Genomic DNA, 44,768 nt, shown 5'->3' with positions numbered 1-44,768 from the left:
AACAAAGTGTGTCGTTAAAGCACCGCCGGAGCACCTGGAGATACGATAGCATAACAAAGTGTGTCGTTAGAGCGCCACCGGAGTAACTGGAGGGAAGATAGCATGACAAAGTGTGTCGTTAGAGCGCCGCTGGTGTGACTGGGGCGACGATAGCGTAACAAAGTGTGTTGTTATAGCGCCCCCGGAGCACCTGGAGATACGATAGCATAACAAAGTGTGTCGTTAGAGCGCCACCGGAGCTCGCCACAGCTCGCCGTTGCCAATTGCGTCTCAAACCAAAACAACCCGCTGCATAAGCAGCGGGTTGTTGAAGGGCTATTAGCAGAAACAGCCGGAGAACACGATCACGAGGAGGATGAACAGTACGAGAATAACGCCTGTGGACGTAAACAGTCCGCCAACGTGTCCGCCGCCACAGCCTTTGTGAACAGGATCTACATAGTTCATTTATATTGTCACCCCTTTACTGTTCTTGAAGGTCATGTGTACCGTGATGACGTCTGTCATTCCGTGACACAGTGTAGTGTATGTAAGCAGAGGGGGGATGCTTTGTGCGTATACCCAGATTACGAAAAATGGGTTCTTGTGGAGATGCGCCGCGGGCCGTGGAACGGCAATATCGCAGCTGCCGCCATGAGTGCAATGAACGCGAGGAAATAAGGCGATACGTTGTCCCGAAGGACGCCGGCAGCCATAGGTCCGATGAAAGCCCCGATGGAGTAGGCGATCGAGAGCAGAGAGAACGTCCTTCCGTAGCGCTCGCCTCCGCTTAGGTCGATCAGCAGGGAAGGGAGTGCCGGCAATATGATGCCTTTCGCCATTCCCAGCATGAACAGCATCGTAGCGAGCGGAAGCGGCACTCCAATGGCAAGCGCAAAATAAAGGATGGCCAACATGACGGCCCCCCACAACGTACGCAAGTACGGGGAGAAGCGGTTCAAGAAGAACATGCTGAGCGTGACGAGCGCACCGAAGCTGACGACGGAGAACAAGATGCCTGTCGTCATGATCGAGCTTCCGTTGTGGGCATCCGCCATTAGCGGCAGCTCGAAAGATAGAATGCCCTGCGCACAGCTTGTCGCCATCGGCAGGACGTAGACGAGCCATGGCAGCGAGCGGCCTGCCGGCATCAAGCCTTGCGCGGTTGATTTGCCGGATACGAGCTTGTCTGAGGGGCCGTAAGGATGATGAGCAGCAGAGTCTGGTTGGATGCCGCTGACCTGCTCCGTTTCACCGGTACCGCCTTTAGCGGTTTCTGTCTTATCTGTGTGCACCGCCCCTGCCTTGTTTTTCTCATGAATAAAAAATAGCGCGCAAACCGCCGTTGTAATAAGCAGCCAGCCGAGATATTCGAATGCGCGAGTGAATCCGATCTGGGCGACAAGCAGCGCCCCGGCAGCCGGGGAGAAAACCGACGCGAACGTGTGGACAAGGCCGTTGCCTGCCATTAGCTTGCCTTGTTGGATACGGTCGGACGTAATGCGCGCCAGCAGCGACATGCAGGCGGGGGAGAGGAACGCAAGTACGAAGCCGCTGACAGAACGCAGCGCGAGCAATTGCCACGGATTCGCGACATGCGCTTGGAGAAGAAGAATAATACCGGCGCACAGCAGACTTAAGACGATGAACAAACGGCTGCCGAACCGGTCGACGCCGATGCCAGCGATCAGATTGCCGGGCAGATGGGTGATCGAATAAATGCCCATCATGAGACCGATGAACGATGGGGCGGCCCCAAGAGAGACGGCGAACGGCGTCAAGATCGGGTACTGCGCATGCAGATCGAAAAAGGCGATGAACAAAAACAAATAAAGCCACACGGCTGTCTTCACACGTTTGCCCTCCTTCTGTACACTTGCGGGATGATCGCTCAATAATAACTTGTACGCGGCGGATGGACGGGTTATGACGCTTACGTAGTAAAGCGCGTTTACCAGCCGTCTTCCGTCGGGTATAATGGTTAATAGATTTTTTGAATTGAACGCATAGGCAAGGTATAATAAGGGGGATAACCAAACATGCTGCTTATGGATTTCAACTATGACACCGATACTTGGCAAACTTTTCTTCAAGACAACTGGCTCGTTCTCGCGCTAGCGCTGGTCGCTTTGTTAGTCGTAGTACGTATTGTGAAGACTTTCGTGAAGTGGGCGCTCGTTGCCGTTATCCTCGTCGGCGTCGTGATGTACAGCGGCTATACGCTGGATGACGTGAAATCGATCGGTACGAAAGTGACGGACAGCGTCAAGCAGGAAGCGATTGCCGCAATGGCGGGCGAAGCGAAGGATGCGACGTACACGGCGAACGACGATGGTTCGTTCACGGTGAAGACGAGCAATCTCGAACTGACGGGCAAACCGGGAGAAGCAGAAGTAGAAGTGAAGTTCCGGGGGACGAAGATCGGCTCGCTGAAGATCGACGATACGATTCGCACCTTGATCGACACGGCGAAGAGCAACAGTTAAAGAATCGACTATTCGATGGATCGGACGGCTGGTGCAGCCGTTGCCGCTCCTTCTGATCTCAATACCGCTCATAGAAGCATTCGAGAGGAGCGGATCGTATGTTATTATGGTTTCAAGGTATGACGGCGTTCGAGCCGGTAGCGCTAGCCGTGCTTGCGCTGCTGCTCGGATCGCTCGTACATGGGCTGGTCAAAGGCGCATCGGGCTCCGCGAAGCGTCTTTTCTTTTTTGTATGGGACGGCCTGCTCATGTTGGTCTGTATCGTTGCAGCATCGAAAGCTGCTGCGCTGCTGTCTCCTTCAGCGTCGAAGCTGCTTGGCGGTGTTCGTCCGCCGGATAAGGAAGTCGGCACATTAACACAGCTGTGGTATACGTTCGTGACGAGCTTCCGCGATTTCGCGTTGTTCCGCTACGGTGTGCTGCTGCTGATCTGTTATGCGGCCTTCCGCTGGCCGATCGCCTATTTAACGGCTCCGATCGAGCGGTTCGTGTACCGGATCGGATCCAGAAGCGGCAGAGGAAGTTCGGGGAGAGAAGAGGATAGGCCGGTCATACCGGGAAGCAGGCTGGCTAGCCGGGCAATCGGCGGGATGATCGGCGCATTTCACGGCGTGGTCCGGTCGCTTCTGCTCATCGCGGCGCTGTTCGTTTATACGACGTTGTCGCCAAGCGGACCTTTTACGGCGCAAATCCGGTCATCGGATGTGTATAACGAAGCTTCGGCCCGGCTTTTGGAGCCTGTTGCGGGCAAGCTGCTCGATGAACAAGGACCTGTGCTGACCAAGGCGGTCGGAGATGAGCTGCAGCGCATCCTGAAGAGACAGTACGAGATTGCCGATTATGCGATCCCGGACGATATAGCGAACGCTGCATTGACGGTAACGAAGGATGCGCAGTCGGATGAAGAGAAAGCACGTGCGTTGTATCGCTGGGTCGGAACGCGTATCGCTTACGATTGGGATAAGGCGCGGAATTACGAGCAGCGGGGCATTTGGAAAGAGCAGACGCCGGAGGATACGTTCGAAACCCGGCTTGGCGTGTGCATTGATGTTGCAAGGCTGTACGCGGTAATGGCGAGAGCGTCGGGCTTGCAGGTACGCGTCGTGACCGGCCAAGGCGGCACGGCCGCAGGCGGGTATGGACCTCATGCGTGGAATGAGGTGCAAATCGGCGGCGGCAACGGCAGCCCGGTATGGGTTCCGCTTGACGCGACGTGGGCGATGTCGGGCGATTGGTTTAATCCGCCGAACTTCGAGAAGACGCATATTGCAGACAGCGAGGCATAAATAGTAGGGGCGGCTGGGAAACTTTTTACCGGCGTTGCTCGTTAAGATAGAAGTGATCAATGGATCGGAATGCAGCCTGGACGCTGCAACAAGTGGGAGGAGATAGACAGGTGACGGAAGATCAGCAGAAGCGCGAAATCGTTAACCGCAGACATTTTTCGTTTCGGCTCAACGCATTCTTTTTTGCAATCTTTTTATTGTTCAGCATCCTAATTATTCGGCTGGCTATTCTTCAATTCGTAGAAGGTCCAACGCTGAAAGCAGAAGAAAACAAAATCAGCTCGACGAAAGTCAAACTCCCGCCGATTCGGGGCAACATTCTCGATTCGACCGGTTATCCGATCGCTTACTCGACATCGACGCAATCTCTCTATTACAAGCTCGATCCGGATATTCGGAAGAAACTGAAGGGGAAGACGGCGAAGGAGCAGCAGAAAGAGATTGAAGAGCGGATGCGCCCGTTCGCAGAGCAGCTTTCTTCGATTTTTGCCCAATTCGGTGATTCTGCCAAGCAGATGACAGCCGACGATGTGCTGCGTCAGCTCGATCTCGGATTTAAGAAAAATACAATTTCGACGCCGCGCCGGATCAAGTCCGATCTGACGAACGAAGAAATCGCTTATTTTATGGAAAACCGCAACTTATTTGACGGAATCGACATTATCGAGGAGAGCGTACGCCACTATGATACGGGTTCGATTGCGGTACAGCTCGTCGGTTATTTGAAGAAGTTCAACTCTGCTGTGAACTCGCTTGACTTCTACGCGGAGAAGAAGGAAGAGACCAAAGATTCGAAGCTCGAATATTTGGATCAGGAAGACGTCGGTATGGACGGCATCGAGCTCATGTATCAGGATGAGCTGCGGGGCAAGAACGGGTTGAAGGTATATCCGGTCAACGCCTTGAGCAAAATTATCGGCCCGCCGACGATTACGAATCCCGAGAAAGGGAACGACCTGTATCTGACGATTAATAAAGACGTACAGCTTAAGACAGAGCAGGCGATTACCGACCATCTCGCTTATTTGAAGACGAGTCCGGACATTCTGAAGGCGAATCAGAAGCCGAAGACGGGCTACGCCGTCGCGATGGAAGTTAATACAGGCAAAGTTGTTGCGATGGCGAGTATGCCGGACTACAATCCGAACATTTGGTCCGGGGGTAAGATTAGTCCCGAGGACTATGATAACAGTATCTACATGCTGAAGAACGGCACGATCCGAGAGGTGCTTGCGCCGTATGAAGATGAGAAGGAAGCGGGACGCCATGCGCCGTCGCTCGTCATGCTCGGTTCGACGCAGAAGCCGTTGTCCATCCTCGTCGGCTTGAACGAAGGCTTGTTCACGACGACGTCGACCTATAATGATAACGGTGTATTCTACTTCGGCCGCGAAGGAAGCAAGGTCAGAATCGGCAATGCCTTGAACCACGCCTACGGCAGACTGGACCCTGCTCTTGCTATCGGCAAATCGTCCAACCCGTTCATGGCGGCAATGGTCGGCCAGAAAATGTACGAGAAATACAAAGGTCCCAAAGGCGTCGATACGTGGGACCGTTACATGAAAGAATTTGGACTTGGGATCAAAACGGGCAGCGACCTGCCATTCGAGTCGGAAGGCATCGTGGAGTATTACCACGAGGCGCAGACGGCGAGCGCGCAGTCGGCGCTTATCCGTTCATCGTTCGGCCAGCAGGCGCGTTATACCGTGCTTCAGCTTGCGCAGTATACGGCTGCTCTGGCGAATCAAGGCAAGCGGATGAAGCCGCAGTTCATCGACAAGATCGTCACATCCGACGGCCAACTCGTTCAAGGCTTTAAGCCAGAGGTGCTCAATACAATCGATATTCCTAAAGAGTATTGGGAAGAAGTGAAGCGCGGCATGGAGCTCGTTAACGTAGACGTAGCTTTCGCCGGCGTAAATTACACGTATGCGAGTAAAACGGGTACGTCGCAGCAATCCGTCGGCGGCAAGACGGTCGATAACGCGGTGTTTATCGCGTACGCTCCTGCTGATAATCCGGTGCTTGCGGTTGCGGTCGTCGTACCGGAAGGCGGATTCGGCGCGAAGGGTGCAGCACCGATCGCCCGCAAAATTTTCGACGCGTACGACGATGAGATCGGCTTGAATGGCACACCGCGCCACCCATCGACGCCGCCGGCTAATACGGCAGGAAATCAGATGGGCGCTGGCACGAATGCCAACGCGGGTGCGAATGCCAACGCAGGTGCGAATGCCAATTCGGGCACTGGTACTGACAACGCGGCGAATGGCGCTGCGGCCGGCGGTAACGGCGCAGCGAACGACAATGTAGATTAATGTAAAGTAACGATGACTGAGCCGTTTTTTGTTCCTTGTAAAGGAACAAAAAACGGCTTATTTGTTTGCCACGGCTTGGATCGGGTGAGAAGAGCAGGGACTGCATAACACGACCAAAAATTTTGCACCAAGGAAACTCTTTTGCATATCATAAACAAGAAGGCGAACTGTTCGGGCAGTCCGTGAAGAATAGATTTTATTTCTCGTTAAGCAGGGGAGGGGATGTGCGATGAGAAACAATCGGGCGAAAATGAACGGGGCAGTCAAAAGATGGATCATGACGGTGCTGTACCTCGGCCTAGCGGTTGCGATGTTCGGCGTGTGAGGAGTCTCGAGCCAAAATGCAATATAAATGCACCAATGTGAGGGAGAGCACAACGAGGTGATCCCCGCTATAATCAGATTGAACGTATAGCAAAGAAGACAACTGAAGATGCAGTTACCGGGTTTGGCGGAAAGCCGAGGCCGGTTTGTCCCTATTAATGCAAACGTTTGCGCGATGTGCGTGAGCGGCGTTGCGCGAGCAAAGCTTCAAGTGTTCCCGACTAAGGTCGGGCCATCCCGCCGGCTTCGGCATGTAGGTAGCCAAGATGAAATATGCTACAATATCGGAAAACAGAAATCGGTGCGGCAGCAAGCATCCCGCCGAGCGCGGGTGTCACGAACACCACAGGTGCATTCTGCCGATAGGGGAGGCCATACGGGATGGGTACATACAAGCTAGTTGCATTGGATATGGACGGTACGCTGCTCAATGATCTGCAGGAAGTCAGCGAGACGAACCGCCGATGGATTCAGAAAGCGATGGAGGCAGGCGTCATTGTCTGTTTCTCCACGGGGCGCGGGTTTCGGAGCGCGCTCCCTTATGCGGAACAGCTGGGACTGATGAACGTTCCGATGATTACAGTGAACGGCAGCGAGATTTGGTCGCGGCCGCATGTGCTGCACAGACGCACGCTTGTCGATCCGGAGACGATCAAACGGATGCATCGGCTGGCGCTGCAGCATCCGGAAGTATGGTACTGGGCGTACTCGACAGATGCGGTGTACAACAAGGAGACTTGGATTCAGCCGGCCGACCGTTACGCCGATCATCATTGGCTGAAATTCGGTTATTACACAGAGGACGATAAGGCGCGCGAAGCGATCCTCAAGGAAGTGTCCTCCTGGGGCAATCTTGAGATCACGAACTCTTCGCCTTGGAATCTGGAAATGAATCCGCTCGGCATTACGAAAGCATCTGCGCTTCGCGAGCTGTGCACGATGCTGAAGATCGATATGTCGGAGACGGTAGCCGTCGGCGACAGTCTGAACGACATCGCAGCGATCCGCGAAGCGGGACTGGGCGTGGCGATGGGCAATGCGCAGGACGAGGTGAAGCGTGCGGCGAACGCGGTTACGTTCACGAACCAAGAGCATGGCGTCGCTGAGGTGCTGCGCAAATATGTGCTGAAAGCGAAGGGGGCGCTGTAATGCTTGAAATTATCGGCTGGATTATTATCGCCGTGCTGTTCCTCGTCGGGATGGCTGGAGCGGTATATCCGATTCTGCCGGGTGTCGTGGCGATCTATGCTGCATTTTTCGTATACGGCCTCTGCATCAGCTTCTCGCCGTTCGGATTCTGGTTCTGGACGATTCAGACCGTCATCTTAATCGTGCTGTTCATAGCCGATTACGCGGTCAATGCCTGGGGCGTCAAAAAGTTCGGAGGCTCGCGGGCTTCCGTCATTGGCAGCACGATCGGCGTCATTATCGGTCCGTTCGTTATTCCGGCTTTCGGTCTTATTCTCGGTCCATTCTTAGGCGCGGTTATCGGTGAAATGTTTTTCGCTAATTCCAATTTCGAGAAGTCGATGAAGGTCGGCCTCGGATCGGTCGTCGGCTTATTCACGAGCACCGTCGCCAAATTCGTCTTGCAGTTGCTGATGATCGTCTTGTTCTTCATTTGGCTTCTTTAAATCATCCTATCGAGGAGTTGGAGACGAATGGTGAAAGTAACGGTATGGAATGAGTATTTGCATGAGCACGTCCATGAGGAGGTGCGCCGCGTCTATCCAGACGGCATCCATCAGGCAATCGCCAGCGGCATTAGCGGCGGGAACGTACAGGTCCGGACGGCAACGTTGGAGCAGCCGGAGCACGGATTGACGCAAGAGGTTCTTGCAGAGACGGACGTTCTGATCTGGTGGGGACATATGGGCCATGACCGGGTGGAGGATGCGATCGTCGAACGTGTGCACGCGAGAGTGATGGAGGGCATGGGGCTGATCGTGCTGCATTCCGGACATTTCTCGAAAATTTTCAAAAAGCTGATGGGCACCGGATGTGATCTAAAATGGCGCGAAGCAGGCGAGAAGGAGCGTATCTGGGTCGTTAATCCGGCGCATCCGATCGCGGCTGGTCTGCCGGAGTATATTACACTCGAGCATGAGGAAATGTACGGCGAGCATTTCGATATCCCGGCGCCGGACGAGCTTGTCTTCATCAGCTGGTTCGAGGGCGGCGAAGTGTTCCGGAGCGGCTGTACCTTCTACAGGGGACAAGGAAAAATCTTCTACTTCCGTCCGGGCCACGAGACGTATCCGACCTACTATAACCCGCAGGTGCTGCAGGTGCTCAAGAACGCTGTGCAGTGGGCGGCTCCGTCCGGAGCGGGGAAGCCGGTGCGCGGCAATCATCAACCGCTTGAACCGATTGGCGGCAAGGCGTAAAATAAAATAACGGTGTACAATCAGAAGCGGGCGGCACGATCGCCCCGGACTTCCGGCTGCTCTAGCCGGAGGGGCCGGGATGATCGTGCCGTTTTTTGGAGTTGGCATACAAGTAATGCAACAATGCATGCTGGCGAATGTAACGACGGAGAGGACGAAGCTTAGATTATGCTTAAGAAGGACTCATTAATTAAAGGTACGATCATTCTAGCCGTAGCTGCGTTGGCTGCGCGCGTGCTCGGTATTTTCCAGCGGGTGCCGCTCGATTATATGATGGGCTCAGGAGGCGGCGCGGCACTTGGCCTAGCGAATAACGTTTATCTATGGCTGCTCGTCATCGCAACCGGCGGACTGCCGAGCGCAATCAGCAAGATGGTATCCGAACGGCATGCGCTCGGCAAGGCGGGCGAAGCGCAGCGCATCTATAAGGCGGCGCTGCTGTTCGGCATCGTGACAGGCGTCATTATGGCACTTGTGCTGTTCGTTGCGGCCCCATGGTACAGCTCCCACGTGGCCCGCATTCCGCTCGCGGATGCGTCCATTCAGGCGATTGCGCCTGCGCTGCTGCTGTTCCCGACGATTGCGATGATGCGCGGCTATTTCCAAGGCCGGCAGTTGATGTCCGCAGGCGGCATCTCCCAGATTATCGAGCAAATATTGCGTGTCCTGTTCGGCGTCGGTCTCGCACTTGCGGTCGTATCCGCGGGATGGGGCGACCGCTGGATTGCGGCTGCGGCTTCCTTCGGCAGCGTGATCGGGGGAGTCGGAGCGCTTGCCGTCATGATGTGGTACGGCCGCAAGCTGAACATGCAGGACTCGGCGGAGGTTAAGGCGGGAAGACTGCGGTTTGAACGGTCCACACTTCCGTTCCGCTCGATTTACCGCGAAATCTTTACGATGTCGCTGCCGATCGTGGTGACAGCGATGACCGTTAACTTGGTGTACATGTTCGATAATTCGTTTCTCGTTCGGTTGAGCGGCAGTTTCTATTCCGGACTGGAAGCTGAACAGGTGCTTGATGCGTTCGGTTTGAAGGCGATCTCGGTCGCGGGCATTCCGCCGATACTGGCTATTGCACTGAGCTCATCGATTATTCCGGTCATCTCATCCGCCTTCTCGACGCGCAATATGGACGAGGTGCAGCGGCAGTCGTCGCTCGTGATGCGGATTGTCGTATTTACCGGCGTGCCGGCCGCGCTTGTGCTGACCGTTGCGGCCCAATCGGTGACCGGTTTGCTCTTCGAGGATGTAAAGGGCGGCGGTATCGTTGCGGCGCTGACCGCAGGGACGATCTTCCAAATCTCGATGATGACCAGTAATTCGATTCTATACGGCCTCGGCAAGCCGAGAACGCCAATGTACAACACGCTGATCGGATTGGCTGTACTTGTGCTGGGAAGCATTATTCTCGGGCCGGTGCTTGGCATGTATGGATTCATTATCGCTTCGACGCTGTGCTTCATGATCGTCACGGTGCTCAATCTGCGTTCGATCCGGCAGATTGTTCCGCTGCAGACGCTCGGCAGACGGTGGACGGGTTATATCGTAACGGTAGCCGTAACGGCTGCAGCCGGCTTCGGCGCCGAATACGGCGTTCGCACGCTGCTGCTGGACGCACTTCCGGATAAGCTTGTTTATTTGCTCGGCTGTATCGCTTCCGGCGCGGCAGCCGGTGTGCTCTATCTCGTGCTGCTCGTGCTGCTGCGCGTCGTCCAGCCGTCGGACGTTCGTTCGTTCCCGGCGCCGCTGCGCAAGCTGTTCGGTCCGCTCATGCGTCTGGCGCCTGCTGCTAGCCGCGGTTAATTTTGGCTAAAATAATGCTTTAACATCAGCTCAAGTCTTCCTATTCATGGTAGAATGGGATTGAATTTATGAGAGTTGCCTATCATGGGAGGAGCGTCTGATGTTGAAGGGGATCAAGCGGTTCAAACGAACGTATTTAGTATTGCTTGCGGCAGTCGTCGTGATCATAGCGGGCTGTCAGGCAGTGGCAGGCGTGGATCTGAACAAAATGTTGCTGAACAGCCTGAAGGTACAGTCGGCTGAAAGCAAACAGTCGGTTGAACTTAAGCTATTGTGGGATGAACAAGCGCTTGCGGACGATGAAGATCTGTCCGAGGGCGGACAAGAATTGATCTCGATGCTGTCGAATGTGAAGCTGCAGATTAACGAGATGAAATTAAGAGACAATGACCATATGTCGGTCAAGGGCGATTTGTCGCTTGGCAGCCGTTCATTCGGTTTCGGCATGGTGGTCGATGGCGAGACTTCGCTTATGACGCTCGAAGGAGCGAAACAGCCGTTCTTGCTCGACATGAGCGGTGCGAGCGCACTTGAAACCCTCGGCCTTGGCCTTACGGACGAGGACGGCGCTAGTCCGGTCACGGAGCAGACGATTACAGAGGTTGGGCGCCAGTTGATCGACCATGTCGGCGGTTACTTGGTCGGCACGATGCCGAATCCGGAAGGGCTGTCGGTAGATCCGCTCGCGCAAACGACGGTGAACGGCGAGTCCATGACGCTTGCGCATGTCAGCGTTAAGCTGGATGCGGAGCAAATGTGGAACTGGGTGAAGGATTACGTTGGCAAGCTGCAGAACGACCGCGAAGGACTGCGGAAGACGATGGTCGGGCTCGTCGATATCGTCCTCGCCGATCCGAGCTTGAAACAAGCGATTGAAGCGTCGGAGGAGGGCGGAAATATCCGGCCAACCGATGAGGAAATCGATGAGATTATCGACGAAATGATCGACGGCTTGGCATCTTTCAGCGATTCGATGAAGGAACAGGAGCAAGCCGATGACTTCGCTGCGATCGTGAACAAGAACAGCTTCGCACAAGCGGATCTGTACGTTGACTCGAAGCTCGATATTCGCAAATCGTCCCTCGACTTGCAGTTCAAGTCTGACAGGAAGGCGCTGGCAAGCGAAGACGAAGAAGAACTTCCGCCGATCGAAGGGCTGTCGCTGTCGATCAAGTCGGAAATGTGGAATATTAACGGTGACGTCGCAGTCGACAAGGTTGGCGACGATCAGAAGAAATCCGCTGTAGAGCTGGAATCGCTCGAAAATCTGCAAGGCTACGAAGTGCTGCGGATGTTCGACCCGGCGTCCGACGTATACAGCCTGCTGGACCAAGAGCTGCATATCGGACGCCAAGAAGTTATTGTCGGCCTGTACAGCAATCAACCAGCGATCATTACGCCTTCCGGCGTTACGCTTGTACCGTTAAGAAGAGTCGCATCGGAACTTGGCGCGAGCATCAAGCTGGATCTCGACCGGATCAAATTGAATGACGGTGCGACCGGCACGTCGATTACGTTGAAGAAGGGAAGCAGCCAAGCGACCGTGAACGGCAAAACGGTGAAGTGGTCGTTCCCAACGACGACGATCGATAATGCGGTCTATGTACCGGCCCGTGATTTAGCGAAGGCACTCGGTGCTTCCGTACGCTGGGAGACATTCGATACGAATGAGAAGCTGTGGCTGGAAATTACTCGGGAAGTCCATTAAGTTCAAGGAAGTTAAACGCTAGGAGGAGTACAACATGAGAGTCATTACAACAGACGAACAGTTCCGTGAGGCAGCCGCAGGCGAGCTTACGATTGCGATCTTCAAGACGACATGGTGCAAAGACTGCCATTTTATCGATCCGTTCATGCCAGAGGTAGAAGCGGCTTACGCGGACCGGTTGCAGTTCGTTCAGATCGACCGCGACGATCTTCCTGATCTGTGCAGCGAGCTGAACATTCTGGGCATTCCGAGCTTCATCGCGTTCAAGAACGGTCAAGAGGTTATCCGATTCGTCAGCAAGCTGCGCAAGACGCGTGACGAGATCGAGACGTTCTTGGACCGCGCGGTGGAAGTAGCTGCGGCGCTGCCGCAAGCTTAAACCACGACGATTCAAGGCAGCCTGTCCTAGAAGCATGAATGATTGCCGCAGAGCAGCGCGCCGCTGTTAGGCGCGAGCAGAGCGGATTGAGCGGAGAAGTGATTCTCTGCTCAATCCGCTTTTTGTATTTCAGCGGATGGTGCGCAGCAGGTGCTGGTTCATAAGTATTTTGCCGTTCGTTTGGGATCGGAGGCAAAGGCGAATGCTAATGAAAGTGAACGTGGTTGTCAAGGAAGTGTGCCATTTTCGACATAGCTTTCAATAGGTCATAAGGCTATAATGAATGTAATTATTTCAAGCCTTTCGAGCCTCATCATGTGCTTGAATCGAAGCATGAATGGCTTACAATATTACGAAACTAGGTGATTCATTGTGATCTCGGGACGTTATCGTGCGCTAGCCGTCGCTTCCTGTATCGTTATGCTTCTCGTGTTGCTGGCGGGCGCGCTTGTCACGAATACCGAATCCGGACGCGGATGCGGCGATGATTGGCCGCTGTGCAATGGCAAATTTGTTCCCGCTTATACGGTGGAGTCGTTAATCGAATATTCACACCGGGCAATCAGCGGCTTGGCTGGCATACTGACGTTGGCTGCCTTCCTCTATTCGCTGATATATAAGCGTTATAAAGAGCAGCTCGTGTACGCCAGCTCCGCTCTTGCGCTGACGGTCGTACAAGCATTAATGGGGGCTGCTGCGGTATTATGGCCGCAATCGCCAGCCGTCATGGCTATTCATTTCGGCATATCGCTGCTCGCCTTTGCGTCTACCCTGCTGCTGGTCGTCTGGCTGAGAAGGTTCGGCCGCGGAGAAGTGCGCAAGGCGAATACGCCGGTGCCAAAACGCTTCTACGGTCTGCTTTTGTTTACGGCAATCTACAGTTATATCGTCGTCTATTTAGGTGCTTATATCCGGCATACGGATTCGTCCGGAGGATGTATCGGATGGCCGCTGTGCAACGGACAAGTCGTTCCCGATCTGGAAGGCGCTACGCTCGCCGTATTCATTCACCGGGTTGCAGCTGCTATTCTGTTCTTCATTATCTTGTACGTGTTCGTGACGATCCGCAGAAGCGGAGCGGGAGGCGAGCCTCTGCGCGTCTCCAGCGCATGGGCGCTGACGCTCGTTGCGGCTCAAGTGCTGAGCGGTGCATGGCTCACCCTTACGCTGACCAACGAAAACATGTTCATCTTTACCAGTCTGCTTCATAACCTCATTATCGCCGGCTTGTTCACGATGCTGCTCGATATGGTCATAAGGAGCCGGAGCTTGAGCGAAGGCCGATAGTTGGACAAGCACAAATGACGGGATGCTGATTCCGTCTCAAATAGCTAAATATTGCATTCTGATCCTTGCAGAGAATGGAATATTTATGCGTATAATAGAAGCATACAAGTTGACGCCGCCGACACCTAGAGTGAAGGCGGCGTTTCTTCCACTTTGTACTCGCCTACGTACGACGACGACGGAAGGAGCAGGCTGATGCTGAGAATGTTGTTTGGCGAACCGCCCCGCATGCCGGACGGCAAGCTGGCGGAAGCGATCCAAGAGATGTGGCAATTCGTCGAGATTGTGAACCAGCGAATCCGGGACGACAGCGGACCTGAGCGCAAGCTTAGAACGTACGAGATATGGACACGCGGAATTATCGGTTCAATCGACGAGATGGAGCAAAGCTGCTATGCAGCAGAGAAATTCGCGGAGCGGATTCATCATACAGCGGTCGGCGCAATGTCGTATGAGGAACAGCTGGATTATCACCGGTATGTGTACTACGACAAGAACGGATTCATCCGCATGTTCGCGCTGCTCGACAAGCTGGGAACGCTGCTGAACGATGTGCTGTCGCTTGACACGGAACGCATGAAGCCGCATTTCTCGTATTTTACCGTGCTTCGCAATATGCGCCTAAACCGGAAGCATCCGGCGCTTGGGAACCTGCTGGACGAGGTTAAAGAACGGTATAAGGAGCCGATGAACCGGCTGCGGTCGAGGCGCAACGTCGAAATCCATCATATGAATTCGGAGCTGCAGGACGATTTGACCCAGATGGATCAACAGCACCGGGAAGATCCGCTTCTCGAGAATATCGCCGGCCAAGTAGACGATCTTCGGCTCGGACTAGCGCTTGTGCTTGAAGCGCTCACGTTGTCTTATCGCTATTGCTGCGAAAGATGGAGTGCCCGTTAAACGAAAACGTTCGGGGGAGGAACGCTTCTTGGAGCTTAAGGGCAGGACGGCACTTATTACGGGCAGCGCCAAAGGGCTTGGCAAACGAGCTGCAATGGAACTGGCACGCCAAGGCTGCAGCATAGTCCTCAACTACAACACCAGCGAGCGGGAAGCCAGAGCATTACAAGAGGAGCTGCGGCAGTTCGGCGTGCGCACGGAAGCGATTCAAGCCGATATTACGATCCCGGATGAAACAGAGCGGCTTGCCGAAGAGGCAGAGGCTTGGGCAGGCGGAATCGATATTCTCATTAATAATGCCGGTCCGTTCATTCGGGAAAGACGTCTGTTCGGCGAATACGATCGGAATGAAATTACAGCTTTAGTGAATGGCAATTTGCTCAGCGTAATGCTGCTCGATCATCGGCTGCTGTCAGGCATGAGGGCAAGAGGGTGGGGGCGAATCATTCATTTCGGCTTCGGGCATGCGGGCGAGGCTCGTTCGTGGCCGCACCGGGCTGTATACGCAGCTGCGAAAACGGGACTCGTGTCGTTCACGAAGACGCTGGCAGCCGAAGAGGCGGCCTATGGCATTACGGTCAATATGATTTGTCCAGGCGACATTCGAGGTGTGAACAAGGAGCGTTCGATCGAGGAAGCAATAACGGACGGGGAATGCGAACTGCCGCTTGGCAGGCCGGGAACGGGCGAAGATGTATCGCGTGTCATCGCGTTTCTATGCCATTCCCGTTCGGATTACTTGACCGGCAACCTGATCGATGTGAACGGCGGATTCGACCCGATCGTGAGCAAGATTAACCGGATCATATAAAAAAAGAGTCTTGTCATCGAACCGGCAATCAATGCCGACCGTGACAAGACTCTTCGCTTTAGCAAGAATGCTTAAGGGCGATTAGAATACTTGAACAACCTCTTGGATGCCCTCAACCTCTTCAAGCAGTGCGCGTTCGATACCGGCTTTCAACGTAATCGTCGAGCTCGGGCAGCTGCCGCATGCGCCTACGAGGCGAAGCTTAACGATGCCGTCCTCTACGTCTACCAGTTCTACGTCACCGCCGTCGCGTTGCAGGAACGGACGCAGTTTATCGAGTACGTCCAATACTTCATCGTATTGTGTCGATTGGTTGGTTTCGCTCATTGCAATCAACTCCTTTCTCCCCTATTATAGTACAAAGCGATTGAATTGAAAATGGACTCGAGAGATCCGGAACAATGCATTACGCTTAATCAGTTCCGTTATAGCTTCTGTGAATTCATTGCCCCTTATACGCGCACATTCGGAGGTAACCTTATATGCTTAAACCGATCGTCGAGTTTTGCGCCAGCAACATGCATCATGGTACGGACAAGATCATGAAGAAGCTGGAGCAGGACCCCGATTACGAAGTAATTGAATACGGCTGTCTTGGCAACTGCGGCGAATGTTATTTGTTCCCGTTCGCACTTGTAGACGGTGAGATTGTGGCAGCTGAAACGGCCGAGAAGCTGTATGATGAAATTGTCAAAATAACGGGCGAGCAGAGAGAACAGCGCGAAGCGCTCGATAAGCTGCTCGACGATATGGATTAAGAAACGCCTGTGCCCGAAGCTGCTGACAGCTCCAAGCACAGGCGTTTCTTATGACGGGAATTAGCCGATATGATGCTTTGATTTCCACAATACACCGGTTTTCAGAAGGCGGGGAACTCGTCCCATCAGGGCGGTCTTGCCCATGAGGCCGAATCCGGCTTTCTTGCCGAGGGAACCGAGCATGCCCTTCAGCTTGATCTTGCCGAGCTTCGGCGTCTTGCCTGCCCAGATTGCACTCAGCACTTCAGCGACCTGTTTGCCTTGAGCCCCTGCGGCTTGACCGCTCGGTGCATAAGGCAGGGAGGCGCAGTCGCCGACGATGTAGACGTTCGTGTGCTGCGGCAGTTGGTGGAACTCATTAATGATCAGACGGCCGGAATTATCCTTCGGCAAATCCATCCGCTGCACCAGCTCGACCGGTTGAATGCCGGCTGTCCATACAGTAACGTCCGTGTAGATCGGCTTCGGCGATTCTTCGTCGTACAGAATCCCTTCTTCCACGCGTCCGAGATGGACATGTCCGATCATCTCGACGTCATGCTCGCGGAACCAATCTGCGACATACGATTGCAGCTTGGCCGGGAACGCGGACAGAATGCTTGGTCCGCGGTCGAGGATACGAATGTTCAGATCCGCACGGCTCTCGCGCAGCTCCGCCGCTACCTCGACACCGCTAAGTCCTCCGCCGACGATCGTGACTTGCCCTTGCGGTTTCACGTCGTTCAAGCGTTGATACGTTTGGCGCGTAGCCGAGAACGTCTGGATCGTGGACGAATATTGGTCCGCGCCAATTATGCCGTGAAACTTGTCGGTACAACCGAGCGCAATAACGAGGTAATCGAAAGGCAGCTCGTTCTGGCCTTCCATAATGACAACCTGCCGCTCGAAGTCGACTTCGAGCACCTCGCCATACATAAGGAGCAGCCTCGAATCGCTTGGGAAAGCGACTCGCAGCTCGAGATCGCTGACAGTACCGGCAGCTAGAGCATAATACTCCGTCTTTAATCCTTGGAACGGCATTCGGTCAATCAAGGTAACGATCGTATCACTTGGAATGCCTTGATCAATAAGTTCGTTCGCGACAGCCTGACCGCCGTAGCCGCCGCCCAAAATAATAACTCGTTTCATCGATAACACCCATTCCCATGTCCCGATTTATGATGATAGTGTGTCCTGTATGTCAGGAGCCCATGAATGCCATCAATCGGGTATTACTTATTGTTTCGGCAATGCTATTCGTAAACTTTAATCTCGTTGTACAGCGTATCGCGTTCGACCGGAATGCGGCCCGCGCCTTTCACCAGCCAGATCAACTCGTCGCGCGTAATGCCTTCCGGCGTCAATGCGCCTGCAGCGTGGCTGATTCGCTCTTTCACCATCGTGCCGTGAACGTCATTCGCACCCATCGCCAGCGCTACTTGCGTCAGTTGCAGGCCGATGTTAATGAAGTAGGCTTTGATGTGCTGGAAGTTGTCGAGCATCAGACGGCTGATCGCGATCGTCTTCAAGTCCTCGAATGCCGAGTTGCGGCGCTTAATGCTCGCTTTCGGGCTGATCGGCTGCATGGACAGCGGAATAAAGACGAGGAATCCGTTCGTCTCGTCTTGCAGCTCGCGAATATGCAGCATATGGTTGATGCGGTCTTCCTTGCTCTCGACCGAGCCGTACAGCATCGTCGTGTGCGTCTTCAGGCCAAGATTATGAGCCGCGCGGTGCACTTGCAAATATTGGCTGACGTCGGCTTTTGTGACTTTCATTTTTTTACGGTAATGATCGGACAAAATCTCAGCGCCGCCGCCAGTGAGCGAGGCAAGACCTGCCTTCATCAGTTCTTGAAGCACCTCGGTGTAGGAGAGACCGCTGATGCGGGAGAAGAAATCGATCTCTGCTGCCGTATAGGCTTTCAGCGTAACTTCCGGGTAACGCTCCTTCAGCGCTTTGAGCGAATCAACATAATATTGGAAAGGCACGTTCGGATTATGGCCGCCGACGATATGGAATTCGCGCACGCCAGGGTGGAAGTGCTGGTCGACATACTCGATCATCTGTTGGCCGGACAGGGTATAAGCGCCTTCTTGCCCTTCGTCCTTACGGAAGTTGCAGAATGCGCAGTGCGCTTCGCAGACATTCGTAAAGTACAAGCTCATATTCTCGATAAAATAAACCTTGCGGCCGTTCTTGCGCATATTCACTTCATTCGCGAGCTGGCCAATGGTCAGAATGTCGTCCGATTGATAGAGGAATACGCCATCCTCCAGCGTGAGACGTTCTCCATTGTGCACTTTCTCGGCGATTTCCTGCATCCGTTTCTGTTCAGTCGGGATGGCAACGTTCATTATCGTGTCCTCGCTTTCCGTTGCTGTGGTCAATATTGTGAAAAAAGGTACATAAGCAACCCTTGCAAATTAACTCTAATCATTATAAACCTCACGAAGAAGAGCGGCAACAAGAAAAGTCAGCTAGATGACATGGACATGTCATGACAGCGGATTCACGGCGGGAGGGCGTCAGATGCACGGCCGTGAGCCTGTTCAGGTGCTTGTACAGGGGCATCATCCCCTTGAGAGGGAGGTACAAACGGAGTATACTGAAAGCATACGATGCGTATTTAACGCAAGTTACCAAGTAAGGAGTGACTTTGAGCTCCGCTCAAAGATCCTGATGTAAGGGGTGATTGCCGTGATTACTGTAACGGAAACGGCTGTCGATAAAATTAAAGAAATGCTCGCATCGGAAGAAATTCCGAACTTGTTCCTGCGCGTAGGCGTAAAGGAAGGCGGCTGCAGCGGCTTCTCGTACGGCATGGGCTTCGACGATGAGCGCCATGACGGCGATCAAGAGCTCGAGTCGAACGGCCTGAAAGTCGTTGTCGACAGCGACAGCATTAAGTATCTCAACGGTCTCGAGATCGACTGGAAAGAGCAAGCGATGGGCGGCGGTTTCACCATCCATAACCCGAACGCGACGGTTACGTGCGGCTGCGGTTCGTCGTTCCGTACGGCGAAGGAAGCAGGCAATCCGGCTGCGGATCCTTGCTAAGATAGGGACAAGAGGGATTTGAGTGTGGGTTGTGAATTACATGAGGTATTTCACAATCCGCAATTAAGGGTTGCGGATAACTGTAAAGCCTCCTGGGCATGTGAAGAGTTTCAGTTCACATACACGAGGAGGTTTTTTTTGTGCTCAAGAAAAAAGAACGAAATAGACCGCTCTGCCAATTCCCTGAAAAATCACTCATACGTTGTATTACTTAATGCGAAAATCAACAAAGCTATTACTAGAATTAGTAAAACTAAAGCAACTACGACAGTCCAAAAGGCTATCTTAGACACTAGCGTTCTGCTTTTACAGAAACCCCAAATCGAGAAGACAATACTCGAAATAGAGAGTCCCGGTATAACAAAGAGTGATATAACATCATCGAATGTAGTTTCATCATCTAGAAACACTAAGTATATATAGGTTATGAGCAGTAAACTTGATAATGAATATAACCCCGCCCAAGCGGTCCAATGAGTTTTTCTCATCCTTACACTCCTTCCCCAACTCCGAAGAGTTCAGTCTTAAATTACGGCACTATAACATGATTTTGAACTCGAATCGCGATTTCTAGGTTGCGGATTACACGATTACCGAACCTCCCAACTGGTAATGTACTTAATACCAGTTGGGAGGTTTTTTTGTGCTTAAAAGAGATATTTGTACGAGAACTCAACTAGACGGGTATTCCCTGTACTTCTTGTTCCATTCCTCAAACCATTCGCTATAGCTTAAGCCGGTTATTTCCTCTTGCGTTAGTCCATCTATAGAATAACTACCGCCTGCCATAACGCCGCTAGTACCGCTCTTGTCGAATGGGGCCGAGGTTCCCCCGATTACTTTCCCTTCTGTAACCATGATATTGACGGATGTTCCCCAATCCCATTTCTTATAGAGGGATGCATATTTTTTCTCCAGCGGAGAGTTTGACACAATAAAAGAGTAGGTCGTGATCGACTTGCCGTAGTAGAGTTCAGGTGCGACCTGTTGGAGCGACCAAATCTCCCTATAAGGAGACGTGGCCATCATCTCCCGGTCTATTGTGAAGGGTTCGCTCTTTCCGTCATAGGAAATGATTTTATATCCTTTTGATTTTACATAATTTTCGGCAACCTCTTCGTCAGCAGTAAGTGAGATCTGCTTTTCATTACTGCAGCCAACGAGAAGAAATAATTCGACGACCATGATTATGATGAATACTGAAGCACGTCTCATTACGAGCCTCCCCAAATAAACGATGTGAACTCTCCTAACAGTTGAAGATTTAGAATTATTGTTGTAATTCCTACATTCTTGATATTCTGTTTTAATTCCTCTTTAGATATATTTCTATTGGACTTAAAATCAATGTAACGCTCCACAAATGTATCGTTCGGAAAGAGGCGAGTATCAACAAGATGACAAGAAGAGCACTATCTTGGATATTTTTATTTATGGCCTGCATGTCGATTACGGCATGCAATGCAGAATCTATAGAAGAGGCCAGCAAGCCTGTCGACTTTAGCGAGCCAAGCGTGGCCAGCAGCCCCTATTCCGATTACGAGACGCTAAGTAACCTTGCAACTAATACTTCGATCAGCGTTGGGATGAGCAAGGAGGAAATAGAGCGGGTTCTAGGGGCTTCTTCGAAGTCGGAGCAATCCGGGAATGTTGGAGAGTATTGGAATACATACGGAAGCGGCTTGGTTGTGAATTTCAAAAATAACATTGCGATGAGTATTTCGGTTGAACGAGCTGCCTATGGTTATGTTACGAAGAAAGGGAATATCGCAATCGGAGATCGGGTTGAAGAAGTGAGGAAACAGTTCGGCCAAGAGTCGATTTTCCTGCAAGGGTTTAACGATTTGATGTATGCCTTGACCGTTAGAGGCGACGAAGTAACGACAATGAAGCTTCCTGTAGAATCATCTGCCGATACAAGCGAACTGATGGACGCCGATATGTACGTGCTCGAGTTTCGAATTGACGACCAGAAGCATGTATCGAAAATATCGCTGGTTGCGAAGGAAGTTTACTTGCAGCCCGATGCAATGGATCATTCATAAGCCTTCGAATGGTATATGTATTCGTTTCAGCCGAACCTGGCGAACTAGACTAGCTGAAGATAATGGCTGTAATGTTCGGAATCCGGTTCCACTGAGAAGCCGAGCGAGCGGTAAAATAAATCGGCAGCGGGGTTGTCCGTTCTCAGTATGAGCAACGGATAATGAAGGCGGGCTTCTGAAATGACCTCTTTCATTAACTGGCGTCCAACTCCGTACCGGCGAGTTTGCGGCGTAACATACAACCGGCGTACGCGGCCTGTCTCGCTCCTATGTTCGTTAGGGTCGCGGTTTAAGCCGCATATGCCGATGATCTCGCCGCCCCGATAAGCGATAAAGAGAGCTTCGCCCGGTTGATCGAAAAGGTTCGTGCCTGCTTCGTAATCGTGGACCAATCGTTGCAGATGGCGGTGTCCTTCACTCAAGCTTTCTTCGACTAGTGATCTTATTAGGTTCGTATCCAACCGATCATTTACTTTGCGGATGATCATGATTTCGCTCACGCAAAATGTCCTCCTTATGAAAGTTTGTTCAAGGCAATAGGAAGGTTCTGGACAGCGGTTATATAATAGATACGGAGAAACTCGTGCTATTGTTTCGATCGTACTTTTACTTACAAGATTGTGGGGGCGTAATGGCATTGATTCTATCGAATAGGTTAGCGAATGCTTTATATTCTGATTCTGATTATGAGCGGATGAGGGTATCGAATCCGGAGAAGGAGAGAAGCTCGTACCGCGATCCGTTCGAACGGGATTACGGGCGGGTCATTCACTCGGCTGCCATCCGGCGGCTGCAGGCGAAGACGCAGGTTATCGGGATTGAAGAAGGCGACTTTCACCGGACGCGGCTGACACATTCACTCGAAGTGTCGCAGATCGCACGGGGGATCGCCGTCTATCTGAACGATACTTGTCCGGTTCTGAGAGACATCGGCGGCGCGATCGACAATTCGTTGGTGGAGACGGGGGCGCTCGCGCATGATCTGGGGCATCCGCCGTTCGGCCATAAGGGCGAGAAGTCGCTGAACAAAATGATGGTGAACGCCGGAGCGGGCGGCTTTGAAGGCAATGCGCAGACGCTTCGCATCTTAACGAAGCTGGAAGGCCACAGCGACGTCGGCTTGAAGCTGGCCCGCGCTACGCTGCTGTCGATAATGAAATATCCGATTCCATTCTCTACCGCGACGAATGAGCGGTTCTATGCGGCGGATGAGAAGAACAAGTTGAAGCCGCCCAAGTCGAATATATATGACGAGGATATAGAAGTTTTCGATCAGTTGATGAGCGTGTATTCGGATGAGGAACGACACTATATGACGGACTATATCCGATGCGAGGGCAATGAAAGCCATCACAAATCGGTCAACAAAACGTTGGAATGCACGATCGTAGAGCTGGCTGACGATATTGCCTACAATACGTATGATGTTCAGGATGGTATGAAGCTGGGATTAATCCGGCTGCGGCAGCTGCAGAACGTCATTGGTGAGATGAAAGACAGCGTGGACGGATTAGCGGCAAAGTCTGCGAACGTGCTGAAGCTAGTTCAGGTGGAAACGGTGGCGGAGCAAGAAACGCTGCGGCAGTTTTTCGCTGATCTCGTCAATTTGTTTATTCGCAGCATTAGTCTGGTTCAGACGAACCCTAGCGAATTTTCTCCACGCTTTCGTTATAAGGCGGAGCTGAGCACGCCGGCCAAGCAATTGCTCGCTGCTCTTAAGGGGCGGCTGGTGGAGCCGAACATTATTTTCTCGCAGCGTGTGCAGACGATGGAGTGGAAGGGCGCTTTCATGGTCGAGAAGCTGTTCGACGCGATGATGAACGACAAGTTGCTGCTCCCGGAGGAGTACCGTACAGGCTGGGCGAATGAGCATGAAGCGCGGCTTGTGTGCGACTATATTGCCGGCATGACCGATTCGTACGCTCTCATGATGTATGCCCGATTGTTCGATGTGAAAGCGGGCAAGCTGTTCGATATATAAGGAATAGACAGGAAGAAAACCTTCTGCACTCTAAACAATAGCCTATCGTTATCCGATTCCATTATTAGCAGATATATGAAAGTCTGATAATGGAACCCGGAGGCTGAGCTTGCACGTGGGGACGAAAGCGAATTGGTTGAAGGATGCATTGCCGAGAAACACGATACTTCATGGGAAGTATAAAATAAGAAAGTTGCTGCATCAAAGCGAGCTATCCATCGTATATGCAGCAATTGATTTAGACAGTGGCGAGATGCGTGCCGTGAAGGAGTTTTATCCAAGAACGGTCGCAAGCCGCAGAAGCGACAGCTTGACGGTCGGATGCATGAGAGCGGAGCTGTCGGCTGCGTATTATAAGCTGCTGGAGCAATTCGAGCGCGAGGCCAAGCTGCTGCAAGAGCTGGACCATCCGAATATCGTGCGGTACGCGGATCATTTCGAAGCCAATGGCACGATATACCTGGTGACGTCGATGCACGTCGGCATGACGTTAAGCCGCAAGGTCGTATCCCGTGCGAACGAGAACGATGGCTGTGGCGGCGGCAGTCTATCAATCGATGAAATGATTCGGATCTTCGAACCCATTCTGGATGCGATGTCCTACCTGCATGAGAAGCGGATCGTCCATCGGGACATTAAGCCGGCCAACATTTGGCTCGAACAGGATGGACGGCCGGTTCTGTTGGATCTTGGTTCAGCGATCCGGTATGACGAGCCTGGACCGCATCCGATCGTGACCACAACGGGCTATTCGCCGATTGAGCTGTATTCGGAACGCTCGAAGCAAGGGCCGGAGGCGGATGTATACAGCTTTGCGGCTACCTTATATTTCGCACTGTCCGGAGGACAGCCTCCCAGCGATGCCGCGAGTCGATTATTCGACGATAAGCGGCCGTCTGTTCGGGCGCATTCACGCGAAGTCAGCCTCTGGATGGACCGTATCATCCGTTGGGGGCTGTCCGTTGAGAGCGGCAAGCGGTTCCGGTCGTTGCGGTGGTTCCGCGCAGCCTTCCGGCTCCAGCGTGCAGCCATGCTCGTAACGCCGCGGCGAAAAAACAAATTGGCAGCATCTTCTCCCAATGTTTCCTCAACTTCTTCAACAAAGAAAAACGCGTCCAGCCTAGGCTAGGACGCGTTTTCTTCTGCGTGGTGAATTCCGGTGCTTGGTTTGATCATTTTATAACGCAGCTCGATCTCCGTGAAGCCATCCTCGAACGTGACATACAGCTTGTCGTTGAAGTTGAGCTCGGCCTTATGGCCGGGTTCAAGCGGTGTTCTGCCGATCGTAACGGTGCACCGTGTACGATGAGTGACGAATAACCGGCCGTTCTTGCCTGGCTCGAATACGATCCGGGCTGCTTCAGGCACTGATTCGTGGACGTGCAAGCTGTTGAACAGCTGCTGCAGCGTTACTTTGGTTTGCCCGAATGCCGTGAGCGGCCAGTACTTGACCGGAATGTCGTTGCCGCTTGCCGTCGCTAGGAAGTAGCCCTCCAATCTCCCCTGGAACGAAGGCTTCGGACGGAACCGCCAATACAGATAGAAGGCAGCAGCCAGGAGAAGAACGGCGAAGATGCCGATTCGAATGATTCGGGTCCAAATCGTCGTCACATGCACGGCGATCTCCATGGAAGCGGACAGCCCCTCCGGATCGGTTGCTTCAATGGATAAGGAATGGCTGCCGGATTGCTGAGGGTCAAGCGTGAGCTGATTTTGCGAAATCGTCGCTTCTACGCCATCATTCGATGCAGAAGTCAGCTTATAGGTTAACGCATCGCCATTCTCATCGTTGAACAAGTCCGATAACGCAAGCGTAAGCTTACCGTCTTCCTTGGATAAGGTAAGGCTCTGGGCGGCCTTAACCGGCTCCGGGCTTCGGTTGACGGCAGTTACCGCACCGCCAGAGTCATGGCGGTAGAAATCTTTGCTGGCCATCTCGACCTTCCACTCGTACGGCCCGGAATGAGGGAATGTATATGGCAGCTCAAAGCGGGTTCCGTCGGCAGCAAGCTTCATCGGCAGCTTCAACGGCTTATTCGTTGCGGAATCCGTGACGATCAAGTTCGCATGAACGCCTTCATACAGTTCCTTATCCGTTATGGGGGCTCCGTCAGGCGTTAGGAACGAGGAATGGAAGGCAACGGGTATGCCTTGAAGAATCGTATCGCCTTCGAACTCGGCTCTGGCTTCCGCTTCATACGTATTCAGCAGATTAACCTTTACCAGATCCCCTTGTTTCCCCCGGAATTTCAGCTTATAGGTACCTTTTGCCGGCTTATCGATCTTAAGCACCGAATAATTGTTGGACAGATTGTAATGGATGTTCGGCGAGTCGTAATAGAGCTGCGCTTCCTGAAGCGGCCGGTCGGACAGAAGGATGACGTTCGCTTCATGAATGCTGTTATTCGGAATCGTAATGTCGACCTCTTGCAAACCGCCGGTGGCGGTCACCGCTGCTACGGATACAAGCTTAGATCTGAACTGCTCGGCGAATATTTGGTTGAAAATGTCGGGCAAATCGTCTGCGCTGTCCGTCAAATACGACTTGCCGCCGGTTTCCTCCGCAATTTGCCCCAGTTGGTTCTTATTGACCGTCCCGTCATGATTCAATCCGATCGTATAGATCGGGTACCCGCCATCCTTCGCCGCTTTCACGGCGCTGCCGATGTCACGCTGCGAATCCGCTTCGGTTCGCCCGGTGTGCAGCGGTCCGAAATCCGTCTCTCCGTCCGATAGCAGAACGACAAAGCGCTGGCCGTCGGATGACTTGCTCATCATGCTCGTGCCCTGGCGAAGCCCTAACCCGAGGTCGGTATAGCCGGTTCTTTGCAGGGCAGCCAGCTGCTTCTTGAGAGAATCCCGTTTCTCTTTGGTCGAGAGAGAAGTGAGCGGCGCCGACGCTACAATTCGGTGATTGTAGGCGATGTAACCGGTACGTGTTTGCTCGGTCTCCGCCAGGTCCATGAACATCTGGATGACCTCTGTGGCTGTGTGATTCGGGTCGGAATCGTTCATAGAGTAGCTGGTATCCAGGACGAATACGGCATCATATGAAACGGTCGTCCTACTCTCGGCGGAATCGGCAGAGGCCAAAGATCCTGCCGACCCAAGCAAGAGCATCGAAAGGAGCACAAATGACTTTTGATAGGCTCGCATAATAGTATTCATCACATTCCTTGTAATGGATAATAGTAAATATAATTACATTTATATAGTGACTATATCATGAATAATATTTAATAAAACTTTAGTATCATATTTTGGGATTATGTAGTAGGTCTATTTTCTATCGGTTTGGGATCCGCAGATAAGGTACAGTTTTCGCTAAGGCCTCCCTTTTTTTGAGGATATTATGTATCAATCGGCATACTTTTCGAGGTTTATTATACAAAAAGCAACAAATGAGTCTAAAGAACCAAAATAAACCAAGGCAAAAATAGTAATTTAAATCTAATTTTATTATATCGTTTGACATTTAAGTTACGAGCTAATTAATATATGACTCACAGCCTATTAGGATAAATTTGTAAGACGGCTATTAGCGCATCATAGGCACTCAGAAGCGCTCAAAAGCACTCATGCGAATGCGAATATGGAAGGGGTCAATGTAACGTGGACATCATTCAACAAACGAACCGTGCCATGCTCTTCGAAGAGATTAATCCGGAGAAGCTCGATCTGATCACCCTCGTCGGCGATGTCAAAGGCATCGACAGCTTGAGCGACGACAAGGTGAAAGAAATTAACCGTCATCTGCTCGTACGCAGCTTCGACGAGTTTCTGGACAAGTTCACGCCGACCGTGTACTCGTTCTATAACGCAGTGAATCAGAAAGTCATGTATACGCTGAAAAAGCCGGAAGGGATTGCCGATGAGGCGATCTCGGAAATCAGAGTCGACCGGAACAATGATTTCCTGAACATGCTCTTCACGCTCATCGATACGAAGAGCAGCCAAGGCATCGCGAATGTCGATTTCCGGTTCGAGAATCTGCTCGACATGATTTCGCCTAAGAAAGTGATGGACGACATTCGTCAGGTGCGCAAGGAGATTCATTACTTGCACGGCCAGTATGAGAAGCTCGAGGAAGGCGATCCGAAGAAGCTTGATCTTGGCGACAAGCTGAATGCGTTGTTCGAGGAAGCAAGCGGCAACTACAACAATGTCATGGCGATGCTTCCGCTTGCGATCGAGGATATCAAAACGCGGTTGCTGCTGGGCGGTTCCCAAGAAGAGAACCAAGCGGAAGCTATTCAAATCGGGATGCTTTCGATCGGCGAGAGCGGCGAGCTCAAAATCATCGAAGCTCCAAAAAATGAGAGCACCGAGCTCATGCTGCTCGACGACAACGGAGCGGCTGAGCTGGCGAACGTATTCGCAGATGACTATGAGTCGCTGACGGGTACGCCATCGGCTTATGTGAAGGATCTGGTCGTTCGTACGTTCTGTCCGCTCCCGGCGGTACAGACCGACGTCAATGTGGAAACCGAGATTCACAACTACAACACGTACCTGGAGTTCTATAAGAACGCAAAGGACGATTTTGTCAAAACGGTTAAGCCGCTCGTCGAGAAGATTCTGGGCGTGAAAATGTTCTTTGATCAATATGCGACGAAGAACAAAGGCATGGCGCCTACGATGCTCATCACGAACAGCCGTCTCGAGATGACGGTCAAGAGCGCGAGCATTCCTCGCCTCGAGACGTACCTCAACACGGTGAACTCGAAGAACGACTTCGCCGATACGATCTGGTTCGGCATTCTGCCGTCGGTGGAGCTCGAAACAGCCGGCAACGTCAAAGTGACGCGCGAACGGTTCAAGGGCAGCGAGAAATCGGTGAAGCAAGAAGGCAACACGATTGAGTCGCTCGCTATGCTCATGGGTGTGATCGAACAGTACCGCATTCAATTGTTCTTCAACTTCGAGACGGGCGAAGACTCGACCTTCAGCAGTATCGCTACAGCGGGCATCGACAAGTTCGTCGACCGTTGTGCGCCGCTGATGCGCAGAACGTACAGCGAATACACGATCCCGTGCATTCCGAACTTCACGATTATTCCGAAAGATAAGTCGGGCGTCATCATTGACAGCCGGATGCTCCAGACGGAGAACGGCGGCGTTCAGCTATCGCAAGAGAAGGAAGACATCCTGAAGCTGTGGATCGAGGGCGTGTACGTCGGTGCGGCGTACGTCGCGGCAGGAATCACGGCTGCGTACCAATGCCCTGAGTATTTGCGCGAGCGCTTCAGAAGCGTAAGCAAGGAATATCCTGGCGTGCGCTTTGATATCGAGGCGGGCGACAACAGCCTGCGTGCCGTAACGACGATGGCGAAGGAAATCAGCGGCTTCACGAATTCGATCAAGGATGCGATCAACCGCAAAAACTTCGGCTTTGTCTTCTCCTCGGAGAACGCGCAGCTGCAAGACAAAGACATTCGCCGCATTACCGTGTACAAAGCGAGAAGTCTGGCAGCCTCGGAGAGCGGATTCGACTCCGTTTATAAGACGCATGTCAGTGCCTATATCGAGCGCCTGCTTCGTTTCCAGACGGGCGACTTCAAGCATGAGAATATCGTCAAATTTTTCAGCAACAATCCAAGCAGCCAGAAGAGCAAGTGGCTTGCTACCCGAGGCTTCGTGAACTCTATCATTCAAGATGGCGACGACATGGCGTTCGTAATCGACGAGAAGAACAATGTATGCCAGATCGATCTCGTATACAACGGCAATGTGAAAAATCTCGAAGTCGTCATTACGAAGGGCAGTGTGCCGGTTAAGGCATAACTACCGGCACACTGATTTGCGGTGATAAGGGCGTCCCCTTGCTGCCGCAAGGGCCGTCCCTTCACATATATGATTTATTCATTCTTAAGGAGGAAATGGAGTATGGGTTTCAAGTTGAGAGTTGAAGGTGCAGAGGTTATCGAGCTTGGATTGGACAACATCAAAACCGTGAAGTATGAAATGGATACGCCGGACGATTCCAACGCAAGATCGACGGATGTAGGCGTAACGCTTCGCATCTCGGGCAAAATCATCACGTCGACGGACGGCGATTCTGCCGACGATACGAGAAAGCTCGCCCTGTGGTCGCTGGTTCCAGCTGAGAAAGCAGACTGCTACCGCAAAGTATCGCTGGAAGTTATTGCGGCTGACCAAGTCGTGCGTAAAATCTCGTTCCCGAATGCGTTCGTAGTCGATTACACCGAGAGCTTCGGCGATACGGAAGGCGTAGGCGAATTCAACCTGTACATTAAACAGAAGAAAGACAAAACGGAGTTCGCGCAAGTCGACGGCGGCTACCCGGTTTCCTAGGAAACGGGCAGCACCATCGATCAACGAAGCAGGCTTTCGGCCTTAATGGCATTCCGTTATGCGCGGTCTCAAGCGCGCATAACGGAAGAAAGCCTTATTGCTATTTTACCACACCGGAGATGAAAAAGATGAATGCTTATGAATGTTTAGGGGTAAGCGCGAACGCGACGGACCAACAACTGAAGCAGGCCTATCGCACAATGGCGAAGGAGCATCATCCGGATGCGAATGGCGGAAGCCGTGAGGCGGAGCTGCGCTTTAAGCAAATCCAGCAAGCTTACGAGACGCTGCGCGATCCGGAGCGAAGAAGGGCTTATGATGCCAAGCTGCAAGGCGAGGCGTCTGGCGCAGGCTCCGGAGCGGGCAAGGTCCCGGGCAGCAATGGGGCGCCTCGGGCATCCAGCGGTACGGGGACGTTCGACCCCGGCCGTATGTCGGCGAAGTTCGAACAGTTTTTCGGATTCGATCCGAAGGGCAACCGCCCGCCGCAGGCAAGCGGGAAGGAAGGGGCCCGCAATCCGCTGGACACGACCGATCTGTTCGAACGTTATTTCGGCGGCCGGAAGAAAAAGTGATACGGACGGCGGCATTAACCCGCCGCGTTGCAGATAGAGAATTGTGTGAAGGAGGCGGCAATAATGAACAGCTCCCAGCAGGCCGGGGGCGGCAGCGGCTTGAAGCGGCGGTCCGTCGCACTCATCGCGGTAGACCTGATGACAGCGTTAGTCGCTGGCGAAGCGCTCTTTTACGCCTATCGAATCAATACAGACCGGAATGTGCAGATCCTCACGGGCGTTGCGGCGGCCGTTACGGTTGCCGTGTACGTGCGGAAATGGTGGAAGCGGTCAGACCGGCAAGGCGTGGTTCGGCCGAATAAGCCGGCGGCGCGGCCTCCGGGCAAGAAAGAGGTTATTACGAAGCTCGTTCTGCTCGATGAAGAAGGCGAGCGGATTAAGGAATGGCTGCTGCAAGGCGAGACCTCCTTGCTGATCGGCAAGAGTTCATCCAAGCAGGAGATCGACATCGATCTGGCAGATACCGAATATGCTTCGCTCGTCAGCAGCCAGCACGCAGTGCTTAATTACGCGAATGGCAGTTGGTTTATAGAAGATTTGGACTCACGCAACGGCATTGGCATACGCGAGGCAGGCCGAGGCTCTGCACAGCGGCTGGAGCAGGAAATGCCCCATCCCGTTGGCGTTGGCGACATGATCTACATTGCAAATACGAGATTGCTACTCAAATAGATGGGGGATTCGAACAATGAGTTTGACCAGATGCCACAACGGGCACATGTTTAGCACAAGAAAGCACGGCAACGTATGCCCGTATTGCAACGTTTCGGTAGAGCCTCCTGCCGTTAAGCTGGATAAGCGTCCCGCCGCTTCGCCGCAAGAGGAGGACAAAACGATGCCTTACATCGGGGAGACAAGGGGAGTCGATCCGGTCACCGGTTGGCTCGTTTGTATCGAAGGCCCGCAGTTGGGCCAAGATTACCGGATCATGTCGGAGAAAAATTTTATCGGACGAGCCGAAGAGATGCATGTCCGAATTATAGGGGACAATTCGGTGTCCCGCCGCAACCACGCGGTGATCGTCTACGACCCGAAGAAGCGGAACTTTTATTTGCTGCCGGGCGATGCTTCGGGCTTGGCCTACCATAACAATGAAGCGGTGTACTCGCCGGTTGAACTGGCGGCTTACGACGTCCTTCAGCTCGGCCGAAGCAAGTTTTTATTTATCCCGCTGTGCGGTGTCCATTTCGAATGGGATCACAATGCGGTGTAAGCCATGATTAATATATTGGCTAGTGACGCATGGAGCAGCCCGTACATCATTATGCTGGCATTCGCGGCGGCTATTACGCTGCTTATCGCCATTCGTATGCAAGTCAGGGGGACGGCTGGCATAGAGGAGCATGCGAGTCATCCCAAGGTTTGTATCGGCAACGGGCAAACGATCGGCGCGCGGAGCGAGCAGGATGATTATTTTGCCAGTGCGGAAACGCCGGTCGGCACGATGGCGGTTCTTGCAGACGGTATTAGCGGCCTGGATTACGGACGGATATCGAGCATGACGGCAGTCTCGACATTCATGAAACGATTTATGGCGATGGAGCCGGGAGACGACATTCCAACGTTCCTTGAGACTACGGCCAAGCAGGCGAACCGCGACATTATGCAGGAGCTGGAAGGGGCGCGCGGAGGCACGACGCTCGTAACCGCCATCATCGACGGCGATAGCCTGTATTGGGGGGCGGTAGGAGACAGTGTACTCGTCATTTACCGCGACGGCACCTTCTTGCCCGTGAACCGGAAGCATACGGTCGAGGTGCTGCTCGCCAATCGCGTGCTTGCTGGCGAGATTACGAAGGAGAAGGCGATGGAAGACCCGCAGCGCCATCAGTTGATTAATTATTTGGGCTACGATCGGTTCGAGAACATCGATATCGGGGAGACGCCTTTCCAGCTGCGCCGCGGCGACAAAGTGCTTCTCATGAGTGACGGCGTCTATAATGCGCTGACGGAGATTGAGCTGGAAGATATTTTGAACGACAGCGCTGCGCCGGACGAAGCGGCCGAGCAGATGATCGAGCGAATCGAGAATAAACGAATCCGGCATCAGGATAATGCGACGGTTATCATAATGGAGCCTGCGGTGTAACGGCAGCAATCGCGGATGAAGGAGACGGAATACGGAGGTACGGATGCGTAAGGAAAATAGCGAATGGAACACAGCCTTCGTATCGGAAGCGGGAACGTTTCTGGACAACCGGGACTACTTCGCTTTTGTCGAGCTTGACGATATGGCATGCTGGATCGCGGTCGACGGGATCGATTCGGATACGGAGCTGAGCAGCGCGCAGATGGTTGTGCAATGCATTCTCGAAAGCTTCTCCGAGAAGCCGACGATGTCGCCCAAGAAGCTGAAGGAATATGTATTGGAAGCGCATGAATGGCTCCAGTACGAGAGCCGCCGCGTTCGGCTGAAGGCGAGCCTCGCCATGGTCGTCAGCGATTATACGCGCATGAGATGGATAACGGTCGGCAACGCCCGGCTGTATCATTACCGCGGCGGAAGGCTGTTGACGAGAAGCAAGGACCAGAGCCTGGCGCAGAAGCTGGTTGACGAAGGGCGCATTGCGCCGGGGGCAGCCGATTATCATGAGGAAAGACATAATTTGCTTCAGTATATGGGTTCTCCGTCCGACATTTCTCCATTCATTTCGAAACGTACGGAGCTCGCAAGCGGCGATGTGCTGCTGCTCTGTACGCACGGGCTATGGGAGCTTGTCGACGAAGCGGAGATGCTCGATTCGATGCATGAGGAGAAGGACCCTGCCGCATTCGCCGACCGGCTGGAGGACGTGGCGCTTAGCAAGCAGCGTACGGTTGTACCGAATTATACGGCCGCGGCTGTTTTTGTCGAGAAGCCGTTCCAGGAAGAGAAGAAAGACCGGAAGAAGATCGTGAAGTGGATTCTCGTCTCGATGATTCCGCTCCTTATCAGCGTCAGCATGCTTGTGTATTTCAAAGGGCGTGCGGCAGCACGCACAGCGGAGACAGCTCAGCTGATGCTGCAAAGCGGCAAGGAAGGAGACGCGTTCGCGGAGGATGAGAATTACGCGGAGGCGCTCAAGTCTTACAGCGAGGCACGCGCAGCCGCTAATAAAGTGAGGGACCGCGCTCATGCGCTCCTCTTCAGCAAGAAGCTGAAGATCGCTCAAATGGTCGTTCAGGCGGACGGCTATATGAAGGACGGCAATTACGTGAAGGCGGCCGAACAGTACAAGAAAGCGAAGGGCGATGCGGCAGGGGATGACCACTACGATCCGGCAGAGCTGGATAAGCGTGCCGCTTCGGCTGAAGCGTACGCGAACGTGCAGGACACGATCAAACAGGCCGACTTGCTTGCAGAGGGACAGCAGTATAAGGAAGCGGCCGCGGTATACGTAAAGGCAAGGAAAGCAGCGACCGAAGCTTCCTACCCTGGCGGCGGGAAAGAGATCACAGAGAAGCTTGATGCTGCGAATGCTCAAATCGCGGCTATCGAGAAGGACAAGAAGAAGCTGCTCGGCGAGTTGAAGGAGCAGAAGGCGGACCGGTATTTTACGCAAGGCGATTATGAGGCTGCCTACGATAAATATGCCGAAGCGCAGGAGATGTACCAGGGAATCGATATGCTGGATAAAGTGCTGGCAATGGAACGGAAAATGGCCAAAGCGGACGAGAAGCTGCATCCGCCGGTGCCGACAACGCCGGCAACGCCTGCAACAGACACAGGCAGCGGAGCGGGAATGAATGCAGGCTCCGGCAATAGCAGCGGCGGAAATCGCGGAACAGGCAGCGAGCTTGCCGCCGACGAGTAGGGGGGATGGTTCATGAAGGAGCTCGTGCGCGACCGGCTCAGCGCAATGACGGATTTGGAGCAGCGAAGGCTGCTCAAAGGTATCGTAAGCGAGCTGTTTCTGCAGTTGGCGGATCATCAGGAAGATAGGCTGCGGCGCGTAGAGCAGCGCGTATTCGATGAGCTTGAGGATATGGGCGAAAGTCATGATGTGTATGTGTGCGCCAGCGCTAGAGCGGATATCGATCCGGTTCACGATTTTTTGTATCCGATGATACCCGGCGATGAGCATGAGCCCGCCTATGATTTGACGGCGATCGTCCATGCGGTCAAGCGGCGGGAGCCCGTGACGCTGCTGCGCATGTTCATGGCGTGCGACTATTTGCAATTGAAGCAGCTATACGCAAGCGGCCGAACGTTCCGGGGCGAGCTTGTCACGACAGCCGGCACCATCGGCATTACGGCGAAGCTTGAGCCTTGCGGCGACTATGTCGGCGAGATCGAGCGGCTGTACCGCATCTTCTTGCGGAATGGCTTGCCTTGGAGAACGGTGTACCACCCGTATGCTTACAAATTCGCGAACGTCGTGTTGGTCGGCAGCGACCGGCTGCCGGAAGAAGGCGCGGAAGTGCTTGCGCTAACGGTTGATTGCGAAGAGTATGAGCCGTACAAGAAGCCGGATGTCGTCCCGCTGTGGAATATCGAACGAATCGCCATGAAGAACAGCGGGTTTCCGGTGCCTGCAAGAGACCGGGTTCATTATGAGCATGTGCTGTCGCTGCGCAAGACGGGGGAGGAGAACGGCTATCTCGTCGATGCGAGCGAAGGGGATGTGCGGTACGTGAAACGGTCGGCCGACGAGCTGACGATCGTGACGCCGCGCGAGAAGTCGGGCGTATGGCAAGTGCTGAAGCTGGCCAGGCCGAAGCCGCAGCGGATCAACGTGACGGCGTATCCGATTCATTCGAATCGGCGGACGAACGATTTTATCGGGCGGTTCGCCCGGCGCCAGCCGCTTGTCGTCCGGGCTAAGGGCGAGTTGATCCGGATCGCCCGTTCGCTGGCGGATGCGGAGGGCATCGAGCTGGCGGATGCCGCCGTTGTCAATCGGGAAGCCGCGGTGTCGCAGACTTATGCGATGAATCCGTTTATCGACGATCAGGTGCGGACGGTATCCGATAAGAAGGTGATGCGCTTGACGTTCCGTCCATGCGAATCCGGCGAGGACGGGCGCGTGAAGGCGGCAAGCCTCAGCCCTTTTGTCCGTTATGACCTGATGAGCTTTATCGTATCCGAGATCCAGATGTATTTTCCTGAATACGAATGTGAAGGAGCATGGGCTTGAACTACATATGGGATCTGTTAATCCGTTCGGTTCAAGCCGGGTTAAGCAAGCAGGATATTCGGTTCGTTCCGGCCCGTTCGTATTCGCCGTATATGGAGCTCAGCTTGGAGCATCTCAATGCGTCGGGGGCGGAGACGGTCGTCGAGGTCAATCCTTATTACAGGTTCGAGCCGATCTTCCGGTCGCTGCTCGATCCGAATGTAGAGGAGTACGATGAGCTGCGTCATCAGTTGTTCGATCTGGTCATGCACCAGCTCGGCAGCATCGATCTGATGCAGGGGATGTCCCGCCAGGAATATTACGTCCAGTTCCTTCTTCGGGATATCGAAGAGGGGGCATTCGGCGTACGGGTTCGAGACGGCATCACCAAGTTCAACCGGGAAGAGCGCGATGCCATAGCGGCTAATCTGCTGGGGTTGTATCAGACGGGCGAGGCGCTCTATTGGATGAAGCAAACGATGCGAAGCCTATTCAAGCGGTCGACGATATATGCGATTTGCGAGGAGAAGGACGAGCTGATTCTATATGTCGGGCAAGAGGAAACGCCAGCCTCCAGAGCCAAGGTGGAGCTGATTCTGGACCTGTTCCTGCCGGTCCGGTTCCGGACGGAGCTGTACTGGAGCCGGCACTTCGGCATTCTTGGCGTCGAGGATACGATGCGTCTGGATGCGATGGCGCTCTACTGATTGAGGACAGGCAGAGGAGAGGAATCCGATGGATAGGGATGGTCGCGGTTATTCCTATAAATTATACAAAAGCGCGACGGAGCGGACGGAGGCGGCATACGGGGCTGCCCGCTACTCGCGCAGCCAGCTGGAGGAGATGACGACTTACCAGCTGCGCGGCATTTGCACGAGAGAAAAGCTGATCGACGGCATCGTCCATTCCCTCGACCGGGAGGAGCTTATCCGCACGGTGCTCAAGTTCCGCAACGCGGAAGAGAGCCTGCTGATCCGGGAGAAGGCGGAAGGCGGCTTCGAGCGGGTGGCCGCTGCGCTTCGGTCTTACTTAAGCACGCCCGTCCGGACGCTGGAGGCGATCCGGGTTCCGGCCGTCATTACGCTGTACGAAGGGATGCGGACGGACAGCCGCGACGGCTATGGCATCGAAGCGCCGACCGACGCGCCGTTCGCGGAATCCAACGTCCTGCTCGTCGATGGCAACGGGGAGCTGTGCGGCATATTGAATGCGGTGAAGGAAGGCTCCCGGCCAGGCCAATTCGTCTTGTACGCCGACCCGGAGGCCGAGATCAAGCGGACATCGAACCGGAGCCACAGCCTGCTGTTCTTCCGCAAGCGGGATTCGGATTACTTGTATCGCACGTACTATGAGCGTTATCCGCAGCCGCCGGTTCATCTGCATTACGGTAAGATCCCGGTGACGGAGCTGGATATCCGCAAGCTGGAAGAGACGAACGCGGTGCTGACGATCGACTTCGGCACCTCGAATACGGCGGCAGGCGCCTATCTGGATGCGGCATACGTCGCCGCGCCGGACCGCCGCGGCATTAGCGCCGGCACGATTCGGCCGGGCGGCGTCAACTGCGTGATGTTCCCGAACGCCGAGGGAGAGGAACAGCCGTGGATCGAGATGTCGCCGACGGTAGCCGCCGTAGCCGATTGCTCGGACTCTTCCGAGGTTCGATACGCTTTCGGCCAAGAAGCGCTTGCGCTGGCGAAGCGGGCCGGATACGCCGGACATACGACCGTGTTCCGGAATATGAAGCGTTGGGTGAACGGCTACGACAAGCTGGAGGAAGTGACGGATCCGCAGGGCAATGCGGCGACCGTGAACCGACGCGAGGTGCTTCGCGCTTATCTGCTCGATGTCATACGCACGGCGGAGCACCAGTTCAAATGCCGGTTCCGGCATCTGCATATGACGAGTCCGGTGAAGCTGAAGCGGCAGTTCCTCGATATGTTCGCCGATCTGTTGCCGGAATATCGGATCGAGACGAAGCATGCGCTCGACGAAGGGACGGCCGTCCTGTATAACACGATCGCGAATCAGCTGGAGCGCGGCGGGCTGGAGGACGGCGCGGACTATGAGGCGCTCGTCATCGACTGCGGCGGCGGGACGACCGACGTGTCATCGTGCGTGTTCCGCGTCGAGGACAACGCCGTTGCTTACAAGATTGATATTCGCACCTCGTACGAGAACGGCGATACGAACTTCGGGGGAAGCAATCTGACCTACCGGATTTTGCAATATATGAAAATCGTCTTCGCCGAGCACTACATGCGGGGGAACCGCCGGGAGCGGACGGATATCGATGCGCTGATCGACATTCCGGCGACGGACCTGTTCCGCCATGTCGACGATCATGGCGTCGCCGACGTCTACTCGGAATTGGAACGCCGATACGCGGAAGCGGAGGCCATTCTGCCGACGAGGTACAAGGAATACGAGACGAGCATGAGGGATGACTACCGGCGCGTACGCGGCAATTACCACTTCCTCTGGGAGCTGGCGGAGCGGCTGAAGACGGAATTCTTCCGCCGGACGGCTATGCTGCGCGGCAGCTTCGCGACGGATGAGGAGAGCGGGCTTATCGACGGCGAGATGCGAATCGCGGCGGCTGACCGCTGGTTCCTGGCTGTGCGCGATCAAGAGCGGCTGGTCGACCGGGAGGATTGCCCGAAGGCCGTGTTCACGATTCGGGAGATGACCCAGCTTGTCCGCGCGGATATCTATGACGTCGTAAGGCGGTTTCTTGACGAGCTGTACCAGGACGGGCGGCTTCAGCGCTATTCCGTCATCAAGCTGACGGGTCAATCATGCCGGATCGATGTCTTCCGCGAGGCGCTCAAAGAATTCGTGCCGGGCAAGAGCATCGAATTCCGGCAGAAGGCCGAGGAGGCCAGCCGCGCGCCGGAGCTGAAGCTCGCTTGCTTGCGCGGCGCGATCCGGTATTTGACCGCCTGCCAAGCGGGCTTTATCGAGGCGAACGTAACGAACGAGGCAGCGGCAGTGCCGTATGCGATTACCGCGTTCACGCATAACGGTCGCGAACGAACGCTTATGTCGAGCCTGGAGCGGACCGGCGGAACGCACGGTACAATATCCCGCCCGATCGGCGCGACGGATGTCGAGTTCCATGTGAAGGGGATCGACGGCGCGCAGCGCTTGACGTATGTGTACGGGAACCGCGCCGAGTCTTACAAGCCGGTCCTATACGAGGACATCGCGGCTGCCTATGGCGCAGTCATCCCGCAGGACGAGACGGACTCCATCGCCAACGGCGAAGCGAAGTTCTTCGTCTCGGCGGGCAACAGCCGCTGGGGCTTCGAGGTCGTGCCCGTAGCCCGACTCGGCGGCCAGCTGCAGCTGGGCAAGAAGCGGTTCTTCGCGTTCGAGAAGGACGCTTCGGAGCTGGATTTCTTTGACGGGATGAAGTAGACGCAGCCGAATGGCTTACGAGACAAGCTGCAGGAGGGAGGGGATAGCATGTTTCTGGATCAGTTTCCAAGCTTTCAACGAGGCCGCATCCTGAAGACGGAGATGCTGGAGAGTCTGCGGGATTATCCGCGTCGCCTTACGAGTCTCTTATGGGCGGAATACTCGGACGGCATCGTCGCCGGGGTTGAAATTCGGACCGACGGCAGTGAACTCGTGATTTCGCGCGGCGTCGTGAAGTGGGGAGAGCGGCTGTATGCATTGGACGAGGACGTACGCGTTCCGTATGAGGCGAACGGCCGGGAGACGATCGTCAAGCTGCGCTTCCATGAACCGGTAACACGCAGTGATATCGAGTTTCATGAGACAAGCATCGTACTGGATGCGGATGTGAGTAGTCGGAACGATGAACTGGAGCTTGCGCGATTCAAGCTGAAGGAGGGAGCGCGGCTGCGGCTTGACTATACCAGCTTTGACGATTTGGCGACGGAGTACAACACGCTTAACCTGATTCATCGGCCGCACGCCGGCCGGGGCCGTCCTGCACTCTCTCCGGCTATTACGCGTTATTTTGCGGCCGAACTGCTGAAGACGGGCACGAGCGATTCGTACGACATTTCATTCGCAATGCTATGCCTGAACGAATCGGCCATCGATAGAGAGCTGATTGAGTTATACATAGTCAACCGGCTGCGCACGGATCGCAAGCCGCAGGACAACGCTCATCTGCACCGCTTGCTCTGCCGCATTCTGGACGAAGCGGGCGCCGGCGGCCGCACGCGAACGGATTTTCGCGCAGGGGGAGCTCGGCGGGTGTTGGTAGATTGAGAGAATGGTAGTGCCCGCATCATGATAGCGGGCAGTTGTTATATTCGGACCCAAGAAGAGTCGGAGGGGGCAGTTCAGAATGAAATATTCGGACGAAAGCATCGTAGAAATTTTGAATGAAGCCGAGAAGCTGCAATCGATTGAACATCTCGGGGAGAAGCCGATCCGGATTGGCGGAAGATATTATGAATTTGTTCGAAAAGCATTTTTAGATGACAAGGTGCTGCTCTGGCTGCCAGACGATTTCGAGGATATGTCCGAGCAAGCCCGCAAAGTGAAATATCCTTATGAGGAGCGGCCCGAAATCATTAAGTCGGATGAACGAGGCGCCATTGCTTTCACTCTGAATGTAATCGATCAAGAGCTGGAGGATGATTGGATTCAAGAGTTAGTAGAAGGTACAAAGGCCGCTTTCAAAAATATGAATCCCGGGCATCTCTTCTATTCGGAAGGCGTCGATGAGGTACACGGCAAGAAGGTTGGCTATCTCGAATTCAAAAGCCCAGGAATGGACGGCTTTCTGTATCAGATTATGTACTTCTTCGAATACGAGGGCCGAACTGGAATGGGAACATTCAGTTGTCCTTATAAGGAATATGCAGATTGGAAGGAAGTCGCTTTCCGAATCATCCGCGATCTGGTCGTTATTCAGGAGAAGGAAGGAGAATAATCCGTATGAATAAAGCCGTGCTCACGAGTGCAGATATCATCGTTTCACCGTTCCAATTTGAGAGCATTGTCGAGTTGAGCGTTATTCGAGAGATGAATGAACATGTACGGTTCTCGATAAGCGGCATTGTAGCGGAGGATAAGCTGGATCGCTATGTCGAGCAAGAGGAGGAGAATAGCGAAATTGAGGTGCGCATCCGAAATGGCACACAGCGTGAAATCAACCTGTTTCATGGCATTGTAACCAAATTGACGATCGATGCGCATCGTAATGTGCGGCGCATGACAATTGAAGCGCAGAGCGCAACCATGCTGATGGATATTGTCAAAGAGTCGCGTTCCTATCAGAACACAAGCAGATCCTATCATCAATTAATTCAGAACATTGCCGGGTCATACTCGGGTGCCGATGTTGTAGATCATGCGACGAACCGAGGCAGCATTGGCAGCTTGATTGTCCAATATCAGGAGACGGACTGGCAATTCGTGAAGAGACTTGCCTCTCATTTTCATGCAGCACTGGTTCCCGTCGCTTCGCAGAGCGGCGTGAAATTTTATGTCGGCGTCCCGGATCTGGGCGAACCCTATAATCTGAACGAATTCAACTACTCCATCATCAAAAACTTGCGGGAATATATGCAGAAGACGGCCGGAGAAGGGCAGCAGCTTCATGAGGATCAGATCATCAGTTACGAGGTGACAAGCGGAACCTTCCTGGAGCTATGCCAAGCGGTATCTTTCCGAAAACGAATGCTATATGTGTACCGTGCGGAGACAACGATTGAGAATGGACTGCTCATGACTCGCTATGTGCTGAGGGACAAGCATGGTATGGGATGCAAGACGTTATACCCCTTTGCGCTTGCCGGTGCTTCGTTGTTCGGCAAAGTAAGCGCCATCTCCAAAGACAAAGTGCAGCTTAAACTTGACATCGACCATGGCGAATCCGACGGTTCGATCTGGTTTCCTTACTCCACGGTGTATTCTTCCCCAGACGGATCGGGCTGGTATTGCATGCCGGAAGTTGGCGACGAGGTCCGGTTATATTTTCCGAATGAACATGAGAAAGACGCTTTCGCCGCCAGCTCCGTTGATGCCGAAAGCGCAGACACAACAAAACGCAGCGACCCATCGGTCAAGAGCATTGGCACAAAGCACGGCAAACAAATTGTATTTCAGCCCGGTGCGATCGAGATTATCGGCAACGGCCAGCTCATGATGCGGCTGACGGATGACGGCGGAATTGAGATTAAGAGCGATAAGAAGATTACGCTTGAGGCTCAAGAGGATATTGATATCAGCGGGGGCACAAATGTGATTATTCAAGGCGCCGAAGGCGTAAATATCATCCAGCAAGGCGCTCAATTGACGATTGCAGATGAAGTGAATCTACTAGGGACGAAGGTTAACCTCTCATGAATGCAGTCATGGACAGGCAGGACGCGCTGGATGACTTTGTCGAACGATTTGTCTTGTTTCAATGGGTACTGGATTTACCGAACATCGAAGCGGAATACATCCGTCGGCAAGCCGAGATAGATGCTGCTTTTCTTGCTTCGTTCGACGAGGCGTGCAGGCAAGCCGTCAGGCATCAGCAAGAGGGGCGGAAGGGAGAAGCCGCTTATTTGTATATTTCCTTGCTGCGTACGCAGGTGATGGAATGGAAGGCCGGGTACCGGATTGAAGTATATGACGGGAACTGGTTCATGGATCGCGAGGACTGCTCGACGATATGGGAAGCCGACTTCATCTTCCAGCCGTTGTTCGACCGCATGGAAGGGTTGAAGGAGCAGTTGGGGCAGTACGCGCGGAAAGTGACCGTGATGGATATCGAGCAGTTGATGCAGCTTGAGCTGGTTAGCTATCATGCGTGGGCGGTCGAGCTGTTGAAGGAGATGGTTCCGCGCCTGCTTCCGAGCAGCGAATGGTATAACCGGATGGAGCGTTCTCATGCTTTTAAAATACTTGCAGGCGAATATCGGGATGCATGCGAGCTCGTATACGACGCACAAGGAGCGGACGAGGCATGATGGACTATTTTCGATTACGCCAGGACGAGCGTTATGCGGATGTGCCGATGCTGTGCGACATCCGGCAGCAATTAGATGTACGGGACATTTGCCCGAAGCGGGCTCATCATATTATGGATTCGCTCATGTTCTATGTGGACGCAAGCAAGGACACTGCCTATCCCGATGTGCTGGATCAGCAACTCTTCCTCGTGTCGGACAAGCTGAAACCGCTGATCGAGCTGTATGCACCTGATACGATCTTCAAGGCTGCTCCACTCGTCGATTTGGTACACGAGCAGCAAAACAACTACTATCTGCCCATCTTCGAGGAAGTCGAGGCGCTGGGATCAGGAACGGAATATTACAACGATCAACGAACGGTGAAGAAGCCGATACTGCAGGCCGATCGACTTGGCAACAGGCGGATATTCGGCGTCAAGGAAAGCGAAATACCATTCATCGTTGTACGTCTGGATGCGGCCGAAAGCATGCTGCGCCGGGATTTTACCGGTCTAAAGCTAGAACGGCTGGCAGTTGAATAGCGGGATAACTGTGTGAATGAGGAGGTCGAGGCAACGATGCCGGACGAACAGTATTACATCGTCAGAGGGGCGCAAATGCGATGCTGCTGCGGAGACAATCTGGTCGGCACGCATCCGAGAAAAATCAATTTGCCGGTTAGCCATGGCGCGTATGTGAAGGGCAAGCCGATGATGAACGAGGATGATTGCAAGCCAGACAATATTCCGTCCTTCGGCATATGCATGGGCTCTAACCAGACCAGCACGGAGGTCATTTATTTAATTTCCGAGGACGGATCGCAGACGCTGTCCGGTCCGCCGTGCATTCCGAAAATATTACAAAAATGGTCCAATGCCAAACAGACGATGCTGGTTGACGGCAAGCCGGCGCTTCAGGCAGAGTCCAGCCTATATTGCGTGAATAATGGGAAAATTCGATTTTTTACGACCGGCCAAGATGAGCAGTAACAATCATCCCGTGTATGGATGAGGAGGGGAAAAACGTTGATCGATGTCGGACAACTGCATGTCCAATCGCCATATAAGATTCAACGAATCGAGGATATACGATTCGAGTGGAAACCGAACGAGCATGGACGGATGAGGCTTCGCGGCCTTGTAGCCGACACGGATAACATCAGCAGCACGGTTCACGCAACGGCCGATGACCAGATCACGCTGTGGGCCAAGACCGAAGCGCATGAGAAAATATTGTTCAAGGGCGTCATTGCATCCGTGCAAACGACGAGCCGTAATCGTGTCTACACGATCGAATTGGAGGCAACCAGCAGTACCATACTGTTAGATCGAACGCTTCACAACCGGTCGTTCCAGGACTCGGGAATGAGCTACGAATCAGTGATCAGACATATCCTTACGCCCTATCGCAGCAGCGACGTACTGATGAGCATCGGGGAACAGGACGCAATCGGTACGCCGGTCTATCAGTACGGAGAGACGGATTGGGCGTTCATGAAGCGGCTTGCCAGTCAGTTAAACGGTGTAATATACAGCGATGTATATGAATCGAAGCCTAGGTTATACGTTGGAATGCCGGAGGGCCGCCATTACACCATTCCGAATGAAACGCCGTACAGAGCCAGTAAAAATATGAAAGCCTATCGTCAAGCGATAATGAGCGGGGAGAACCTGCCTGCATCCGAGTTTTTCAGCTATGAGATCGAAACGGGCGAAATGTATGCGATCGGTGACCGAGTCACCTTTCGCCATAAACAGCTTGTTGTCAGCGAGGTCAGTGCTCGAATGGTCGGGGGACTGCTGCGCTTTACCTATCTTCTGTCACGAGAAGAGGGCGTTAGGAGCGAGCCGCTCTATAACAATAAACTAACTGGCCTGTCGCTGAGTGGTAAAGTATTAGCGGTCAAGGGAGAGCTGGTGCAGCTGCATCTGGATATCGACAAGGAGCAGTCCATCGCGAAGGCGAACTGGTACCCGTTCGCCCCGCCGACTGGGAACGTGATGTACTGTATGCCGCAGGTTGGCACACATGCGAGCTTGTATCTGCCAGATGCAACTGGCGAGAAAGCAATGGTGATTAGCAGCGTGCGCCACAACGGCGGAGAGTGCGCCAAGACAGGTGATCCCAATAACCGGTACTTCGGAACCGAGCATGGCAGCGAACTGGAATTAACGCCGTCGGCGATCAACCTGAGCGGCGGGGGACAATCGCCGCTGAAGGTAACGATTGACGATGCGACAGGTGTCCGAATTACGAGCCCAACCCGACTGACACTGGAAGCCATGCAGGATATCTCGCTGTTTACGCCGAAGAAAGTTAATATTTTGGCCCAGAATCTGCTTGTCGTGAAGAAGCAGAATGC

Annotated in this window: 42 protein-coding genes; 34 read left to right on the top strand and 8 right to left on the bottom strand. The window is 53.6% G+C overall.

Annotated features, from left to right (window positions below; all coding sequences use genetic code 11):
* Nucleotides 1–318 precede the first annotated feature (318 nt).
* Together PKO01S_RS29645 and PKO01S_RS22605 are read right to left on the bottom strand one after the other, a co-directional pair.
* Nucleotides 319–447 carry a hypothetical protein gene (locus tag PKO01S_RS29645; RefSeq protein ID WP_281278947.1) on the bottom strand — a complete coding sequence of 43 codons (129 nt, stop codon included), beginning with the start codon at nucleotides 445–447 and terminating at the stop codon, nucleotides 319–321.
* A 119-nt stretch (nucleotides 448–566) separates the two neighbouring features.
* Nucleotides 567–1,832: an MFS transporter gene (locus PKO01S_RS22605; RefSeq protein WP_127533709.1), complete on the bottom strand. Its 1,266-nt coding sequence runs from the start codon at nucleotides 1,830–1,832 to the stop codon at nucleotides 567–569.
* A 186-nt stretch (nucleotides 1,833–2,018) separates the two neighbouring features.
* On the opposite strand from PKO01S_RS22605, the gene PKO01S_RS22600 reads away from it, so the two are divergent.
* The 12 genes from PKO01S_RS22600 (at nucleotide 2,019) to PKO01S_RS22545 (ending at nucleotide 15,671) form a co-directional block, all read left to right on the top strand.
* Nucleotides 2,019–2,465: a hypothetical protein gene (locus PKO01S_RS22600; RefSeq protein WP_246070689.1), complete on the top strand. Its 447-nt coding sequence runs from the start codon at nucleotides 2,019–2,021 to the stop codon at nucleotides 2,463–2,465.
* Nucleotides 2,466–2,563: 98 nt separating this feature from the next.
* A complete protein-coding gene (locus tag PKO01S_RS22595; protein ID WP_127533708.1) occupies nucleotides 2,564–3,751 on the top strand; it encodes a transglutaminase domain-containing protein in 1,188 nt (395 codons plus the stop codon).
* A gap of 110 nt (nucleotides 3,752–3,861) precedes the next feature.
* Nucleotides 3,862–6,069: a peptidoglycan D,D-transpeptidase FtsI family protein gene (locus PKO01S_RS22590; protein ID WP_127533707.1), complete on the top strand. Its 2,208-nt coding sequence runs from the start codon at nucleotides 3,862–3,864 to the stop codon at nucleotides 6,067–6,069.
* Nucleotides 6,070–6,774: 705 nt separating this feature from the next.
* Nucleotides 6,775–7,542, top strand: coding sequence for a Cof-type HAD-IIB family hydrolase (locus tag PKO01S_RS22585; RefSeq protein WP_127533706.1), 768 nt, complete (start codon nucleotides 6,775–6,777; stop codon nucleotides 7,540–7,542).
* On the top strand, nucleotides 7,542–8,027 hold the full coding sequence (locus tag PKO01S_RS22580; RefSeq protein WP_127533705.1) for a DUF456 domain-containing protein: 486 nt from the start codon (nucleotides 7,542–7,544) through the stop codon (nucleotides 8,025–8,027). Before PKO01S_RS22585 ends, PKO01S_RS22580 begins: the two co-directional genes overlap by 1 nt.
* A 27-nt stretch (nucleotides 8,028–8,054) precedes the next feature.
* A complete protein-coding gene (locus PKO01S_RS22575) occupies nucleotides 8,055–8,780 on the top strand; it encodes a ThuA domain-containing protein (protein WP_127533704.1) in 726 nt (241 codons plus the stop codon).
* A gap of 168 nt (nucleotides 8,781–8,948) precedes the next feature.
* Nucleotides 8,949–10,583, top strand: a complete 1,635-nt coding sequence (locus PKO01S_RS22570) for a putative polysaccharide biosynthesis protein (RefSeq protein WP_127533703.1) — start codon at nucleotides 8,949–8,951, stop codon at nucleotides 10,581–10,583.
* A gap of 100 nt (nucleotides 10,584–10,683) precedes the next feature.
* Entirely contained in the window at nucleotides 10,684–12,291 is a 1,608-nt protein-coding gene (locus PKO01S_RS22565; RefSeq protein ID WP_127533702.1) for a copper amine oxidase N-terminal domain-containing protein, read from the top strand.
* A gap of 34 nt (nucleotides 12,292–12,325) precedes the next feature.
* Nucleotides 12,326–12,670, top strand: coding sequence for a thioredoxin family protein (locus PKO01S_RS22560; RefSeq protein WP_127533701.1), 345 nt, complete (start codon nucleotides 12,326–12,328; stop codon nucleotides 12,668–12,670).
* Nucleotides 12,671–13,042: 372 nt separating this feature from the next.
* The gene (locus tag PKO01S_RS22555; RefSeq protein WP_164779712.1) at nucleotides 13,043–13,957 is read left to right on the top strand and encodes a COX15/CtaA family protein; all 915 of its coding nucleotides are present in this window, start codon (nucleotides 13,043–13,045) and stop codon (nucleotides 13,955–13,957) included.
* A gap of 195 nt (nucleotides 13,958–14,152) precedes the next feature.
* Entirely contained in the window at nucleotides 14,153–14,860 is a 708-nt protein-coding gene (locus PKO01S_RS22550) for a Cthe_2314 family HEPN domain-containing protein (RefSeq protein WP_127533700.1), read from the top strand.
* Between the two features lie 28 nt (nucleotides 14,861–14,888).
* On the top strand, nucleotides 14,889–15,671 hold the full coding sequence (locus tag PKO01S_RS22545) for an SDR family oxidoreductase (protein ID WP_127533699.1): 783 nt from the start codon (nucleotides 14,889–14,891) through the stop codon (nucleotides 15,669–15,671).
* Nucleotides 15,672–15,752: 81 nt separating this feature from the next.
* Here PKO01S_RS22545 and PKO01S_RS22540 read toward each other — a convergent pair whose 3' ends face one another.
* Nucleotides 15,753–15,998, bottom strand: coding sequence for a NifU family protein (locus PKO01S_RS22540; RefSeq protein WP_127533698.1), 246 nt, complete (start codon nucleotides 15,996–15,998; stop codon nucleotides 15,753–15,755).
* A 155-nt stretch (nucleotides 15,999–16,153) separates the two neighbouring features.
* Here PKO01S_RS22540 and PKO01S_RS22535 point away from each other — a divergent pair, with 155 nt between their 5' ends.
* On the top strand, nucleotides 16,154–16,429 hold the full coding sequence (locus PKO01S_RS22535) for a YuzB family protein (RefSeq protein WP_127533697.1): 276 nt from the start codon (nucleotides 16,154–16,156) through the stop codon (nucleotides 16,427–16,429).
* 60 nt (nucleotides 16,430–16,489) lie between these two features.
* Here PKO01S_RS22535 and PKO01S_RS22530 read toward each other — a convergent pair whose 3' ends face one another.
* Together PKO01S_RS22530 and mqnE are read right to left on the bottom strand one after the other, a co-directional pair.
* Complete coding sequence (locus PKO01S_RS22530; protein ID WP_127533696.1) at nucleotides 16,490–17,557, bottom strand: NAD(P)/FAD-dependent oxidoreductase; 1,068 nt, start codon at nucleotides 17,555–17,557, stop codon at nucleotides 16,490–16,492.
* Nucleotides 17,558–17,661: 104 nt separating this feature from the next.
* Nucleotides 17,662–18,765 (bottom strand): aminofutalosine synthase MqnE, encoded by a 1,104-nt coding sequence (gene mqnE / locus PKO01S_RS22525; protein ID WP_127533695.1) that lies wholly within the window; start codon nucleotides 18,763–18,765, stop codon nucleotides 17,662–17,664.
* 343 nt (nucleotides 18,766–19,108) lie between these two features.
* Here mqnE and erpA point away from each other — a divergent pair, with 343 nt between their 5' ends.
* The gene (gene erpA, locus PKO01S_RS22520; RefSeq protein ID WP_127533694.1) at nucleotides 19,109–19,468 is read left to right on the top strand and encodes an iron-sulfur cluster insertion protein ErpA; all 360 of its coding nucleotides are present in this window, start codon (nucleotides 19,109–19,111) and stop codon (nucleotides 19,466–19,468) included.
* A 672-nt stretch (nucleotides 19,469–20,140) separates the two neighbouring features.
* On the opposite strand, the gene PKO01S_RS22515 is transcribed toward erpA, so the two are convergent.
* Nucleotides 20,141–20,683: a hypothetical protein gene (locus PKO01S_RS22515; RefSeq protein WP_127533693.1), complete on the bottom strand. Its 543-nt coding sequence runs from the start codon at nucleotides 20,681–20,683 to the stop codon at nucleotides 20,141–20,143.
* 182 nt (nucleotides 20,684–20,865) lie between these two features.
* On the opposite strand from PKO01S_RS22515, the gene PKO01S_RS22510 reads away from it, so the two are divergent.
* Nucleotides 20,866–21,513, top strand: coding sequence for a hypothetical protein (locus tag PKO01S_RS22510; RefSeq protein WP_127533692.1), 648 nt, complete (start codon nucleotides 20,866–20,868; stop codon nucleotides 21,511–21,513).
* A 44-nt stretch (nucleotides 21,514–21,557) separates the two neighbouring features.
* Here the strand turns inward: PKO01S_RS22510 and PKO01S_RS22505 are convergent, their stop codons facing one another.
* Nucleotides 21,558–22,013, bottom strand: coding sequence for a GNAT family N-acetyltransferase (locus PKO01S_RS22505; protein ID WP_246070688.1), 456 nt, complete (start codon nucleotides 22,011–22,013; stop codon nucleotides 21,558–21,560).
* A gap of 137 nt (nucleotides 22,014–22,150) precedes the next feature.
* Here PKO01S_RS22505 and PKO01S_RS22500 point away from each other — a divergent pair, with 137 nt between their 5' ends.
* Together PKO01S_RS22500 and PKO01S_RS22495 are read left to right on the top strand one after the other, a co-directional pair.
* Entirely contained in the window at nucleotides 22,151–23,494 is a 1,344-nt protein-coding gene (locus PKO01S_RS22500) for an anti-phage deoxyguanosine triphosphatase (RefSeq protein WP_164779711.1), read from the top strand.
* 115 nt (nucleotides 23,495–23,609) lie between these two features.
* Nucleotides 23,610–24,623 carry a serine/threonine protein kinase gene (locus tag PKO01S_RS22495; protein WP_127533690.1) on the top strand — a complete coding sequence of 338 codons (1,014 nt, stop codon included), beginning with the start codon at nucleotides 23,610–23,612 and terminating at the stop codon, nucleotides 24,621–24,623.
* Here PKO01S_RS22495 and PKO01S_RS22490 read toward each other — a convergent pair.
* Entirely contained in the window at nucleotides 24,620–26,614 is a 1,995-nt protein-coding gene (locus PKO01S_RS22490; RefSeq protein ID WP_281278948.1) for a VWA domain-containing protein, read from the bottom strand. The two genes, PKO01S_RS22495 and PKO01S_RS22490, sit on opposite strands and share 4 nt — an antisense overlap.
* Nucleotides 26,615–27,106: 492 nt before the next feature.
* On the opposite strand from PKO01S_RS22490, the gene PKO01S_RS22485 reads away from it, so the two are divergent.
* The 17 genes from PKO01S_RS22485 to PKO01S_RS22405 form a co-directional block, all read left to right on the top strand.
* Nucleotides 27,107–29,278, top strand: coding sequence for a transcriptional regulator (locus PKO01S_RS22485; protein ID WP_127533688.1), 2,172 nt, complete (start codon nucleotides 27,107–27,109; stop codon nucleotides 29,276–29,278).
* 102 nt (nucleotides 29,279–29,380) lie between these two features.
* Nucleotides 29,381–29,809, top strand: a complete 429-nt coding sequence (locus PKO01S_RS22480; protein WP_127533687.1) for a membrane-associated protease 1 — start codon at nucleotides 29,381–29,383, stop codon at nucleotides 29,807–29,809.
* A gap of 128 nt (nucleotides 29,810–29,937) precedes the next feature.
* A complete protein-coding gene (locus PKO01S_RS22475) occupies nucleotides 29,938–30,384 on the top strand; it encodes a J domain-containing protein (RefSeq protein WP_127533686.1) in 447 nt (148 codons plus the stop codon).
* A gap of 63 nt (nucleotides 30,385–30,447) precedes the next feature.
* Nucleotides 30,448–31,056 (top strand): FHA domain-containing protein, encoded by a 609-nt coding sequence (locus tag PKO01S_RS22470; protein WP_246070687.1) that lies wholly within the window; start codon nucleotides 30,448–30,450, stop codon nucleotides 31,054–31,056.
* A 16-nt stretch (nucleotides 31,057–31,072) separates the two neighbouring features.
* Nucleotides 31,073–31,597, top strand: a complete 525-nt coding sequence (locus tag PKO01S_RS22465; RefSeq protein ID WP_127533685.1) for an FHA domain-containing protein — start codon at nucleotides 31,073–31,075, stop codon at nucleotides 31,595–31,597.
* 3 nt (nucleotides 31,598–31,600) lie between these two features.
* Complete coding sequence (locus PKO01S_RS22460; protein WP_127533684.1) at nucleotides 31,601–32,473, top strand: PP2C family protein-serine/threonine phosphatase; 873 nt, start codon at nucleotides 31,601–31,603, stop codon at nucleotides 32,471–32,473.
* 43 nt (nucleotides 32,474–32,516) lie between these two features.
* A complete protein-coding gene (locus tag PKO01S_RS22455; RefSeq protein ID WP_127533683.1) occupies nucleotides 32,517–34,178 on the top strand; it encodes a serine/threonine protein phosphatase in 1,662 nt (553 codons plus the stop codon).
* Between the two features lie 12 nt (nucleotides 34,179–34,190).
* Nucleotides 34,191–35,501: a normocyte-binding protein gene (locus PKO01S_RS22450; protein ID WP_127533682.1), complete on the top strand. Its 1,311-nt coding sequence runs from the start codon at nucleotides 34,191–34,193 to the stop codon at nucleotides 35,499–35,501.
* The gene (locus PKO01S_RS22445; protein WP_127533681.1) at nucleotides 35,498–36,187 is read left to right on the top strand and encodes an iron-dependent peroxidase; all 690 of its coding nucleotides are present in this window, start codon (nucleotides 35,498–35,500) and stop codon (nucleotides 36,185–36,187) included. Before PKO01S_RS22450 ends, PKO01S_RS22445 begins: the two co-directional genes overlap by 4 nt.
* A gap of 28 nt (nucleotides 36,188–36,215) precedes the next feature.
* Complete coding sequence (locus PKO01S_RS22440) at nucleotides 36,216–38,900, top strand: Hsp70 family protein (protein WP_127533680.1); 2,685 nt, start codon at nucleotides 36,216–36,218, stop codon at nucleotides 38,898–38,900.
* A gap of 48 nt (nucleotides 38,901–38,948) precedes the next feature.
* Nucleotides 38,949–39,725 (top strand): DNA and RNA helicase, encoded by a 777-nt coding sequence (locus PKO01S_RS22435; RefSeq protein WP_127533679.1) that lies wholly within the window; start codon nucleotides 38,949–38,951, stop codon nucleotides 39,723–39,725.
* Nucleotides 39,726–39,804: 79 nt separating this feature from the next.
* Complete coding sequence (locus PKO01S_RS22430) at nucleotides 39,805–40,395, top strand: hypothetical protein (RefSeq protein WP_127533678.1); 591 nt, start codon at nucleotides 39,805–39,807, stop codon at nucleotides 40,393–40,395.
* Between the two features lie 5 nt (nucleotides 40,396–40,400).
* The gene (locus PKO01S_RS22425) at nucleotides 40,401–41,813 is read left to right on the top strand and encodes a contractile injection system protein, VgrG/Pvc8 family (protein ID WP_127533677.1); all 1,413 of its coding nucleotides are present in this window, start codon (nucleotides 40,401–40,403) and stop codon (nucleotides 41,811–41,813) included.
* Entirely contained in the window at nucleotides 41,810–42,424 is a 615-nt protein-coding gene (locus tag PKO01S_RS22420) for a hypothetical protein (RefSeq protein ID WP_246070686.1), read from the top strand. Before PKO01S_RS22425 ends, PKO01S_RS22420 begins: the two co-directional genes overlap by 4 nt.
* On the top strand, nucleotides 42,421–42,948 hold the full coding sequence (locus PKO01S_RS22415; protein ID WP_127533676.1) for a hypothetical protein: 528 nt from the start codon (nucleotides 42,421–42,423) through the stop codon (nucleotides 42,946–42,948). Before PKO01S_RS22420 ends, PKO01S_RS22415 begins: the two co-directional genes overlap by 4 nt.
* 36 nt (nucleotides 42,949–42,984) lie before the next feature.
* Nucleotides 42,985–43,395 (top strand): DUF4280 domain-containing protein, encoded by a 411-nt coding sequence (locus PKO01S_RS22410; protein ID WP_127533675.1) that lies wholly within the window; start codon nucleotides 42,985–42,987, stop codon nucleotides 43,393–43,395.
* A 36-nt stretch (nucleotides 43,396–43,431) separates the two neighbouring features.
* Nucleotides 43,432–44,768 (top strand): contractile injection system protein, VgrG/Pvc8 family (locus PKO01S_RS22405; RefSeq protein WP_281278946.1); only part of this gene is annotated, 1,337 nt, incomplete at its 3' end.

This window comes from Paenibacillus kobensis NBRC 15729, assembly GCF_004000825.1.
GTDB classification, from domain to species: Bacteria; Bacillota; Bacilli; order Paenibacillales; family Paenibacillaceae; genus Paenibacillus_T; species Paenibacillus_T kobensis.
This window is presented reverse-complemented; position numbering and strand designations above follow the sequence as displayed.

Bases quoted from the DNA above. Each gene is read 5' to 3' on its own strand.
- PKO01S_RS22470 (WP_246070687.1), top strand. From the start codon at position 30,448: ATGAACAGCTCCCAGCAGGCCGGGGGCGGCAGCGGCTTGAAGCGGCGG.
- PKO01S_RS22515 (WP_127533693.1), bottom strand. From the start codon at position 20,683: ATGAGACGTGCTTCAGTATTCATCATAATCATGGTCGTCGAATTATTT.
- PKO01S_RS22600 (WP_246070689.1), top strand. From the start codon at position 2,019: ATGCTGCTTATGGATTTCAACTATGACACCGATACTTGGCAAACTTTT.
- PKO01S_RS29645 (WP_281278947.1), bottom strand. From the start codon at position 447: ATGAACTATGTAGATCCTGTTCACAAAGGCTGTGGCGGCGGACACGTT.
- mqnE (WP_127533695.1), bottom strand. From the start codon at position 18,765: ATGAACGTTGCCATCCCGACTGAACAGAAACGGATGCAGGAAATCGCC.
- PKO01S_RS22575 (WP_127533704.1), top strand. From the start codon at position 8,055: ATGGTGAAAGTAACGGTATGGAATGAGTATTTGCATGAGCACGTCCAT.
- PKO01S_RS22565 (WP_127533702.1), top strand. From the start codon at position 10,684: ATGTTGAAGGGGATCAAGCGGTTCAAACGAACGTATTTAGTATTGCTT.
- PKO01S_RS22490 (WP_281278948.1), bottom strand. From the start codon at position 26,614: ATGCTCTTGCTTGGGTCGGCAGGATCTTTGGCCTCTGCCGATTCCGCC.
- PKO01S_RS22530 (WP_127533696.1), bottom strand. From the start codon at position 17,557: ATGAAACGAGTTATTATTTTGGGCGGCGGCTACGGCGGTCAGGCTGTC.
- PKO01S_RS22425 (WP_127533677.1), top strand. From the start codon at position 40,401: ATGAATAAAGCCGTGCTCACGAGTGCAGATATCATCGTTTCACCGTTC.
- PKO01S_RS22460 (WP_127533684.1), top strand. From the start codon at position 31,601: ATGATTAATATATTGGCTAGTGACGCATGGAGCAGCCCGTACATCATT.
- PKO01S_RS22475 (WP_127533686.1), top strand. From the start codon at position 29,938: ATGAATGCTTATGAATGTTTAGGGGTAAGCGCGAACGCGACGGACCAA.
- PKO01S_RS22415 (WP_127533676.1), top strand. From the start codon at position 42,421: ATGATGGACTATTTTCGATTACGCCAGGACGAGCGTTATGCGGATGTG.
- PKO01S_RS22580 (WP_127533705.1), top strand. From the start codon at position 7,542: ATGCTTGAAATTATCGGCTGGATTATTATCGCCGTGCTGTTCCTCGTC.
- PKO01S_RS22510 (WP_127533692.1), top strand. From the start codon at position 20,866: ATGACAAGAAGAGCACTATCTTGGATATTTTTATTTATGGCCTGCATG.
- PKO01S_RS22440 (WP_127533680.1), top strand. From the start codon at position 36,216: ATGGATAGGGATGGTCGCGGTTATTCCTATAAATTATACAAAAGCGCG.
- PKO01S_RS22480 (WP_127533687.1), top strand. From the start codon at position 29,381: ATGGGTTTCAAGTTGAGAGTTGAAGGTGCAGAGGTTATCGAGCTTGGA.
- PKO01S_RS22455 (WP_127533683.1), top strand. From the start codon at position 32,517: ATGCGTAAGGAAAATAGCGAATGGAACACAGCCTTCGTATCGGAAGCG.
- PKO01S_RS22410 (WP_127533675.1), top strand. From the start codon at position 42,985: ATGCCGGACGAACAGTATTACATCGTCAGAGGGGCGCAAATGCGATGC.
- PKO01S_RS22450 (WP_127533682.1), top strand. From the start codon at position 34,191: ATGAAGGAGCTCGTGCGCGACCGGCTCAGCGCAATGACGGATTTGGAG.
- PKO01S_RS22595 (WP_127533708.1), top strand. From the start codon at position 2,564: ATGTTATTATGGTTTCAAGGTATGACGGCGTTCGAGCCGGTAGCGCTA.
- PKO01S_RS22585 (WP_127533706.1), top strand. From the start codon at position 6,775: ATGGGTACATACAAGCTAGTTGCATTGGATATGGACGGTACGCTGCTC.
- PKO01S_RS22560 (WP_127533701.1), top strand. From the start codon at position 12,326: ATGAGAGTCATTACAACAGACGAACAGTTCCGTGAGGCAGCCGCAGGC.
- PKO01S_RS22420 (WP_246070686.1), top strand. From the start codon at position 41,810: ATGAATGCAGTCATGGACAGGCAGGACGCGCTGGATGACTTTGTCGAA.
- PKO01S_RS22535 (WP_127533697.1), top strand. From the start codon at position 16,154: ATGCTTAAACCGATCGTCGAGTTTTGCGCCAGCAACATGCATCATGGT.
- PKO01S_RS22550 (WP_127533700.1), top strand. From the start codon at position 14,153: ATGCTGAGAATGTTGTTTGGCGAACCGCCCCGCATGCCGGACGGCAAG.
- PKO01S_RS22570 (WP_127533703.1), top strand. From the start codon at position 8,949: ATGCTTAAGAAGGACTCATTAATTAAAGGTACGATCATTCTAGCCGTA.
- PKO01S_RS22465 (WP_127533685.1), top strand. From the start codon at position 31,073: ATGAGTTTGACCAGATGCCACAACGGGCACATGTTTAGCACAAGAAAG.
- PKO01S_RS22430 (WP_127533678.1), top strand. From the start codon at position 39,805: ATGAAATATTCGGACGAAAGCATCGTAGAAATTTTGAATGAAGCCGAG.
- PKO01S_RS22540 (WP_127533698.1), bottom strand. From the start codon at position 15,998: ATGAGCGAAACCAACCAATCGACACAATACGATGAAGTATTGGACGTA.
- PKO01S_RS22435 (WP_127533679.1), top strand. From the start codon at position 38,949: ATGTTTCTGGATCAGTTTCCAAGCTTTCAACGAGGCCGCATCCTGAAG.